Raw genomic sequence first — 56304 nt, 5'->3', positions numbered from 1 at the left:
GAAGTCAGTGATAGCGTCACCCTGCGCTACCGCAATGTGGCGGTAACGGCGCAGGTCAAGGGCGTGGGCGAGCAGTATTTCCGTGTGCGCGGTGTGTCCATGGCACAGGGCAGGGCCTTCGATGCCACGGCTGTCAGTCAGCAGGCACAGCAGGTGGTGATCGACGAAAACAGCCGTAAGGCGCTGTTTGCCGACGGTGACGACCCCATCGGCAAGGTCATCCTGCTGGGCAAGCTGCCCTGCCGCGTGGTGGGCGTCACCCAAACCCAGAAAAGTGCCTTCGGCACCGATGACAACCTCAATCTGTGGCTGCCCTACAGCACAGTGATGTACCGCATGCTGGGCCAGGACTACCTGAAGGCCGTCACGGTGCGGGTCAGCGACAATGTTGCCACCGATGCCGCCGAGCAAAGCCTGGTGGCGCTGATGAAGCGCCGCCACGGCACGCAGGACTTCTTTGTGATGAACACCGACAGCATCCGCCAGACCATCGCCACCACCACCGCCACCATGACCTTGCTGGTGTCGATGATTGCCGTGATTTCGCTGGTGGTGGGCGGTATCGGCGTGATGAACATCATGCTGGTGTCGGTGAGCGAGCGCACCCGCGAAATTGGAGTGTGCATGGCGGTGGGCGCACGCCAACGCGACATCATGCAGCAGTTTCTGATCGAGGCCGTGCTGGTCTGCCTGCTGGGTGGCGCGCTGGGCGTGGCCTTGTCGCTGGGGCTGGGCGTGCTGGTGGCCAAACTGGCCAGCTTCACCATGGTGTATTCCGCCAGCTCGATTGTGGCGGCCTTTGCCTGCTCCACGCTGGTGGGGGTGTTGTTCGGTTATCTGCCGGCGCGCAATGCGGCGCGGCTGGACCCTGTCGTGGCCTTGTCACGAGAATGAGAATGCAATGAAAGTGCTTTACCCCATCGTGCTGGCCAGCCTGCTGCTGGCCGGCTGCGCCAGTCTGACCGCAACGCCCTATCAGGTGCCGGCCGTCACGCTGCCCGCCCAGTGGCAGGGCGCCACTGCTGCGGACAATAGCCCGATCAGTGGTGATAACTGGTGGCAGCAATTTGGTGATGCCGAACTGAACCGGCTGGTTGCGCTGGTGCTGTCCCGCAATAATGATCTGGCTGCGGCTGCCATCAAGGTGCGCCAGGCCATGCTCAAGGCCGATCTGGCCGCTACCGACCTGGCCCCCACGCCGTCTTTCAGCCTGTCCAGCTCCGCCAGCCAGCGCCTGGGTGGGGCTGGGGTCAACAGCCAGACGCATTCGGCCAGCCTCTCCGTCAGCTACGAGGCCGATCTGTGGGGCCAGCTGTCCCACCTGAGCGATGCCAAGGCCTGGGAGGCGCGCGCCACCGAGCAGGACCGCGCAGCCAGCCGGCTCAGCCTGATCGGCAGCACCATCAAGCTGTACTGGAAGCAGGCCTGGTTGCAGCAGCGACTGCAGCTGGGCGCAGCCAGCGTCGATTACCAGCAGCAAGCCTTGCGGCTGGTGCTGGCCAAGCAACAGGCCGGCGCGGCGGCACAGCTGGATGTGTTGACCGTACGGCAAAGCCTGGCCAGTCAGCAGGCCAGTCTTTACGACTACCAACAGCAACTGGCAGAAACCCGCAATGCGCTGGCCATCTTGCTGGATGGCCCGCCGCTGGGTGTGGTGACCACGCCTGGCAGCCTGCCGCAGCAGGATCTGCCGGATGTGCCGGCTGGTCTGCCGGTACAGCTGCTGGCGCGGCGGCCCGATCTGCGCGCCGCCGAACTGCGCCTGCGTGAAACGCTGGCCAATGGCGACGCCACCCGTGCATCCTACTATCCTGATTTTTCCCTGACCGGCAGTCTGGGGAGCAGCAGTAGCCGGCTGGCGCAGGTGGTCAGCAATCCGCTGGCCACGCTGGGCGCAGGGCTGACACTGCCGTTTCTGGAATGGCGGCAAATGCGGCTGAACACGCAGATCAGCGCGGCCGATTACCAGCTGGCAGTAGTGAATTTCCGCCAGACCCTATACGCGGCGCTGGCCGACGTGGAAAACGCCCTGTCTGCACGCAGCCACTATCAGCAGCAAGGGCAGCGGCTGACGCTGTCGGCACAACTGGCCGGCCAGGCCGAGCAGCTGTACCGGCTACGCTACCAGGCCGGTGCAGCACCACTGAAAGACTGGCTGGATGCGCAGGAAACCCGCCGCCAGGCCGAGGTGTCGCTACTGGAAAACCGCTACAACCGGCTGGTCAACCAGGTGACGCTGTATCAGGCGCTGGGCGGGGATGCACAGCTGCGCTAAGCGGGGGGAAGCGACAACCTGCACCCGTCACTAATTTGGGGTGTCCTGGTTTTCGTGGCTGGTGCAGCAATACCCGGACATGGGTATCGGCGGAAGGGTGCTACTGGGGTTGTTTGGCAGCTGCATTGCAAAGCCGCTCAAGTCGGGGGCAGTATCCTGCCCGGATCGATATTTCTCGCTAGCAGGCAATTCGGACATCGCATACGGCTGAATGACGGCCACCCCAGGAGTCTGGTGTTGGGGCAAGGCATTGCCCTGCTGGGTAATGTGCTGGGGGCTGCGTTGCGCAAGAGTCATTAAGAGCGGCTAACAAAACCCCCGCTGCGGCGTTGCGCTTTCTTGCCGTACTGCTTGTATTGTCGGCGTCGGCGCGCCTTGCCCCAGCGCCGCTTCGCTATTTTGTTAGCCGCTCTAAGCGGCTTGAACTCCGGTAGTGGTGGATGCCACCATCCCGGCGCTTTGCCTGCCATGACCCAAGCCTTGCTTAACACGCGGCAGCACTTTCTTGCCGCCGCGCTCATGGCTCAGCGCCGTGCGGAAACCGACAGTTTCTGCTCCAGCCGGTGCTGGAACAGCTCCAGCACGATGGACAGCAGCCAGTACAGAATGGCGGCGGTCAGCAGCATTTCCATATAGCGGTAAGCCGAGCGGCCATAGCTTTGCGCCAGGAACATCAGCTCCCACAAGCCCATCACCGATACCAGTGAGGAGTCCTTCAGCATGGAAATGAACATGGAGAAGGTGGGCGGCACGGCCACTTTCATCGCCTGCGGCAAAATGATGTGGCGCATGATGGCGTGGGGCTTCAGCCCCAGCGCCTTGCCGGCATCCCACTGGCCACGGTGAATCGACAGGATGGCCGAGCGGAACACTTCGCTCAGGTAGGCGCCATAGCACAGTGCCAGCGCGGCCACGCCGGATGGAATGGCGGTGGGTACCACGCCCAGCTGCGGCAGGCCCAGGTAGATCAGCAGAATCTGCACCAGCAGCGGCGTGCCCTTGAAAAAGGAGTTGTAAAAGGTGGCCAGGCCGTACAGCAGCGGGTTGCTGGATAGCCGCCCCAGCGCCGATAGCATGCCGATGGCTACCGCCAGCACGGTGGAGAGCAGACATAACAGCAGGGTGAGCGGAATGCCCTGGATAAAGCCTTCCGGGCTTAACTCCAGCCCGGCCAGCAAGGGCAGCTTGCTCAGGGCAAACTGGTAGTCCAGCCCAAAGGCCTGCACAAACCAGACAAAGCCACCCAACAGACACAACATGACCAGGCCGACCTGCAGCCTGAATCGGTTTTCCAGTTTCATGATACGGACAGACAAAAACAGAAAGCCCCGGGCGCGTGCATGCCGCCTCGGGGCAGATTCTTAGTTGGTGATATCGGCGCCAATCCACTTCTTGGAAATGGCGCTGAGCGTACCGTCTTTCTTCAGCTCGGTAATGACCTGTTTGACACGGGCATTCCACTGCGCATCGCCCTTGTCCACGGCGACCCAGTTGGGTTCCTGATACAGCGGGCTGCCCACGATGCGGAACTTGCCGGTCTTGCTGATGCGTTCACGGGCGGTCACCAGATTGGAAATCACCGCATCCACGCGCTTGCCCGCGCCCAGTGCCAAGTCCTGGTAGGCCAGCTCTTCGTTGTCGTAGGGCGCGATGATGACCTTGTTGAAACCGTAGGCGGGCTGCACCGCATTGGGTGCTTCAATCACCAGTTTCTTTTGCAGGTAGCTCTCGTAGGACGAGCCTTGTTGCACGGCAATTTTCTTGCCTTCCAGGTCCTTGATGCTGCTGGTTTTCTTGTCGGCGATGTTGGCAATCAGCACCGCTGGCGAGTTGTAGTAGAAGGCCGGGAAGTCCAGTACTTGCGCTCTTTCCTTGTTGGGCGTCATCGAGCAGATGCAGATATCCCAGCGCGCACCCCATTTGCCGGCGGCAATCACTTCCCAGGATGGGGTGTCCAGTCTCAGTTTGACGCCCAGCTTTTTCGCCACGGCCTTGGCTACATCCACATCAAAGCCATCCAGCTGGTTTTTGTTGTTGAGGAAGGAGTAGGGTGGGTAGCTTTCCAGCAGCACGCCGCGCAGTACGCCGCTTTTCTGTACGTGGTCCAGCGTGGCACCGGCATGGCTCTGGCTGGCAGCCAGCAGGGCCAGGGCAGCGAGGGTTTTGGTGATCTTGGTTTGTCGTTTGAACATTTTTTTGGTCTGAATGCTGTTTGGGTGTTAATCTATATATCAAACTATTATAATAAATACCAACTTGTTTCTTTATAAGAATATAACATTTTTTCATCATGCCGGGTTTTCCCGGTGTGGATGTCGAATGCATGGATAACATCATGAGCCAAACCCTTATTCTCGATGGCGGCATGGGCCGCGAACTCAAACGCATTGGTGCACCGTTCCAGCAGCCGGAATGGTCGGCGCTGGCACTGCTGGAAGGCCCGCACTTTGTCGAGCAGGCACACGATGCCTTTGTCAGTGCCGGTGCCCGGGTGATTACCACCAATAGCTATGCCGTGGTGCCTTTTCACATTGGCCAGCAGCGTTTCGAGCAGCATGGCGAGCGACTGGCCGCCCTGGCCGGTGAGCTGGCGCGCCGCAGCGCCGACAAGGCGGCCCAGCCGGTGACCGTAGCCGGCTCGCTGCCGCCAGCGCTGGGCTCTTACCGGCCCGACCTGTTCAACGAGGCGGATTCGCTGGCCATTCACCGAGTGCTGATTGCCGGCCTGGCGCCGTATGTGGATGTGTGGCTGGCCGAGACGCAAAGCTCGCTGGCCGAGGTGCGGGCGGTGCGTCAGGCGCTGGGCGAGCAGGACAAACCCTTGTGGCTGTCGTTTACCCTGCAGGATGAAGACACTGATGGCGTGGCCCGCCTGCGTTCTGGTGAAACGGTTGGCGAAGCCGTGGTCGAAGCCATCCGCCTGGGGGCGGCAGCCGTGCTGTTCAATTGCAGCCAGCCGGAAGTGATGGAAGCCGCGCTGGATGCGGCCAATGGCGTGCTGCAGCAGCAAGGCGCCCAGTTGCAACTGGGCGTGTACGCCAATGCTTTCCCGCCGACACCGAAAGATGCCAAGGCCAATGCCACGCTGGATGAAATTCGTGCCGACCTGACGCCGCAGAACTATCTGGGTTGGGCCGAACGCTGGGTAGGCAAGGGCGCTGGTATTGTCGGTGGTTGCTGCGGCATCACGCCTGAGCACATTGCCGAATTGTCCAAAAGCCTGGGCTGATACCCATCGTCGCAAATCGCCATCAAGTTGAAGTGAACGGAGGCACTTGCTTCCGTTCAGTTCTTTCGACAATGGGCGGTGGTGCCGGTAGCTGCTTGCTACGTGGGCTGGCTCACTCTGGAATGCAGCTCACCCCCCTCAATCCCTCATGAAGCAAGCATCAGCATCGCCGCTTTGTGCGTAGCTTGCTTGTAAGTTTGAGAAGTCCATTTCGCCAAAGCTGTCAGTCAGAAAATCCAGCAAACTGCGCACCGAGGGTAACAAGCCCTGCCTGGATGGAAATAGCGCATAAACAACCGCCTCCGGTGGCTTCCAGTCCGGCAGTACCGGGACCAGCAGTGCCTGGTTGAGGTCTTTGAAACACACCAGCAGCGGCAATTGAGCAATCCCAGCATGATCAAGGGCCGCGCGGCGGATGGTGATGATATCGTCAGTAATCAGCCTTGGCGTGTGCGGGATTTGCAGCGACTGCTGAGCTGGCCCTTGCAGCTCCCATGCATAATCGCGGCGTTGCAGCCCCCAGTGCAGGCTTGGCAGCTTGCTGAGTTCCTGCGCTGACCCGGGATAGCCACGCTGCTGCAGAAACTGCGGGCTAGCCACCAGCTCTTGCGGGCTACGCGAAAGCCGCTTCATCACCAAGCCACTATCTTCAAATGGTGGCGTTTTGACATGCAAGGCCAAATCCAGCCCTTCCCTCAGGACATCCACTTCGCGATTGGTGCTTTCTATTTGCACCTTCACCAGCGGGAATCGCGCCATAAAGCGGGAAATCATCCCGGCGACGACAAAATTCAATAATGCAGTGGGGCAACTGATCCGCACCGTGCCTTGCGGCACGACCTGCTTTTTCTCGACCGAAGCCCGGGCAGCTTCGCTGGCAGTCAGCACCTGCTGACAGTGCACGTAAAATTCCTGCCCCAGATCAGTCACCGCAAAATGTCGGGTGGAACGGTTGATCAGGCGCGCGGCAAGATAGCTTTCCAACTCTTGAATGCTACGGCTGAGCCTGGATTTGGAAACGCCAGTGGCGCGACTGGCTGCACCAAACCCACCATGGTCAACAATCTGGGCAAAGTAATACAGAGCATTCAGGTCATACATTGCGCTTGCACACCCTGTGGATAGAGGGGCTCAACATACAGGAAACATCCTATTGATGTCTGCCGCAAGGGGTGTGTCACCGGTGAAACACTCTGTTGCATTTATTAAGCAATAAATACAACAGTAAAAACTGTATATTTAGCGCGAAACTGCCACCGCCAGCATTAACGGCATACTTGGCATGTTAGTTTCGCGTCTAACACAGGAGAGCCTCATGACCGATCAAACCAATGAGTTGAGCAGAAAACCCACACCAGATCATGCCGAAGACAATGCTTTTTTCCCTTCGCCATACTCCCTGAGCCAATACACATCGTCCAAAACAGATTTTGATGGTACTGACTACCCGCAGCCCTATCGCGGTGGCAAGTGGAAGGTGTTGATGGTGGCTACAGACGAGCGCTATGTGCTGATGCAAAACGGCACAATGTTCTCCACCGGTAATCACCCGGTTGAAACGCTGCTCCCCATGTATCACATCGACCGTGCCGGCTTCGAGATTGATGTAGCTACCCTGTCAGGCAATCCGGTCAAATTGGAGATGTGGGCGATGCCGGGCGAAGATGACACGGTAAAAGGGGTCTACGCGAAGTATCGCGACCAATTCAAATCGCCATTGAAGCTCTCTGAAGTCATGGCGCAAAGCGTGAATGACGACTCCCCCTATATCGCCGTCTTTGTTCCGGGTGGTCATGGTGCTTTGGTAGGTATTCCACATAGCCAGGAAGTAAAAGACTTGCTGAAGTGGGCCATGGACAAGGACAAATACGTCATTACCTTGTGCCACGGGCCTGCCTGCCTGCTGGCCCCGGCCATGGATGAAGAGCCGGAAGACTACATTTACAAGGGTTACCAAATCTGTGTTTTCCCGGATGCGTTGGATCAGGGGGCCAATATCCAGATCGGTTACATGCCCGGCCTGTTGCCTTGGCCTTTGGGTGAAAGCCTGGCGAAGCTAGGCGTAGAAATATTGAATACCGGGATTACCGGCCAGTGCCATCAGGATAGAAAACTGATCACCGGTGATAGCCCGCTGGCCGCCAACAATATCGGCAAGCTGGCCGCCAATGCCTTGTTGAAAGAAGCCAAGTCAATCTAGTTGGCCCTATGCTCAAGCCATAGGGCAGGAGTGGCTGCCGGAGATGAAGCCCACGGCTCCTGCCGCATCCCCCAGATACTTTCATGGCTGCTTTCCATACGGAAGCAGCCATTTTTTATCGCCTTGAGCTATCGGCCTTGAGGTGGGTGCAAGGTGTTGAATTGCTTGGATTTACTTGCCGCGCAACACGCTCCTGGCCTGCAGTCGCGGTGGCACCAGCAGAATGCAAAACCCCCGCAGGGCGGGGGGTTGGGGGGCTACTTTACCAATGACTCTGGGCGTATCTCAGAACGGGATGTCGTCGTCCATGTCATCCAGCTTGGGCGCGGCCTTGGCTTCCATGCGGCGCGGTGCTGCCGGTGGTGCGGCAGGGCGGGACTGGGCTGCCGGTTCGCCGTAAGCGTAGTTGTCGTCCATGGACGAGCCGCCTTCGCGCTTGCCGCCTTGCAGGCTCAGTTCATTCACCCGCACGTCGGGCGACAGCTGTTTCTGGCCTTCCTTGTTCTGCCATTCGCGCAGGGTGAGCTGACCGTATACCGTCACTTGCTGGCCCTTGCTGAGGAAGTTCTTCAGCGATTCGCCGCGCTTGCCCCATACCTGGCAGCTAAACCAGTTGGTGGTCTTGCGTTCGCCAAAGCCGATGTCGCTGGCCACGCGGAAGCTCAGCACCGGTTCGCCACTGGGGGTGTAGCGCAGTTCGGCGTCTGCCGCCAGGCGTCCGTCAAAAGTGATGCTGTTCATGTGGGGTCTCCGATTCGATTCAATGATGCTGCGCCGGACACGGCCGACGCGTGATTGTAGGGCCAGACACGCTGTGGCAATAGCCGCGCTGGCATTAATAAGTAGCCTGGATCAGCTGTTTGACTGCGGCTTCGTCCCAGGTTTGCTGCGATACCTTCAGGTAGGCGACACGGTCTTCCAGTACCACCACCGCTTCGCTGACACCGGCCAGGGCCGACAGCTGCTGGGATAGCTGCTGCGGGCTGCCACGCCAGTCTTCGCCGATGTGGAACATGACCGAGCGCACGGCCTGCGGGGCCTGCATGCTGAACGATGCCAGCAGCCAGCTGGCCATCAGTACGCTGGTAAAGCTGAATACGCCGGCTGCGCCGTAGTGGCCGTACAGCCAGCCACCTGCTGCGGCACCCATGAACAGACCAAAGGACTGCGCCGTATTATACACACCGATGGCGGTGCCCTTGGCATCCGCTGGTGCGATTTTCGAAATCAGCGAGGGCAGGGTGGCTTCCAGGATGTTGAAGGCGATGAAATACAGGCCCAGCCACACCACGATCTGCCAGAAACTGTCCAGCGCCAGGGCCATGCCCAGCTGAGCGATGGTCATGATGGCGATGGCGGCGATGAATACCTGCTTCAGTCTGGACTTTTTCTCGCCGTAGATAATGGCCGGCACCATCAGCAGAAAGCCGATGACCGTGACTGGCAGGTAGACCTCCCAGTGGTGGGCCTTGTCGAGGCCTGCGGTCTTGATCAGGGCAAAGGGTATGGTGACGAACATGGCCATCTGCGCCGCATGCAGGGCGAAGATGCCGTAATTGAGGCGCAGCAGCTGTGGGTTTTTCAGAACCGCCGGCAGACGCTTGGTATTGGCTTCGGTGTCGGAGTGGAAGCGCGAAATGGCCGGGTCGGGAATGATCAGCCATACGCCTACCAGCGCGGCCAGCGACAGGATGCCGGTGAGGGCGAAGATGCCATTGACGCCGATGTACTGCGCCAGCAGCGGGCCGGCAACCAGGCTGACGGCAAAGGTGGTGCCGATGCTCATGCCGATCATGGCCATGGCACGGGTTCGGTTTTCTTCGCGGGTGAGGTCGGCCAGCAGGGCGGTAATGGCGGCAGAGATGGCGCCGGAACCCTGAATGACGCGGCCGATGGTGAGAGTGACGATGTCGTGCGCGCCGGCAGCCACAAAGCTGCCGATGGCAAACAGCACCAGCCCGCCGTAAATCACCTTTTTGCGACCGATGCGGTCGGACAGCATGCCCAGCGGCAGTTGCAGCAGGGCCTGGGTGAGACCGTAGCTGCCCAGTGCCAGGCCGATCAGTGCGTGATTGTCAGCCCCGTGCAGGGTCTGCGCATAAATGGCAAATACCGGCAGGATCAGGAACATGCCCAGCATGCGCAGGGCGTAAATACCGGCCAGCCCCAGGCTGGCGCGCAATTCAAGCGAATTCATGTGTGTTGTCGTTATCGATTCAGGAGTAAGGCTTTTAACGCTGTCCATGGCTGGCGGTTTACCGCCGCACCGGCTTCCGGCAGGGCCGGTTTTTTGCTGCAGCGCATACTTAGATGGAGCGGCAGTCGCTAAGTCGGGTATATTATCAGGTTCCCCGACCGACTGAGTAACGCTCTCTCACATGGACACCATCCGCATTCGTGGCGCTCGGACGCACAATCTGAAAAACGTCAACCTGGATCTGCCGCGCAACCAGCTGATCGTCATCACCGGCTTGTCCGGCTCCGGCAAGTCTTCGCTCGCCTTTGACACCCTGTATGCGGAAGGGCAGCGCCGCTATGTGGAGAGCTTGTCCGCCTACGCCCGCCAGTTTCTACAGTTGATGGAAAAGCCTGATGTCGATCTGATCGAAGGGTTGTCGCCGGCCATTTCCATCGAACAGAAGGCCACCAGCCACAACCCGCGCTCCACCGTGGGCACGGTCACGGAAATCCACGATTATCTGCGTCTGCTGTTTGCCCGCGTGGGCGAGCCGCATTGCCCGGAACATGGCGTGCCGCTGTCCTCGCAAACCGTCAGTCAGATGGTGGACCACCTGCTGGCGCTGCCGGAAGAAACCAGGGTGATGATCCTGGCCCCGGTGATTGTCGGCCGTAAGGGCGAAAACCTTGATCTGTTTGATGATCTGCGTGCCCAGGGCTTCATCCGGGTGCGGGTGGATGGCGAAGTGTACGAAATCGACAGCCTGCCCAAGCTGGACAAGAACAAGAAGCATACCGTCGAGGTGGTGATCGACCGCCTGAAAGTGCGCGAAGACATGAAGCAGCGGCTGGCGGAAAGCTTTGAAACCGCCTTGCGCCATGCCGAAGGCCGCGCCATCGCGGTGGAAATGGATAGCGGCCAGGAACACTGGTTCTCCGCCAAATTCGCTTGCCCGGTGTGCAGCTACAGCCTGCCGGAGCTGGAGCCGCGGCTGTTCTCCTTTAACAACCCGATGGGTGCCTGCCCCAAGTGCGATGGCCTGGGTGAAATCACCTTTTTCGACCCCCGTCGCGTGGTGGCGCACCCGGAACTGACGCTGGCTGCCGGCGCCATCAAGGGCTGGGACAAGCGCAACCAGTTTTACTTCCAGATGCTGCTGGCACTGGGCGAGCATTATGATTTCTCGCCGACCGAGCTGGCCTTTGAAGACCTGCCGGAAAAAGTGCGCCATGTGGTATTGCATGGTTCGGGGCGCGACAGCATCGAGTTTGTCTATATGTCGGAGAAGGGCACCCGTTTTACCCGTGCCCATCCCTTCGAAGGCATCATTCCCAATCTGGAACGGCGCTACCGCGAAACCGACTCCAGTGCGGTGCGCGAGGAACTGGCCAAATACCAGAACAATCAGCCCTGCCCGCACTGCCAGGGTTCACGGCTGCGGCTGGAAGCCCGTCACGTATTCATCGGCGGGCGTACCCTGCACGAACTGAACCAGCTGCCGCTCAAGGAAGCGGCTGCTTTCTTCTCCCAGCTGAATATCAGCGGCCACAAGCATGCGGTGGCGGAAAAAATCGTCAAGGAAATCAGCGAACGGGTGTCCTTCCTCAATAATGTGGGGCTGGATTACCTCAACCTGTCACGTTCCGCCGATACCCTGTCGGGTGGTGAGGCGCAACGTATCCGCCTGGCCAGTCAGATCGGCTCAGGCCTGACCGGGGTGATGTATGTGCTGGACGAGCCATCCATCGGCCTGCATCAGCGCGATAACGACCGCCTGCTGGCCACGCTGATGCGCCTGCGCGATATCGGCAACAGCGTCATCGTGGTGGAGCACGACGAAGACGCCATCCGTGCCGCCGATTATCTGGTGGACATGGGGCCGGGGGCTGGCGAACACGGTGGTGAGGTACTGGTAGCCGGTACGCCGGCCGATGTTGAAGCCAGTGAAAACTCGGTGACCGGGGCTTTCCTGTCTGGCCGCCGCCGTATCAACTGGCCGGGCGAACGCCGCGCAGTCAACCCGGAACGGGTGCTGAAGCTGGAAGGCGCCACCGGCAACAACCTGAAAAACGTCAATCTGGAATTGCCGCTGGGCATGCTGGTGTGCATTACCGGGGTGTCCGGTTCCGGCAAATCCACGTTGATCAACGACACCCTGTACAAGATTGCCGCGCGCGATCTGAACGGTGCCAGCGAAGAGCCGGCGCACTACGAGCATATCGACGGACTGGGCCTGCTCGACAAGGTGATCAATGTCGATCAAAGCCCCATCGGCCGCACCCCGCGTTCCAATCCGGCGACTTATACCGGCTTGTTCACGCCGATCCGCGAACTGTTTGCCGGCGTGCCGCTGTCGCGTGAACGCGGCTATGGGCCGGGTCGTTTCAGCTTCAACGTCAAGGGCGGCCGTTGCGAAGCCTGCCAGGGCGATGGCGTGATCAAGGTGGAAATGCACTTTTTGCCGGATATCTACGTGCCCTGCGATGTGTGCCACGGCAAGCGCTACAACCGCGAAACGCTGGAAGTGCAGTACAAGGGCAAGAATGTCTACGAAGTGCTGGACATGACGGTGGAGCAGGCGCTGGAGTTTTTCAGCGTGGTGCCGGCGGTGGCGCGCAAGCTCAAGACCCTGATGGACGTGGGCCTGGGCTATATCCGGCTGGGGCAGAGTGCCACCACCCTGTCCGGTGGCGAAGCGCAGCGGGTGAAGCTGGGGCTGGAACTGTCCAAGCGTGACACCGGCCGTACTTTGTATATTCTGGACGAACCGACCACCGGCCTGCATTTCCACGATATCGACCTGTTGCTGCAGGTGCTGCATCGCCTGCGCGAAAACGGCAATACCGTGGTGGTGATCGAGCACAATCTGGACGTGATCAAGACCGCCGACTGGCTGATCGACCTTGGTCCGGAAGGCGGTGCGGGTGGTGGCCAGATCATTGCTACCGGCACGCCGGAACAGGTGGCGGACAACCCGGCCAGTCATACCGGCCGCTATCTCAAGCCGCTGCTGACACCGCGCAGTTAAGCGCAGCCAATACTGATGCAGTCATACTCCGCAGCCAGCGGCAAGCCGCAGCATTGTTGCCGGCTGTGGCAAACACCGTAGAATGAGCACGCGCCACCTGGTGGCCGCGTCACCCACACCCGATGAGGATGCAATGCTATCGCTTGGCAAGATTGACCATATCCATGTCCGTGTCACTGATCTGGCAAAGGCGCAGAACTGGTACCAGCGCGTATTGAACCTGGCGCCCGACACCCGCTACAAGCACATGCAAAGCGGCCCGCATGGTGTCGTGATGCTGATGAACAGCAATGGCTCGGTGCGACTGGCCATTTCGCAGGAAGACAAGCCGGTATGCGAGCCCGGCTCGGTGGCCTTTCTGGTCAATGGCCAGGACTTCCTGGAGTGGATAGACCAGCTGGCGGGTGAGCGGGTGATCGACCGTGCCGGCCAGACCGTGGCGCGTGATTCGGTGGTGGATCACCAGTTTTTCTGTTCCATCAGCTTTGTCGATCCCTTTGGCAACCCGTTTGAGATTGTCAGCTACGACCACACCTGGCTCGCCGGCAAGCTCAAGCTGGGCAACAAGCCGGCGTGACAAGCAGCTTGTGCAGAATTCCAACCCGCTACGGCGGGTTTTTTCATGCTGGCTGCGGCAGATTGTTTACTTAAAATCAATAGCTTGTGTATTGCGAGGCAAGGCTGTCGCCATCTGGCGACGGAAATAATGCCGCCATTTCAATGACTTGTGCCACGGTGTGCTGCTGGTGTCGCCCATTGCCGACAAAGAGCTTGGTCTTGTGTGCTGTTTATGCTGGCAAGCTATTGTTTTTTAAGATTAATGTGCGGCTGGCATGGCGCTTGCAACAGCAGACTGGTCTTCCAACCATATTGAAAGAAGCTGATGCAAAAGAAATTGCTTGTTGTTGCCATGCTCTCCCTGCCCCTGGCCAGCCTGGGTTTGATCAATCTGGTCTTTGCCGCCACGCCTGCGCCGCAGACACAGTCAGAACAACCGCAGGCTTCCGCAGCACAAGGCAATCCGCCGGATGCCGCGCCAGAGCAGGGCAGCAGCATGCCGCAGCCGGCGGAACAACAGCAATAAACGCTGTTTTCCGGGAATAAGCCGGTAATGCAACAAGGCCCGCCAATGGCGGGCCTTGTTCGTGGCCGTTGCAGTATCAGGGTTTACAGCTCATGTAGCAGTGCCATGTCATCCAGCAACTGGCGCTGCAACTGCAGCATGGCTGCGCAGGGTTGTTGCTGGCTGATGAAGTCCAGCAGCGGATCGACCACTTCGCTGTGCAGGCCGGACAGCGCCTCGATGGTGGCCAGGCCGCAGAACGGGACATAGGCTTCGGAGTAGCCACCTTCATGCGCCAGTACCAGCTTGCCGGCGCAGTGCTGCCCGGCGAAGCCACGCAGCAGGGTGGTCATCTCGCGGAAGGTATCGCTGTGCGCCTGCATGCGTGCCAGGGGGTCTACCGCATTGGCGTCATAGCCGCAGGCGACGATGATCAGCTGCGGCTGATAGCGGGCCAGCGCCGGCAGCACGATACGCTGCATGGCGTACAGATAGGCATCGTGGCCGCTGCCCGGCAGTAGCGGGATATTGATATTGGCGCCCAGTCCAGCCCCTGCGCCCCGGTCCTCGCTGCCGTTGTAGCCTGGTGGGAAGCAGCCATCCTGATGGATGGAAATGGTCAGTACGTCAGGACGCTGGTAGTAGATGGCCTGGGTGCCGTTGCCGTGGTGTACGTCCCAGTCCAGCACGGCGACGCGTTCGATGCCGTAGCGCGCCTTGGCCGCTTCGATGGCGACGGCGATATTGGACAGGAAGCAAAAGCCCATGGCGGCATCCGGCAGGCAGTGGTGTCCTGGCGGGCGCGTCATCACATAGGCGTTGTCCACCTCGCCGCGCCATACCGCATCGACAGCGGCGATAGCCATGCCGGCGGAGCGGCAGGCGATGTCGTAGCTGCCGGGGCCGATGGCAGCTTGCGGGCCGAGTTCGCCGCCACCGGCATCGCTGACCAGCTTGAAGTGATCCAGATAGGCTGCGCCATGTACCCGCAACAGGTCGTCGCGGCTGGCCGGCTCGGCAGTGCATTGCAGCAACTGGCGGCTGATGCCGGCCACATCCAGCAGGTTTTTCAGCCGGCGCTTGGTTTCCGGCGATTCGGCATGGCCGGCGGCGGCGGGTGGTTGTACCCAGCCTCCCACCGGCAGCGTCAGTGCATGCATGCCGGCGCTATGCCACATACAGAGCTCATCGAAATAAAAGGCGGTACGGGAAGTCATGGCTGCTCCTTGTGTTCAGGCGTGGGGAGGGGTGATGCGGCGCTGCTGCAGCGACAGCAATAAGGCCAGCGCAATGGCGGCCACCAGGGTGGCCAGCAGCAACAGCTGATGCAGGCTGCCGTGATTGGCGGCGATCAGCTGGCCGGCCAGTGCCGGGCCAATCGCCAGGCCACCGCCGATCACCAGATTGGTGGCATTCATCAGCTTGCCGCTGTGATCGATGTCGGCCAGCGTGGCCAGGATGAAAGGCAGGATGAAGGTCCAGCTGAATTTGAACAGCAATGCGGCAGTGGCAAAGCGCGCCAGGGCCGGGGCATTCAGCAATAGCAGCATGGCGGCCATCATCATGCCAAAGCCGGCCAGCAGCAGTTTGGCGCGCGGCAGGCGGCGGCCAATCAGCGAGGCGCTGCCAGCACCTGCCACGCCCAGCAGGGTGGCGATGGCGAAGATATTGCCGCTGTGCTGGGGATCGATGCCGGACTGTTGGGCGATCTGGCCGATAAAGGTCCACACCCCGCTCAGGCTGATGTAAAACGCCAGCGTGGCGAGAATGCCCATGGCGGCGCGGCCCCAGTGGCGGTCGCCGGCAGACTGTGCAGCTTTTGGCGTTGTTGCTTGCTGACCCATGGGAAAACAGCGCACCAGCGGCGTACACAGTGCCATCAGCAAGGCCAGGCCGATATAGCAGGCGGCAATGCCGAAGTGGCCGAACAGCGCGGGCATGACGACTAGCCCGGCCGCCCCCAGTGCCAGTTGGCCCATCACCCACAGGCCATAGACCCGGGCAGGATTGCGCATGGTGGCGGCGGCGGACAGGCACAGAATCATCAGCGAACCACCTGCCAGCGCACTGACAAAGCGCAGGGCTAGCAGCAGCGGATAGCTGACAGTGGTGGCGGACAGCAGATTGGCCGCGATGAATACTGCCACCGCCAGCCAGGCGGCGCTGCGCCAGTTGACGCGAGGCAGCCAGAAAAATGCCGGCAGGGTGGCCAGGCTCATGGCGCCCAGTTCGGCGGAGAACAGGTTGCCGATGTCGATCGGCCCCAGTTGCAGCTGGCCGGCCAACTGGCTGGCCACCGCCGGGGCCATCATCAGCACGGCGGGGACGATGGCGGCAAAGCCGACAATGGCAGCCATGGCCGAGCGCTCATTGTGCGGGACCTCGGCAGGCTTGGTCTGGGAGAGCGTGTTCATGGTTTTTCCTCTGTAGTGAGTGATCCGTCGGGCGGATTTTCTTGTCGGGCAAGCAGCCTAGAAAACATGTACCAGACGCAACATGGCCTGGCTGCTGTCAAAGCTGTTGGTGGTATGAACATTGCGCGCCAGCATCAGCATCAGCTGGTCTTGCTTGCCCACCCAGTGGCCAAGCTCCACGCCGAGCTGGGTACTGTTCTGGCGGGTGTCGGGCAGATCCTGTCCATTCAGGCGCAAGGCCCCGCCGCGGGTGTGATACAGCCGCAGTGCGCCATAGGTAGCCGGGGTGAAGTCATAAGAAGCAAAAGCCTGCAAGCGGTACAGCGGCTGCTGTTTCAGGCTGCTGCCGAGATAGTTGTCGTTGTTGCCATACAGCTGGGCTTCCAGCGAGGCTTCCAGCACCCAGTTCTTGCCTACGCCACGGGTGTAGTTGTAGATAAAGGTGGCACCCCAGCGGTTTGCCCCGGCGGAAACGTCCGGGTGCTGCGCGTCGTAACTGCCCACTGGCAGGGTGATCAGCGTCAGCAGGCCGCTGTATTCGCGTTTGTCCGGCTGGTTGATGAAGAACAGCGTGCCGCCGACTTGTGGGTCGCCGATGCCGCTATCGTGCTGGCTGGCCTGGCTGCCGGGCAGGGTGGCCTTGATCTGGGCGGCGGGGATGATGAACTGTGGCGTGCACAGGGTGCCGCAGACATCGGAAAACCACAGCTGGCGCCAGGCCAAGGCTTCTACATTCAGCCGGGCATGGTCGTCGTTGCCGCTGGCCGAGTGAAAGCTGTCGGCCCAGGTGACGGGCAGGTAGAGCACGCTGAGCGAGGTGCCGACCGGTGCGCTGAAAAAGTCACGGGCATTGGTGTCGGCGGCATGGCCGGGATGGCTGGCGAGCAGCAGGCTGGCCGCCAGGGCGGTCAGGACAGGGCGAAACGGGGTCATGGCATGCTCCTTCGGGTGGGTGGGCGAAACACGTGGACGCAGCTGTCCCTGCCAGCCCTGCCTGCGATGGCGGACCATGGCAGCTTTGGCAGCTTCAGGGACGTACGGGTGGGATTAGCAGGCTGGGGAGATCAGCCGAATGGCGCTTGCTGGTGCAAGAGATGTGCAATGCCCGCCTTGCCGTTGATGCCCAGCTTGGCGTAGATGGCGCGGATGTGGTGGCGCACGGTATGTGGCGACAGGCCCAGCTTGCGCGCGATGTCCTTGTAGGTGAGCCCTTCGCCAAACAGGCGGGCGACATCGGTTTCGCGGCTGGACAGCTGCTCCATGGCGCAGCGGTAGCGCGCAGTCAGCAGGTAGAGGTCGCTGCTGCGCCGTGCCTCGATATTGAGCCGGGGCCCATCATGGCCTTGTGGCGACAGGCCGGCGGGCAGGGCGGGGCCGGTCCATTCCGGCCATTCGGTGAGTAGCAGGTCAACAAAACCGGGTTCGGCGCAGTGCAGGGTGCCGTGCTGGTCGCAGACTGCCATCGCCAGCCGTGGCCCGCTGAGGGTTTCGCGCAGTGCCTGCAGGGTGCGGATCTGGTTGATGGCCACAGTGGAGGCCAGATGCGGCATCAGACAGGACAGCAACAGGCAGTCGGCAGCGCTGAAGGGCGCGGCACCGGGGCGGCGGTATAGCGCCAGATGGTCGCTCAGCTGGGTGACCGGGTCGATGTGGATCACGCACAACAGCTCGCCAATTTCATGACGTTGGCCCAGCCATTGCAGCTGCGGCGGTGCATCGTCCGCCTGCATGTCCACCACCACGGTCTGGCCGGGGTGGGCATGCACCCGTGCCACGGTGACATCGTGCTGGCGGATGGATTTCCAGTCATCGATGTAGTGATCCGGCAGGCCAAACAGAAATGAACTGTGCTCGTGCGGGCCATCCGCCGCCTGGGCGGCGCGGCCCCACCAGGCCTTGTCAAAGGCTAGCTGCGGGCGCAGGCATTCCAGCACGGTGTGATGAAAGCGCTCCAGTGATTCTTCGCGGGCCAGACGATAGATTTCCAGCAGGATGGCGCTGAATACGGCCAGATCCGGCTGCCGTTCTGATGGCTGCTGCATGATGTTCTCCTCTGTATGGCGTGCGGTGGCTACGTGGCCTGCCGTCTGTCCTGTTGTTGTGGAGACAGTGTCATGCAGCAATTAACAGCTGGCTATCCTGCAAATGAGGGATGGGGCCGCCATCGGCGAAGAATCTGGCTTGTTACCATGAAAAATCGGCTATTTTTGCCAATTTTGGATAGACAAAATGCAACACGTCGCCACTCCCCAGGCCAAGAGCGGCTAGCAAAGCGGCGTAGCGTCCTGGGCAAGGTGGGCTGATACAGGCTGGTCAAGCAGTACGCCGCCGCCGCAGGGATTTGGTGGGTGGTGCTAAACCGCAGGGATTTCATCCCACAAATGGGTGATGAAGCCGCTTACCAGTGGCGAGCTGTCACCCGCGCGCGTGGCAATGCCCATGGCCAGATAGGCACCATCGTCAGTCAACGGGATATAGCGCACCCCCGGCAGCTGCACGCACTCCAGCGGCGATGGCAGGATGGCGATGCCCAGTCCGGCGGCCACCAGCCCCACCTGGGTGGTGGCTTCGCCGGCTTCCTGGGTGATGCGCGGCTCGAAGCCGCAGGCCTCACACAGCTGGCGGATCACACTGTGCAGGCCAGTGCCGGCGCTGCGCGGGTAGCTGATCATGCCCTCGTTGCGTAGCTGGGTCAGCGACAGGCTGGGCGCGCCAGCCAGCGGGTGGCTACTGTTGATCACCACCAGCAGCGGATCGCGCCGTAATTCCTGTACCAATATCCTGTCAGCCGGTGACAGCCCGTTGAAGCGGACAAAGCCGACATCGATTTCCTGTTGCTGTAGCGCAGCAAACTGGTCGGTGGTGAACATTTCGCGCAGGGTCAGCCGCACCGCCGGAAAGTGCTGGCGATAAGCATGCAAAGCAGCCGGCAGAATGGGGGTGAGCGGCAGAGAGGATGTAAAGCCAATGCGCAGCTCGCCGATTTCCCCGCGTGCGGCGCGGCGGGCCTGTTCGGCAGCGTCCTCGGTATCCGCCAGAATGCGCCGGGCACGCAGCAGAAACTGCTTGCCGGCTGCCGTTAGCTCCACCTTGCGCTTTTCCCGCAGAAACAATGCGGTGCCCAGCTCGGCTTCCAGTGCCTGTATCTGCTGGGACAAGGGCGGCTGGGCCATGTGCAGGCGTTCGGCGGCGCGGGTGAAGTGCAGTTCTTCGGCCACGGTGACGAAATAACGTAGATGGCGTAGTTCCATATTGATATTTTAAAAGTATTGATTATTGAGTAAAGATATATTGGACTGAGGTTTAGTCAAGGGCTAAGCTCAAGTCCTGTATCACTGCTAGTGGTTTGATCATGCCTTCCGACTCTGCCTCCTGTGCTGCTACGCTGAATTCAGCTGCCGCTGCCACCCAGGAGAACACCATTTCCGCGACTCCCCGTCTGCATGCTGGTTCCACTGCATTTCGCGCCACGGCGCGTGCCATGTTTGTGGGTGGCTTTTGCACTTTTTCCATGCTGTACAGCATGCAGCCGCTGATGCCGATGTTTGCCCACGACTTTGCCCTGTCGCCGGCGGCGGCCAGTAGCGTGCTGTCGGTGCCCACCACCGGCCTGGCGCTGGCGCTGATTCCGGCCAGTTTTCTGGCTGACAAGGTGGGGCGCAAGCCGGTCATGAATATCGCGCTGAGCCTGGCGGCATTGCTGATGCTGCTGGCGGCCTTTGCGCCCAGCTTTCAGCAGTTTCTCTATCTGCGTGCCATTTTTGGTGTGGTGCTGGCCGGCTTGCCTGCGGTGGCCATGGCCTATCTGAGTGAAGAGGTGGAGCCGCTGTCGCTGGGGCATTCCATCGGCCTGTATATCGCCGGTAATGCGCTGGGTGGCATGAGCGGGCGCTTTCTGGCGGCGGTGATTGCCGACCATTTTGGCTGGCGCGCTGCCGTGCTGGCACTGGGTGTGCTGGGCGTGGCCGGTGCCATCGAGTTCTGGCGCAGCCTGCCGGATTCGCGCCACTTCAAGCCGCTGCCATTGAATCTGGCCGAGTTCCGCCGCGATGTGGCCAGCCATTTTGCCGATGGCGGCCTGCCCTGGTTGTTCTTGTCGGCCTTTCTGTTCATGGGCTGTTTTGTCAGCCTGTACAACTACCTGGGTTTTCGCCTGCTGGCCGCGCCCTTCAATCTAAGCCATAGCGTGCTGGGCTTTGTGTTCTCGCTGTATATGGTGGGCATCTGGGCCTCGGCCTGGGTGGGGCGCATGGCCGACCGCTTTGGCCGCCGCAATATGCTGTGGCTGATGGTGCTGCTGATGGCTGCCGGGCTGGTGTGCACGCTGGCCGACTCGCTGTGGCTGATGGTGCCGGGCATTGCGCTGTTTACCTTCGGCTTCTTCGGTGGCCACTCAGTGGCCAGCAGCTGGATAGGCCGCCGTGCACAACGCGGCAAGGCGCTGGCCTCTGCCTGTTACCTCACCGCCTATTACCTGGGCTCCAGCGTGGTAGGCTCCTTCTCCGGCCTGCTGTGGGGCATGGGCAAATGGAATGGCGTGGCAGCAATGATCGCGTTGGGCTTGCTGGCACTGCTGCTGATCGCCCTGCGCCTGCGCAAGCTGGAGCCGCTGGCGGTGTGAAGGGCTAGCCAAGCCGGCTGAGTGCTGGTGGTGGATAGGCAGTGGTGCAGGGGAATGCCTGCGCTCAGGCCGGTATCCCGCTGCATTGATATCTGACTTTCGAAGAAGTCGGACTCTCTGATTTCTCCTGTCCATTGCTCCGCGCTGCAATGGACAGGCATTTCAACATCATTGAGCGCAGGTGACGCAGCGCCTGAGGCTTGCGATATGTCATGTAACAGGCCGTGCAGCGTAGCAGCTGATTCTGCTTGAAGCCTGCTCTAGTCCGGTGCAGACCCGGTATCCTGTCCGGCAATGCGGGCTCGGCCACTTGCCGTCTGTCCTGCGCACTGGCCACTGCGCAAATGAGCAATACCAGGCTGCTCATCAGGCAATTGTTATTTTGCATGCATATTGCTCCCATTGCTTGGCCGGCCAGTGTAGCGTTGGCATCTGCGGGCGATCAAATATCTCACTTGATTGCCGGTTGCGGGTGGCGCTTAGCCTGGTATCCGGTTAATTTTCCCAATATGATGTTTGGATGATTAAAGCCATATCCTTTTCCTTGCTGCTGGTCAGCGCTACTGCAACCGCTCAGATTTACACCTGTACCGACCCGCAAACCGGCCGGCCCATCTATAGCAACTACCCCGGCTGTACGGTGATGAATGCCGGGCAAGCCGCGCCTGGCCAAGTGGTGCAGCCGACTCCGCCGGTACAGACTACGCCGCAGCCGGAACCCACTACGCCAGCCACGCCGCCCGTGCAAGTTATTACCCCGCAGCCAGCGCAGACGGCCAGTCAACATCTACCGCCTCTGCCGGTTGTTTCCCCCGCGCCATCCTTGATGGGGCCCATCATGGGTGCGCTCAAATGGCTGTTGTTCATCATGGCTATTGTGGGTGCGCTGGTCATGATGATGCCCAGGCAGCGACGTGGCGCACGCGGCCGTGGCAAGCAGCCTGATCGCAGACAGGATCCCCGCACGGAATCCGCGCCCGAGGCGCCACCTGAATTGGTGTTTCGCCCGGTGCTCAAGAAGCCGATGGATTACGGCAATGCTCGCTTCTGCCTGAAAAAGCCGGCCTTGCTGTCAGCGCGTGAGCAGGGCTGTTACTGGCGGCTGGTAGAGCATCTGTCGCCGGACTTTATCGTGCTGGCCCAGGTGGGTTTCAGCCAGTTGCTGAGCGTGAAGGGCGGGACGGGCAGGCAGAACTATGCGCTGTTCGGCACCATGCGCCAGAAGGTGGCGGACTTTGTGGTGTGCCGCAAGGACCTGAGCGTGGTGGCGGTCATCGAGCTGGACGACAGCAGCCACCGTGGCAAAGAGGAACAGGACAAAAAACGCGACGCCGCCGTGCGCCAGGCCGGCTTGCTGGCCTTCCGTCTACCCAATACCCCCGGTAACGAGCCGGTGAAGAATCTGGCCGATGTGCTGCGGTGGATGTACCTGGGCGCAGATTCTGTATCATCCACGACGGGGCAATCTCCCACCGCGAAGGAAGCACGATGAAGCGAAGTTTGGCAGCGGGTATCACCCTGCTGGCTGTGATAAACGCCGCGCAGGCCATGGATGTTGAAGTGCGTGGCCAGGCTGTGCTGATGTCTGGGCCGGTTACCGGCATCGAGCTACGGGTGCTGGAAAGTACGCTGGAGAGTCATCCAGACATCAACACCGTGGTACTGAAAAATTCGCATGGCGGCGATGCCCGTACCGGCTATGCGGTAGGGGAGTATATCCGCGCGCACAAGCTCAATACCGCCTTGTCCGGCTTTTGCATATCCTCCTGCTCACGCATGTTTCTGGGTGGGGTGCAGCGGCAATATTCCGACGAGCAGCCGCTGGACAAAACCTATGTCGGCCTGCATGGCAATTATGCTGCTGATGGCAGCCTGCAAGCGGGGCGAATGGGCTACCTGAAGGACTGGGTCATCAAATACAGCGATGGCAAGGCCAATCCGGTCCTGGTGGAGCAGTGGGTGCATATCCCCAATCATCACGGTTATATCGCTTTTTATCACCGTGATGCCAACATCCTGCCGGGTACGCAAAAGGTGATGCTGTGCCAGGGCACCGAGGATAAAGGCAAGAGACAGGAGCAATGCGCCAAGCCCGAGATGGGCGATGCGCTGGCTAATGGGATTGTCACCTCATGGGCGATATATCCCTTGCGTGACAACACGCAACAAGCTGACTGAGGTTGGTTAAATGCACAAGCTGATTGGCTGGTTGCTTCACGTTTTAAAGCTGGGTGCATTGCTTGTGCTTTTGCTGTGCTGGGGCGGTAATACGCCGCATTACCTAATTTCCAACTGGGTGGGTGCACATTTTCCCTGGTCCAGCAGTCACCAGCGTGTGGATGTTTGGGCTGGCTTGCTGGTTGAGGGCCTATTGATTCACCTCCTCATGGCCATCATTACCGTGCCAGTACTGCTGCTTATTTATCGCCGTCATGCCGCCAAGGTGGCACTAGCCCTTTCCCTTGTTTTTATCACGCGCGCCATGGCTGAAGTGCCGCTGTCAGCTCCATCGCATATCCTTTTCCTCTGCTATCTGTCCTCAGCCAACCTGATCATGATGGTTGGTTTGGCTTGTTTGATGATTAAATTTCTCAATGTGCGCGACTGCAGAGCAAAGTAAATATCTGCCCTTCACTTTTGGGGCCATTGTTTGCCCATGCAGCCTATCTTGATCATTCTTGCCTTGCTGTTTCCCAGTGCCGTGTTTGCCGGCTTCGACGAAGGACCGCAGGCGTACCGATATCCGACCAGACGCACAGCGCCAGTCCAGCGCCATCACTGAGCATGTATAGCTTCTCCGCAGGCTTTGCGTTGCGAATGCGGGTGTCTGTCAGGGGGGTGGAGGGCTTGGGCATGGTCGTACCATCACGTAGTGATCTCGACCCATCAAAATGAAATGATGGTCGATGCATGGCGGTGCGCCAGAATGAAGAAACCGCCACGTTCTGCAAGGGTTTCAGCCATTTTGGTGACAGAAGGTGACGGTGTCTGAATATGGGGTGGCGGAGGCTGTGGGATTCGAACCCACGGACGGTTTCCCGTCGGCAGTTTTCAAGTCCTGCCAGTAAATTAAATAAATCAGCAGCTTACAGATTAATCGTTTCCGCAATCGCCCCTGTTTGTCGCCTTTCAAAGCCTTGATTTTACTAGGCGCTAAAAGGTGGATGCGGAAACGATTTTACCGGCTACTGCTTGCCCACCGGCACCGAGTTGGCCAGCAGTACGTTCTTGTCTTCGCTACCCTTCGAGCTGCCAAAGTAGAACGCAATTACCTGCTCAGCCTTGGCCGACAGGTAGCCCACCAGCGTGCCTGCGAGGACGCTGTCCACATGGCTGTAGCCTAGCAGCGTGCTGCCCACCATGGCGATGAAACTGCCCACGATGGTGTAGGCGAGCACCGGCAGGGTATACGATTTGGTACCCACTTGCATGGTGCGAGCACTGGCACGGTCAGCAACCTCTTGCTGGTAAATCTGCGCCTGGTAGTCTAGCTGCAGCTTCAGCATGGTTTCCTTGTGCGTATCCTCGAACTGCTTGGCCTTGAGCTGCGTGTCAGCATTCGCCGTCAGAGCGGTGAGGATGTCTTGCGGGTCCGCCGAGGTGCTGCCGATGGCTTGAGCCAGGGCCGTACCGATGGCGGCGCCACCGGGAATCGGCAGCGCTGCACCCAGAAGCGGCAAACCGAGCTTGGCCACCGCACTGCCCAATTGTTTCCAGTCCATGTTCATGCCCCCAGTACTTGCTTGGCTGTTTCCCAGATCGCTTGCCGGTCAGCCAGGCCATTGGTGCCGCCGTTGATGCGGCGGGTTATCGTGACGAACTCGCCAGCGTCGGCCAGTTCGTTTAGACCATGATCCTGCCAGAACTGGCAGGCGGACAAAGCCGCATTGCTTGGTTCCTCCAGCAACTCGGGCCGATCAACCAGTGGCAGGTTCAGCTTGTCGGCCATGGCTTGATAGTTGGCCCGGCCGGTGATCTGGATCAGGCCGCGCCCACGGTATCTGAAACCGTCACCCGGCACTGTGTTGCCCAGGTCGTCCCGGCCTTCATAGCCTTGCTGCGCAGCAGTCGGCCCCCACAGCTCACGCACGTAGACTAAGCGGCCCGACTCGTGGCCGACCTGGGCGAGGAAAGCCGCCTGCCGGGCGGGCGTGCCGATGTCGTAGAGCTGCATGGCAGCAGACAGCGGGTCGGCCCATTTGGAGGCGCGTTCAGCCGGGCAGCCAATGGCTGCGGCGAGATCTTCAGGTGTCATTTGTCAGCCTTCTTTCCGATTTGCCGGTACACATCCTGGAGCTGGTTGTCGAGCTTGTTACCAAGCTGATCGAACCGCTGGTCAAACTTGTCAGCGATCTGATCGAACTTACTGAACAACTGGTCGCTGAGTTTCTCGAGGCTGGACTCCAGCTTCTCGAACTCCTCCCGGCGAACAAAGTCCGTTGCCACTTTCAGCGACAGGTCAGAGAAGTCGCGCTTCTGGGCGGCCAGCTCGATTTTCAAATCCTTGACTTCGTTGTGCGCGTTCTTGAGGAAGTACCCCAGCACGCCCAGCATGCCCACGCCAGCGAGCTGCAACATCGTGTTTTGGTCCACGGGTCACCCTTCTTGTTGGAGGACCGCCAGCGCTTTCTTCGCCCTGGCGATGTCGGCAGCGATGGCATCTTCGCAATGCGTAGTGCTACCCATGATGAAATTGACGATGCGAGAACCCAGCGGCTTGCCGTTACGCGCGGCCAGGCCGGCGCGGCTCGATATCGTCACCCCGATGGGGGCGTCCCAAATCAGGTCTTGCACGAACATGTCGAAGCCAACGACCATGGCGTGGAGCCATCCGGTCGTGACCGCACCGATCACCAGCAGCAGGATAAGCAAGACGACGATTTGCAGATCCATGGCTAGGCCCCCGGCGCGTGAGCAGTCCAGCCGTAGGTTGCTGGCTGGGGCAAGGAAAGAAGCAGGGTAGCGAGCGTGGGTATGACTGGGTTGGGCTGACTGCTCAGGGCAGCAGACTGGGCGTAGCAGGCCTGCCACACTGCGTCGCGCCATAGCGTCGCGGCCTTTGCGTCTGCAGCGTACTGGGCCACACTGCTGTTGTAGTAACTGCAGCAGGAGGCGATGCCGTCATATCCATTCGCTTGGGCGGTGGTGTCGAGCCAATGCTGTACGCCTTGTTGAAGCGATGCGAGTTGCTGAGCGGTGTTCGACGTGGCGGGCTGCACCGCGCACGGTGTCAGACCTTCCGTCCATTCCGGCATGTCCTCGCCGTCCGGTACGTCGACTTGGTAGTAACCGTCATTGGCGTCTTTGAAGGCGTGGATAGTCATCATGCGATCCTTGAAATGGTGAACTGCACTTGGGATGAGTTGCCGTTACCGTTTCCATCTGTTTTGGCGTTAATCACACTACCGGCTGCCAAATAGCCGGTCCATGCCGCGCATGCCGCATAACCGCTTGAAACACACGTGCAAGACGCCAGAACATTTGCCGCAGTTGTAGAACCGATCACCGTGGTAGGCTGGTTGTCATTCAGAGTGATGGCAATTGTCTGCGCCGATGTATTGCTATCTGAATAGCTGAGTGAATAGATACCGGCATTCACGATGGTAAAGCTTGCCCCCAGCGTGGCGCTGTCGGCGTAGCTAACATCACTACTGCCGGTATTGGTCACCACATTGGTGAATCGGCGGTATTTGGTATTTGTCGATCCACTACCATTTGGCGTATTGACGCGAATCACAGAATTAAGCGCAGGGTTCTGCCCCCACACCGGCGCTGCACCAGTCTGCGCAAGCAGAACCTGGCCGGTAGTGCCTGTTCTGTCCAGCTTGGCCAGCGTGGCAGACCCGGCACCAAGCTGCGTGGCACCAATACCACCGGTGCCGATATTCGACACGGCAGCCCCGGCAGCCAACATGGCCGCCGTCACCCCGCCGTTGCCAAGGTTGCTAGCTGCCGCCCCACTGGCTAGCTTGGCTGCGGTTACGCCACCGTCAGCAAGCTGGGTGGTGCCAACAGTACCCGCGCCAATCCCCGCCGGAGTGCAGTTCACTAGGGCAGTGCCTGCCGCGTTCCATCCCAGCAGCTGGCTGGCTTGTGGGGTAGGTAGCGTGGCAGAGAACCCGCCCTGTACCGTGACCGGGTATTGCAGTGCGTTGTTCAAGCCGAGCTGAAGCTGCTGGCAAATCACAGTCAGCCGGTCGAAAGCATCCGTTACGCTTTGTGGGTAGAAGTTGCCGGTGTTGGCAATGTTGGTCGGCTGAAGCACAGGGACCGAGCTGGAGATGGTCAGCGTGTAGCCTGCCGGTGGCGCGGCGTTCATCGTCACCGTGCCCCCTGGGCTGTTGTTCTGATCGCTGTTCAACACGACGCTGTACTGACTGGTTAGCGTCTCGGTCGTGCTGTTGCCTGACGTATCGGTCAGGATCACCAGGACGTCGGTCGCGGCAAATACCTTGAACGCAAACGGGAACGCCGTTTGGGATGCGTTCCCTGTAAATTGCACAACGCGATTGGTGCTGCTGATGGTCATGACGGACACTCCGGTGTGATGCCTGAAGTGTCCGTCACGGGCCGTCGCCCTTGTACACCGCTAGTGTTTCGTGTGTGTACCCACCGTCAGACCCTGGGCGTGCTCAAGTGCATCGGCGGGCTGGGGTTTGTTGCCGGTGGCGATGTCATACTCGTACTGCGCCATTTTGCCCAACTGGCCAAGGCCCGGGATGTGCAGACCCATACCCGCAGCGTCGGCGATATGCTGGATCGCACCCGTTACGTGGTGGCCGGTGGCCGCCTTAACCCCGTCGATTAGTGGCTGAGCCACGCTCTGCATCCAGGCTTCAGGGCCGATCACCCCCGCATGGTGGTAACCCATGGCAAAGGAGTAGAGGTCCCGAGCAAACGGGATAGTGCTCACCATCTCATCGCCAGTCGCCTTGGCCAGCCAGCTCTCCCAGTCGTCCGCCTTCGGCAGTCCGTCAGTGACTGCGCCAGCTACCAAGGCGGGGACCAATACCGCCATCATGCTGCGCGCCAACACTTCGGGCTTGCTGATGCCCTGCGTCTTAAGCATGCTGGTCGCGTTCAGCAACTGGCCCAGCGTGTTGTTCTGGAAGCCGTAGAGTGTCGTGAACATCTTTACGCCCTCATGTGGGGTGGACATGGTGTTACTGCGCGCAGACTCGATATTGCTGCCGTGGGCCTCCCGTACCATCTGGTTGGCGTAGGCGACGGCCTGGGCTTCGGTCATCGGCTTGCCGGTACCCCCCATGCGGGTCGGTATGCCTTCCGTAATGGCTCGGTCGTATGCAGCCCACGCGGTAGGCACTGCCGACATCATGTCAGCCCAGGCCACGGCAGAGTGCCCGAACCGTTCTGCCCATGCGCGAGGGCTTTCCGGCTGGTACAGGCTGCTGACCGTTTCTCGATAGTCACGGTCTTGCTGCAGCAGACGGGCGCGGATCTCGCTAAATTTCTCTTGGGCCGATGCAATCTGGTTGCTGTAATCGGTCACCAGCAAACGCATGCGACCCAACAAGTACTTTTCACCCCCGCCGACAAAGTAGCCGGCGCTTTTGAACAGGGCAGAGCCGCCGTGCTTGAGCACAGTGGTGGCGCGCAGTGCGATGGCGTTCATGACCATGCCAGTGCGGGTGTAGCGGAACCATTTCCCCCAGCCCTCTGCTTGCCGGTCTACGGTCTCGCTGTTGGCGATACGGCCAAGCCAAGTGTGCAGCGCATCGTAATTTTCGCGCCCGAAGGTTTTCAGGAACTGGCCACGGAAGTCGCTGTCCGTGATGATCTTATTCACGTTCACCAAGGTTTCTCGGTAGGCCAGGTCGTGAATGGTCTCGGCGAGGGCGCGCTCGAATCGCTCGTGGCTCAGGTCCAGCGCATCAGCGTAACCGTCATTCCGGGCGTTCATACTGCCGTTGGTTGTGGTGTCGCGCCCAAAGAAGTCGTAGCCAAACCGGCCAGCCTCGACATCAATCGCCCGTTCGGCCTGCTGCTTGGCCCCCAGCCGGCTGCGCAGGGGGTCATAGCGAATCGGCATGTAACCGCCGGGCATGTCTTCCACGGTGCCATCGGCAAGGCGCAGACGGTACGGGCGCGCCTCCACCTTGGGTGGCACCACTTGACCCATCCGTTCATACATGGCCTTGGTATCTTCCCAATGGTGGTTTGCCATCTCCCACTGCGTCTTGACCGCGGTGGCGTCCTCTTTGGTCAGCTTGCCATCCAGGAAGCCCCATACCGTAGCCGGGTCCCAGTTGTACCCCTTGGCCAGCTTGTCGAAGTTGGACTCGCTACCAGCATGGGCGGCCATCTGGATGAGGTTGTCTCGGCTGATGCGCATGTATACCGGGCGGCCAGACTCTTCCGTCAACTTCGGGTCCAGCAGAGTGGAGTTGTCGACAAAGTTGTGCAGGGACTGCTGCCAGTCCTTACCCAGCTTGTCGGCAACTGAGCGAGCGATATCGGCCTGCTGGCGCGTCAGATCAATCTTGCGATAGTTGGCGTCGAAGACACTATTGAACAGCTCGTGGAAGGGGCCGAGCAGCTCATGGGCGTCGAAGTGGTTGGCCTTGTACTGCTGCGGTTTCAGCGAAGCCTCCGTCGCGCGCAGCGCCGCCCCCATTTTGGCAAAAGCCAAAGGGATTTGACCGATTCCCCGTTTGTCCGGGGCATTGTAAAGTTGGTCGGGGGTGAACTTCTGGGCATGCTCTTGCATCTTGCCGACAAACTCGCCAACCACGTCCGCCAGGGCCATGCGTTGACCGCGCCAAGTGGCGGTCACCTTGTCCCGACCGATTTTCTCGATCGAGCCGATCATGTCACGCAATCCACGTAACTCTTCCACGGTCATACTGCGATACTGGGTGCGCGGCGCAATTTGCAACGCAGCTTGATCGATGATCGGCGTGTAACCAGCCTGCTGCTGGGATTCGGCCCACTGTTGCAGATTTTTCTGCGCGCGGGACGGTTCGTCGGAAGGGTTAATCCTGAAATCGTATTTCCCCAACTCGGTCAGGATCTGCTCCCGTTCCTCTGGGGCGATCTTCTTAAGCGTACTCTCGCGCTGGAAGCGCTTGAAGTAGGTGAGGGCGCTGCGTACGTCTGCCAGCGCTTCGGTCGATGACTTGAACAGACGGTTATTCAGCAGGGCCGCCCGTTGCGCCTGCGCCGCCCCCATGGGGTCTTTGGGGGCCAGCTTGAGCAGTGCCTTGTTGGCTTTGGTCTCTGCGGCACTGTATTGAGCAGGGCGCAGGTCGCCAACCTTCTTTTGCGCGATAGCGACATCGGCGGCGGCCTTGGCCGCTTTCTCGATATCACGCACCGGCATGGGTGACTTGGTCAGTACCTTCAGGCCAGTGGCCATCATCTTGGCCCGCGCATCGTTGTGGATGGCAACTTCGGCGGCGCGCTCAATGCTAACCGGGTCAACCAGGTCGCCGTGGCGCTCCAGCATGCGTTGGTCGGTCATGCCTTCGATTTCGTCTTTGGCCCTAGGGGCGTTCAACAAATCGTGCACCAGCTCGCGCCCGCTGTTATAGCCGAACATATCGGCCACCAGGTCTGGGTGCAGACCATCTTTAGCGTGCATGCCGCGCAGCCCATCCAGGGTGGTGCCGCCGAGTTCGCCCTTGGGGAAAAGCTCGGACAGGGCGTCGGTGTTCAGCTTGTAGCCCTTTTCGGCCTTGATGGCATCGCCATTCGGGTCTACGGTTTCACCCTTGGTCAGCCAGGTGCGGGCCTTGTTGACCGGCTGTTCCATTACCTCTTTGGTGACTTCGGCTGCAATCTTGGCGCGCTCGTCCCGCGCTGTGCGCTGCAGATCCCGCATGGCCTTGGACTTGGCGTTGCTGATCCACTTCATGTCGCGGATGCTGCGGGTCTGCATCTCGCTGATGGCCTGGTCGGTGGCCTGCTGACCTAGTGACTGATACTGCTGCGTCTCAGGCGTCACTTCCCCAAGCAGGTCCGGTGTCAGGTAGCCGCGTACCCGCTCGGCTTCGCGGATGGCGTCCTCGCTCGCTACCATGCGGTCGAACACCCCGCGCACCTCTGGGCTCAACTCTTGGCCAACACCGGTCAAGCTGCGGTACACGTTCATCAGCCAACTACGGAAGCGGCTGAACAAGGTCTGCAGCTCTGGGGTAGGGGCCTTGCCCTCGAGCAGATAGCGTTCAAACCCTTCGGCAAACTGCTCATGGCCAGCGCGGCGGGCGGCCATGTCGCTGGCGCTCCAGTTGGCCAGGCGGTCGGCGGCGGTATCGCCTTGGGTGCCAAAACTACGCAGCAGGGTGTCGAAGTCGCCGCGCAGCCCTTCACTGGCCTCCGGGCGCTGAACAAACTCGTGCATGGCCTCCAGCCAGTAGTGGCCGGTCTCATGCAGGAAGGTGGACAGGTCGGCGTCTTTCAACAGACCGATGGTCTTGCTGGCAGGGTCGAAGTAGCCACGGTCCCCCTGGGCTGTTATAGTTTGTTTCAGAGGCTCATCGCCTGATTCAACACTACCGCCTTTGTGAGGCGGATTAGTGAGGGGGTCAGGTGACTGGGCCTCTTTTGCATTGGTCAGCAGCCCCATGCCTTGGCGCAGCGTGTTCTTGACGCGTTGGAGAATCCCGTCGTTTGAGGGGGCTTGATCTGCTACACGACTCTGATAGAACTTTTGGATGTCCTGATCTACAATGCTGTCTGAGGCGTCGGAGCGGCGAGCTGTGTCATCCGCTTCACCAATGCTGGCAGTGTCCGTCCTCGTGTCGGCAACGCCTCTTTCCTTTTTCTTGAATGCAGTCAGCAACCAGTTTTTGGCTTGGTCGTCCCATGTCAGGCGAACGCTGGCCTTGTGATCTGCAGATTCCATGCGCACACGGTTTGTCCCGCGCTGAACCACTTTCATTTCCGAAAGCACGTCCTGCAGCTTGTCTAGGACCTCTGGATGGTACTTGGCCAGCTTGGCTACGCCATAACCGTCGCTTTCTCCCGTACCCTCCTTGCCGTAAACCAGATCGATGTCGCCAATTTCAGGGTGGTGCAATGCGCCAACAGCTTCACCGCTCTTGTTCTTGAGCAGGTGGGCAATCGCCCCCGGCGCATCGTGGTGGAAGTCCTGACTGATGGGGCCAAACGGACCGTCCTGACTACCTTGAGCAAGGTCACCGGTACCGTCGCCCTGGACGTGCAGGGGCAGCATCTGGTGCACTTGATCAATAGGCATGCCCTCGCGGTCTGCCAGCGTGGCAACCAGTTGCTGGTGCAGGCTGGCGTACTGTTTGTTCACATCGTCGGTAAAGCGGCCTGCGCTATTCAGCTGAGCCAGGCGGTCGTCGTAGACAGCCTGCAATGCTTGGTCGCGTGCGTCCTGCGCTTGCTGTTTATCCGCCAGATCCTGCGCCTGCTTGACCAGCTCGCCTTGCACATTCGTGCGGTAGTCCTGCGCCTGCTGGTAGGTCATGCCGTCAGGGTCGGTCTTCAGGTGCGGCATCAGCGCGTCGTCAAGCTTCCCGCCCGCGATGTGGGTGGCGTAATCGGCAACAGGGATGCGCACATCCCCCATAGTCTGCAGCGCTGTCGGTAGCTGCTTGGCGACATCGGGCATCAGGGCTTGCAGCTGGTTACGGTCTACGCCGGACTGGTTCAACACGTCGTCGAATAGCTTGCCGTCGACATAGACATCGGACAGGTGGCCGTCCTCCGTCACGTTCTGGATGAACTGCTTGAACGCATCCGGGTCCCGCTGGCGCAGCTTGCTGCCGGTGGCCAGCTCGCTCAACGTGGCCAGGCCTTGCATACCCTGCTCGGCCTGGGCCGCCTTGACCTCCTGCCCATAGTTCTCGCGCACCGCGCTTTCGAGTGCACCGCCCCGGCCTCCCATGGCGCCGGAGAGAATAGCGCCGGTAATGCCGTTGACGATGACGTCGCTAATGTCGCGCGGCTGCTGCATGCTGTCGGGCATGGCGGCATTGGTGACTTGCCGGTTGGCTTCTCCCGTAGCGATACCGACCGGTACGCCGGTGACCAGCCGCTTGAGCAAACCACCCTCCATGCCGATCGGTAGCACCCCCATGGCAGTGTTGGTGCCATATGCTGCGGTTGCGGCCTTCACTGCTGCAGCGGCACTCCCAGTCTGCTGGTATACGTCATTGCCGGTGTTCACTGCCGCCGTCAGCGCAGGAAACGCCATCGACTTGGTTGCATGCTCTACTGCGGAGGAGACAGCCGTCCGTGCTCCAAGCACGCTGGCGGGGGCGGCAACTCCACCCATGCCACCGGTGGCGGCAACCTGGGTGAACATCCCTGCGCCAGCGCCAACAGCGTGTACTACCTTTTGCAGCACCCCGGCGTTGGGCGACAGGTTGAAGTAGCTGGCGTTATCATCGAGTGGTTTGACGAAGCGGTCGAAATACGCATCCTGCGCCGCCGTACTGTCCTTGCCGGTCACCAAACTAGCGGCCTTGTCGTAAAGGGTCGGGAACGCACCTCCTACGATATTCAGCCCCCTGGCCGCACTGTTGAAAGAGCCAGCAAAGCCTTGCAAGCCAGCATAAGCCGTATCACCGATTTGGCTAAGCCACCCTTGCGGCTGGGCGGCAGGCGATGGTGGGGGGAGCGACTTTACGGCCTGTTCAGTTGCTGCAAGGTTTGGCAGATCGTCGTGCGCAATCGCCGCGAAGTTGGGGCTTTCCAAGTTGGCTGCAAGGTGGGGGTACTGGGTCTGCAGTTTGCCCACGTCCATGTGCAGCATGGTTGCCGTGCGTTGTGCCGCATCTGGGTCAAACGCAACGGACTGTTGCGGTAACCCGGTCGTCTTGGCCAGTTGCTGGATCTGAGCGGCCTTGTCGGCAGACTGCCCGACGTTGGAGTAAATGTTATTGCGGATGGCGGCGCCCTGGCCGGTCATCATCTCATCCACGAGGCTGTCGTAGGGGTTGGAATCGGCCATCCGTTAAATCCCTTTTTTCCGCCAGTAGAGGCGCATGATCATGTCGTTGGAGGGGTTGTAGTTGCCGCGCTTGGCGAGCGAGTCGGTAATCTGCTGCTTGTCGCTATCGGGAATGTCGCTTGGCTTCATGCCCAGATAGGGCATGTTTCCGGCGGATGTCGGAATCCCCAGAACCGTGTTGTGAAACTGGTAGTTCTGCACAAACTCATGGTCCAGGTACTGACCCAGCTGGGCTTCTGTCATTTTCTGACCGGTCTGCTGCTGACGAGCCAGAATACCGTCATGGAGGTACTTGTTGATTGTGCCGACCTGATCGCGATCCGCTGGTTTGCCATTAGCGTCAAGAAGGCCGATGGATTGGAGCCTGTTGTTCAGCAGCCGATTGAATACCGGGTCGTTGACCGTCTGTGGACTGGTATCGATCTTCCCGCTCATGAAGTCGGAACGCTGCTTGGTTAGCTGCTTCTGCGTGGCGTCCGTAAAATTGTTCTGCACGAGGGCGTTCCACTCTGAATCGGGAATGCTGAATGCTTTTGCCGGGTTCTCCTGGATGGTGTGCCAGGCGGCCATGTTGTCCTTTTGCACCGGGTTGGAGATGTTGCCGGCGTACCGCTGCAGTTCGGGCACTTTGTCAGGCGCATCGCGAAATACGGCGGCCCGGTCGCTGGGTGTTAAAGCACTCCAGTCGCCGCCGTTTGCAACAAGCTTCTGCATCGTTTGCTGGACTGTTTGCTCAGCCTGTTGTTTTTGGCTTTCCTGCTGGACGGTGAATTGCTGCTTGAGCGCGGTTGTCGCTGCTTTGACCGTGTCGGGGTCTGGATTCGGGCCGAGCTTCGCCAGTACTTCAGACTGGAGCTGCTCAATCGTCGGCTTAGCGGGGGCGCCAAGACCGGCCTGAAACTGGCTTGTACCCTTTTGCACGTAGTTGACCGTTTGCTGATGGTTCGCGGGTGATTGGTGATTAGCCAGCGCGGCCATCCAGTCGCCGCCCGGACCCGCCTCGGCAATCGCTTTGTCTACGTTTCCGAAGCCTGCGTTGTAGGCCGCAAGCACCTTGGCCGGGTCACCGCCGTAGCGCTGGGCGAGGGCCGCCACGTAGTCGCGCCCAACACGTGCGCGCTCTTCCGGGCTGTCATCCTGGGCGGCCTTTACCCCCAGTCCGGGGTTTTTGGCGGTAGCGTCCATAACCTGCATGCTGCCTTTGGCAGTGCCTTGGCCCGGTACGTAAGGGCCGACAGCATTGGGGTTTCCGCCGCTTTCGATGCCCTGCACAATGTTCGTTAGCCTTCCCAGATCAGTAGGCTGGAACGCAGACTGATGGTTGCCGAGCACAGTCTGCACTGCACCCATCGCCGCATGCGATACCTGATCCTGGTGGATCAGCCCTTGCAGCTTGAGCGCGCTATCCGGGTCTATCTCCGGATGGTCTTTGAGAATCTGCTGGGCTACGTCACTGCGGCCGTTGTCGATCGCAGCGCCAGCTGCATGCACAAACATCAGGTTAGATGCCGATGCCACCATGCGGTTGGCGGTAACCGGGTCGGCTCCCTGCAATTGGGAGAGCATGTAGGCATGCTGTTTTGCGTTCTGCAGCGCAGTGTCAAAAACGCCGCCCTGAGTGCCGTAATCCTGCCAGTTGGTTTTGGCAGCATCCAGCGAGTTCTGCACCAAGGACTGCTGAGTTCCGATGTTCAGCTGCATGTTTTCCCTGGCGACGTGCTGCTGCACTTCGCCCTGGAACTGGGCCTGCACTCGACCAATCTGGTTCAGGAACACTTGCCGCTGCAGGTCGTTGCCCAGCCCGGCAGCCTGCTGGTCGATCACGCTCTGCAGCTTCTGGGAATAGTTCTCCGCCAGGCCCTGACCGGTGGCGTCCGGCTGAACGGCCGACATGCCTTTTTGCGCGGTGTAACCGCCGTTGGGGTCCTGTTGTGTGCCGTAGGTCAGATCGTTCTTGGCCTGCAGTACCGCATTGGTGGCAAGGTCGACCCGGCTCTGGTTTGCTAGCATCTGCTGCTTGGCGGCGAAGTCGGCATCCTGTACGCCCATTGTTTCAAGAGATTGTCCGGCGCGCTGGGTCTGTTCCCCGGATATTTCTCCCTGTAGTAGCTGGCGGGGGCCGAGACCTTGAATGGATGCGTTGGGCAGCCCTTGGGGGGCAACCTGCGGAGTATCGTAAGTCGGAGCTGTGGGCATTAGCTGAACCACCCTTTGACTGTGCCCCAAAAGTTGGGGTTACCGTTGGCCGAGGAGTAGGTTTGCCAGGCGGAATTGGCTTGTGTTGCGCTACCCAGCAGAGAAGTACCGACAGCCGCAGTAGAGCTGATGCTGCTTGCGATTTCCTTCTCGGCGGTGGCGTTGCTGGCGTAGTCGGCGGCTTGCGTTTTGTAGCCCCACGCCTGTCGCATCGCGTTGTCCATGATGGTGGCGCTGTCGCGCTGCCCCATGAACTGGGTGGTGGCCAGCGTGTTGAGCGCGCTGCCTTGTGACATGTCCACGCCGTTGGCACCGAACGCCGCTCGTTGAGCACCGAATGTCTGAGCGGTTTGCAGGTCGTGATTCATCGCGGCCACTTGGCCGTTGTTCTCGGCGACTGTCGCCTGATCCTGCGCGATGATGGCGTTGTTGGCCATCACCTGGGATTGGTAGTTGGCGGACGCTTGCTGCGCAGCTGCCTGTTGGCTGGCACCATAGGCTTTTGTCGCTGCGCCAGCCACCATCATGGCCCCTGATGAACCCATGGGAAAACCCTCCGTACGTTACCGGAAGGCTATGTCCGATTCACTTGGCCTTGTACACCATCAGCTGACGGAGATATCCAAGGCCACGGAGGTCAGCGTCATGGGGAGCGGATCCGTCTGCTGAATGCAGATTGCCCCGTCGAATTGCCATGCGGGGGTGATTACCACCGGCAATACCCCACTGAACAATGCCGGCTGGTTGCCGGGCAAGTCCTGGAAGCTCCGCTGTGTGGCGAGCGTCAGGGTGTTGAAGTCCGGACCGACGTACACGCCGCTGGTGCGATACAAGCGTAACCACGCCTGGGTGACGTTCTTCTCAAGCGTCTGCCCCATGGCGGTGTCAACCTGCAAGGAGATCGGCAGCGTCTGCACCTGGGTGGTAATCGGCAGGCCGACAACAACCTTGGTGCCAGGGTAATCCAGCGTAACCACACCGCCGCTGCTTACCTGACGTGCGGGGATCGGTGCGCCATCCACCAGCACGTTGACCGTCAGGCCCGCCAGCCAGGTCAGGCCGGAAACCTGGGAAACGTACTGCGCCGGTGTTTGCGAAACGGTGCCACTACCCTGGCCAACGGTGGTTGAAGTCAGGACCAGATTGTTGGTATCCGTCACGCTGGTAACGGTGTAGGTACCCGAGAGCGCAGTGTTGCTGAAAGTGAAGTATGCGCTGTTGCCTGTGCTGAGACCGTGGGATGGGATATTGCAGCTAATCGCCGTCCCGGACCAACTGAAGGTGCCGGGCAGGAAGTTGGTGGCGCCGCTATCCACGAAGAAGGCATCGGAAGGCGTGTTGAAATATCGCGTGTGCATGCGCTCAATAAAGCGGCGCGTCACACCGTTGATTACCCGGTTCACGATCAGGTAGAGCATGTCCTCGCTGGCCAGTGTGCCTGCGGGCTGCTCAGTGATGCAGCAAACTGCCTCGACGTTGCCGCCGAAGTCATGGCGGTGCCAGGCCGCAACCTGTTGCTCGGGCACGTAGGTCATGCCCAATAGGTTCCCGTTGGTCGATACCGCCCACAGGATAGGGTAGGGTGCCCGGCTGAAGCACATGTCCAGCACTTGGTTGTAATCAAAAAGATGAGGGGCCAGCACGCTGATGTCGTTGGTCAAGTACGCCTGGGCCTGCCAGTTGTAGGCCATTTCCCGAATACGGCCGCCGCGCGCCTGGCTGAACAAGACGGTGTTACCCACGACGATGGGGGTGACGTTGTTGGCACCGATGTAACTTTGCGGCTGGACCGACAAGTTTGACGCCCAAAGCGCGCTGCCATCTGTTGAGGAGACCCGCCATTCGCAGCTTGCCGTCAGCATGATGAGGTTGGCCACCGGCACCAGATGGCGAATGGCTGAGGCTTCGCGGGCTGCGATGCGGAAAGCCACCCGGTTGCTGGCCGTTACCGGCAGCGTGTAGGTCAGGTTGCTCTCGGTGCCGGACATGGTCATCCAGACGTTCTGGGGTGCGTTGTTCGTGCCACCAAAGCACCGCCGTTGCTGGTAGTAGGATACCGCCGCCGGATAGTTGCCCACCGCGTCGTTGAAACCGCTGTCCATGATAGGCGGTGTCTGGCTGGCGTTGGGCGTGATGTTATTGTCGATGAAGCTAGTGGCTGTGGCCGCTGCTTGCCCGATATAGCCCCACAGGCCGTTCACCAGCTTGTAGACATTGAACCGAATCGGCGTCACCCCGGTTGGTAGCGTCCAGGTGATGGTGTTGTAGTTGCCCAGCAGCGTCAGGTCGTTACTGATCGCCGTGGTGACGTTCGACGCAATCGATTCCTGCAGGTCGCCCGTCTGCACAGTGGTGACACAGTACTGGTAGTTCACCGGGTTCCAGCTGGAGGTATGCGGAGATGTTACCGTTGCGGTTGCCCCTGTTGGGCAATAGGTTGGGATGGCGAAGCTTGGGTTGGTCAGCGTCCAGTTGGTTGCCCCTAGCCGGCGCAGTTCTGCGATAGGGTAGTTGGGGTGGACCAGGGTCAGCACGTCAGCGGACTGCACGTAGTGGATGTTGGCGATGTCGGCCTGAGCGTAGCTGTTTGCCACCTCGTACGGTACGCCGCCGTTCATCAGCGTGCCGGCCTGGGAGTGGAACCGGAAGTATCCGGCCCCAACCTCGATGGCCATGGTCTGGGTGATCGAGTAGGTGAAGGGAATCAGCCGGGCCGGATTGGCGCTGCTCTTGATCTCGCTGACGAACTCGGTGCCCGGCCGGTTGGCGACCGGCCCGTGTGGAAGCACGATAGCGTTGCGGCACGTGGCCAAGCCGGTCTGTTCTTTGGTCAGATCCAGCCGACCGTACATCTCCGGGGTGATCTCGCCGGCGGCAAAGCTGCGGTCGAATGCCTTGGTGCCCATAATGCTTACCTGTTGACGATCCAGCCGGTCGTGATCGGCGGTTTGATGTTGCGCTGGTTGCTGTCCGACTCAATCGCCGCACCGAAAGCACGCTGGAACTGCTGGAGGCAGGATTGCGTTGCGTTGCGGCCTTCGCTGCCCTTGATGAGCGGCCCGGCCATCTTGGAAGCCAACAGCCAGGTCAGTGCCTCGATAAACAGGGGGCTGAAGGTGGTGGTGTCGGTGACCTCCGCTGTGTATCGCAACTCCGCGTACTGCATATTGGTCAGAATGATCTGGTTGCCGTTTGCGTCGATCTCGTTCGAAAAAGGCACGGTGTTCGGAATCCCTACCTCACCACTGTAGCGGGACGGGTAGCTGCCGTAGAGCACCAAAGCCCCGGCATAATCGTCAGTCGCGTTGGGGTCGAGGATGGCCAGTAGGTTAAGGGCATCGGGCGGGCACTGGTACGTGTACGACCACTGGTTTGGTTGGTTCGACTCCGACAGTAGCGGCAGGCTGACGCGCTTGGTGGCGAACGACCAGGTGTGCATTTCAAGCAAGGCGTTGCGCGCCATAGGGTAGAAACGTGCGCACATTGCAGCCTGCGCGCTGCCGCTGGGTGGCACCAGGGCGGTTACCGTCGCCGGGTCTCCAAGGTAGGCCAGGGACGTGTTGCAGATATCGACCTCAGATGGCACGGCGTGGCCCTTTCAAAAAATCGGGGGCCTAAGCCCCCGTGCAATCCACTTCTAGGAGACAGCGATGAAACCAGTTACACCAGGTCGCTTTCCGATTCGCCGCTCTGCTTGTCAAAGTCAGCAACCTTCTGTTCGGCTTCGCGAGCGGCTGCTTCTGCGTCAAGCACCTGGGGAATCAGATCGGCGCGAGTAGGATCGCTTTCCAGTTGCGCTTTCAGCTCTTCGTAAGCAAGGCGCAACTTGCGCGCTTCGGCGTCGATGGTGTCGCGGATAGCCTGCTGGGCTTTCTTGAAGGCCGCAGTGGTCTTTTTGTTGACCAGCTCAATACCTTCTTCAGCTACGCCTTTCAGCTGTTTTGCCAGTTCATCCGGGTAATCGAAGATTTCGCCGATGCTGTACAGCTTGCCGTTGTGGTGGACGGTGGTGAGGGCACGGACGTCTGCCATGTTTCGTTCTCCTTGCACGACCGGGCCGGGGCCCGGTCAGCGCGATTAGGCTACGGTGAAGCCGGAGTTGAACAGGGTGTTGTTGCCCTTGTCCTGGAAGTTCTTCACAGTGGCGGCGAAGAACTGGCCGGTGGCGTTGGTCAGCGCGGCCGTGCCGATGACATAGCGCAGCGCGATATAGCGACGCGCTTGGTACGGGGCGGCCCGATCCCAGTGCAGCGGGACCAGGGTGCCGGCTGTCAGCGCGGTGTATGCGTAAGCGTCAGTCTGCACAATCACGTTCACGTTAGTGGAGATTGCGCTGTCATCCGCCTCGACCAGCTGGAACTGAACAGTGGCTGCGCCGCTGGAGGTCAGGGTCTGCATGATCTCGATGGCGATTTCCAGCGCTTCGCCCTGGCCGATGTCGCGCGCGGTGTTACCGGTGCCGACGCCTGCGAGGTCAATCACGTTGGTGGAAAGGGTGTTGCCGGTGGCAGTGACGAGCTGACCCGAGACCGTATTGCCGGTGATCGAGCCGCTCAGCTGCAACAGAGAGTCGACGTACATTTTCGTATCCTTTACTGGATGTTCTGGCCACCGGCCGGAATCTGGGTCAGGTAGTAGGCCCAAGGCTTGGCGCTATTGACGCCGCTCCAAGGCTCGGACTGCACCACGAAGTTCTTTACGTAGTACATGATGCGATCCTCCGTCCTATTAGCTGATCTGGGTTTCGGTGGTCAGAAGCTGGTCCACGCGGCGCAGCGGTACGCCCTCGAAGGACAGCCACTGGTACGGGGTGCCGAACTGGTTCAGGCCTTTCTCGATAGCCAAAGCGTAGTTCGACTTGTTCAAGGCCTGAACGCGCAGGAAGCTGTACACGGTGCGGTTCATGTAGAAGCAGGCGCGGCCCTTGGCCAAGTTCGGGATACGGTCCAGCGCGCGGGACAGCAGGCTGATCAGGTCGGCCGGCGAGCTGTTGGCAGTCAGTGCAGACACCGAGATGTTTGCAATGCGCACCACATAGCGCCAGTCTTTCACCACCAGGCCGTTCTTCCACTGGTAGTGGGTCTGGTAGGCTTGGTAGCGGTTGCCGTTCGCATCCAGCACCGGGGCGTCGGTAGTGACATCCTCGTGCAGCAGGCCGGCTTGAGAGCCTTTCGGGAACGGGCAGAAAACCGTGTTTTCACCCCATACCACCAGCCACACCGAGGTGTTGGTCGCGCCAGCGGTACCGACAGCGTTCAGAATGTTCTGGCCGTTGTTGGCACCGGAAATCGCGCCGTAGCGTGCTGCCAGACCGAGGTACTGGCGCGGGTCATTGGCCGGGTTGCCGTAGAACATGGCGTTGGCCTGTGCCTGGCTCATGGCTTCCAGGAACGGCTGGTCTTCCGACAGGCGGAAGTCCGAGGTATTGCCGTTCAGGCTGGCCAGATCCTTATCGACCACGCTGTAGGCTTCCAGCATGCCGCAGCTTTCATCCACCTGCGCGGTGGTCGATTTGCTGGACGGCACGCCTTGGTTCAGGGATCGCCAGTAAACAGCAGGCAAGCCGGTGCGGATGGTGACGCGATGACCAGTCGGCAAGTTGCCTTCCATGAATACTGCGTCTTCCAGGATCTCGTTCGACTGGGTCAGCAGTTCGGCAACAACCGGCACTTTGCCATCGGGGTCAACGCGCTTGGCCCAGTCGGCCAGGGTGAGCGCGCCAGTAGAGAGTACAGCCATGTCTTGCTCCTTTCAGCGCCTCGCGGCGTTAGAACGGTTTGTTCGGGAGGCACAGCGCTTCGCAGCGTTAATGCCGAAAAACTGATTACTTGCTGGGGTAAAGCTTGTTGCTTGCGCTTTGCTCAGTACCAGCAGGCTTGCCGGCCGGAACGAAGGGCGCAGAGCTGATTTTTTGCCCGGCACGGTAAAAGGCCCGGATTACTTCCGGGTGGTTACCAAGGCCGGTTTTGTTCAGTACTTCGGTAAGCTCCGGAGTGCCAAAGGCCTCCAGTGCTTTCTTGGCGATGGCAAGGTTTTCCTGCAGCTTGTCGCCGCCGAACTCCTTGTCGGTTTTAGCTTTGTCCGCCCAGTCGTTAACCATTTGCTGGTGTGCGGCTTGCTGAGCGGCCTCGATCTGCGGGGCTACGCTGTCCAGCATTTTCTGCGCACCCTCTTGGCTCAGATCCAGCTCGCGGGCGATCTTTTCAAATTCGGCAAGGACAACAGGGGAGAGCTCTTTGCCCTCCTGGGCTTTGAATTCGTACTTTTCCGGGGCCTTGAGCGCAGGCTTGTCATCCGCCTTGGTGGTTGCCTCGCTGGTGCTCTCTGCCGGAGTTTCTGCGGTTTGGCTGGTCTGGGCGTCCGTGCCGGTTAGCACGGTGCCTTCAGCCGGTGCGGTGGTTGCTTCAGTCGTGGTCGACGCGCCGGTGTCTTGTGTGGTCCCGGTATCGGTCGCTGCGGTTTCAGTGGTCACTGGTTCGCTTCCTTGAGCATTTCCGCGTAACGCTCGGGGCAGTGTTCGGTGAGCATCGCCAAGAAGCGCAATCCGCTGTTGCGGTTGCCTTCGTTGAATGACATCTGCAGGGCGTTAGTGCTAAACGACAAGCGGAAAACACCGGCTTGCTGCAGAAGGCGGTTTGCAATGCGCCGACCCCGTTTGTTCGCCATCAACCACTTGACGTCGTCGATCTCGGTACGTGCTGCAAGGGCGGCCGCGTCTGCGCGTCGCGCTGCTTCATTTTCGATCTCAACAGTATCAAGTGGGTCCATGGGAAGATTGTGGACGGACGCAAAAACGGCTTGTACACCGTCAGTCGCCATACAGCATGGATGCGCTGTTGCTGGAGGACTGTCCGCCCTCTGGCGTGATCTCCAGAGACGTGATCTGCAAGGCTAGGGTGACGTCAATTCCGTCGCTATCGCCGTCCACGTCGGCGTCCTGCGTGACAGTTACCACGGTTGCTAAAGCGCGAAGCCCGACGGTGGCGCCGGCGCTGGGGGGATTGTGTTGCAGTCCCAGCGCCTCTACCTGGTCCTCGCTGAGGCAGATACGCAAGCCATAGCCGTAGGGGTTGGTCGGCATGGCGTGATCGCCGTCACCTTGTTTCATGTCTACGAGTGCCATGCCGTTTTTCCTTATGCAGTCAGATGGAAATCAATATTGGCGTTGGCTGTCAACGCTGCGCCAAGGTTGATGGTGATGGTACCGGCACCCGGCACCACGTTCTTGATCCAGCCGGTGGAATCATTGCTGGACAGGTTAGCGAAAGCCTTGGTCAAAGCGGTCACCTGGCTGTTGCTGATCACCAACTGGGTTGCGCCGGCGAGTGCAGTGAAGCGGCCGGAGGAGTAGTTGATGGTGGGGGCGTTGGTAGCGGTGCCACCATTGGCGACGCTGATATCCTGTACAGAAGCATCCGTACCGGGGAAGGGTACGGTGACGCCACTCTTGGTCATCCGCAAGCCCACAACGTTACCCACGCCACCCGGCACGTCCATAACGTGGACCGGGACGTAATCTTCGGCACCGTATGCATCAACGACGCCTTTCAAGCGCCCTTGACCGGCAGCGGTATTGGTATCGAACAGATGGTTGGATGGTTCGGTGGTGTAGCCGGACATGGGTGTCTCCTCAGTAGCAAGCAACGATGTTGCCGGCAGCAATCGTGGTGCCGGTTGCCCAGATGCGCTGGGCGCGGATATAGGTCACCCCGAACCAGCTGGATGAGATGGTCAGCGTGACGGTGGTGCCCAACGGAGTGGTGAGCTTCACGGTCCCACTGCCGGTGAAAATGAGTGCGCGGCAGGGACCGTTCGGCAGGTCAGCCCCATCGTTGGGCGTAACAACCTGCATGTCGTTGATCGGGGTGAGGTCGTTCGAGGTATCCAAGAACGGATATTTGCTACTGAACATGGCTTAGCCTCCAGGGGTCGAGCTGAGGCCCTGGCTGTATAAGCCGAGGACATCGCTGGCAGCATTGCCGCCGGTTGTCGGGGTCTGGCCAAGGTTTTTGGCCACTTGGGATTGCACCAGTTGCTGTTGAGCCTTGGCAGCTTGGGCTTGCTGCTGGGCGCGTTGCTGGCGGATCTGCTGTACTTGGTCTTCCGACACGATCAGATCCGGATTGACGCCGAGGGCGTCGCTGTACTCATCGGCCCACTTGTCGGCGTCGAACTTGTCGAGCACTTCGGGCTTGAACTGTGCAACCTGGCCGAGTGCAGCGCTGAAGCGGTCGATGCCGTTGGTTACGACAGCGCGCTGGGCCTGCGCCAGCATGGAGACCAGTTCGACGGATAGCTGCACGCCCTGCATCTCAGGCGGGGGCGGGGGCAAGATGCGACGGTCCACCATCTCGTGGAAGGTCGACTTGATCAGCGGAGTCAGCAGCTCGTCCTGCAAGCGCTCGAGCACTGGGCCGAGCATCAACATTTTCTCTTCGTGGCGTTCGGCCACCTCTGTCGCGGTCATGCGCGTGGTGGCCGCGTTGTCCTGGCTGATCATCATGAACAGGTCCAGGAAGAAGGACTGGTTGATGCGCTGGCGCACGTCTTGAATGTCGGTCAGCAGGTACTGCAGATTGAGATTCACCTCAAAGGCTGACTGCACGGCCTTGCCGCCACCCGCTGCGTCGACGAAGGTGATGCCGCCCGGCAGGCGCTCAATGTCGCGGTTCTTCATGGACGTTGGGACTTGCAGCGGCGGGTTGACCTGATAGTCGATCGCTTGGGCTTTGCGCAGTTGCTGGTGCTGGAGCTGCTTCACGTCACCCAAAGCTTCCATGCCGGGGCTGTTCCCATAAATGTCACCGCCGGCGACATCCCAGCGGGGGCACACCGCCGGGAAACGCTCGAAGCCGGACTCCCGCAGGAACTTGCCTTCTGCATTGCCTTGCTCAAGGTAGATGTCGCGCCAGGCCATGTTCATTGCGTCCAGTTTGGACGGGTCGCGGTCAGAGCGCGGCTCGATGGCGTGCAGGACGGTCACCCATGAATCAAGCGTGCCGCGCTCATACATGTTGCGCGTACCAGGGGACACGTTATCGATGCCGAATTCCTTCACCAGCTGGCCGACAGTCAGCTGGAATTCGCGGTAAAGCGTATCGACGCGCCCTTGGAAGTTGGTCGCGATGGCGTATTCGCCGATAGTGATCGGGTGGCAATGGATGACGTTGGTAGCATCCGGGGCGATGATGAACGCGCCGGTGCCGAACGCGCCCAGCTCGCGGTAAACCGAGTGCAGGGCACGGTAGGTGTTGGACTTCTGGAAGACGGTCAGCATCAGCTGCGTGCAGTCGTTCAGCCACTGCTTGACCGCGGGCTGCTTGTTCATGTCGCGGTCGGTCGTGGCCAAGGCGAACCAGGGGCGGGCAGGGCTGGTCAGGCCTCCCATCAGGCCGGCTGCCAGTACGCTCAATGCACGCAGGCCGGTGTTGTCGTAGATATTGCCGTGGCGCTTGCCGCCGCGGTCGCGGTCGGTGATGAAATAGCGCCCTTGGCGCGGGGACAGGTACGCAGTGATCTCGGCCCAATGCGCCCACCATGTGGCCCTCTCGCTCTTAAGCACACCCCACCGACTGGTTATTTGCTGGCGTGGTGTCAGCTCAGCCATTGGCGCTCACCTTGTCCTTCCTGAACGCACGCAAGCCGTTTTCCAGTCTCGGCAGCCAGCGGCAGTTAAGCGGCTCATAGTTTCCGGACGGGTCGATGCGGTCGATTTCGCAGCCTTCCGGGCGAGGGCCCATGTCGCGATAGAACGCCTCGAAGCTATCCTGCCACGGTTGGCATACACGGATGCCCTTGCCCCCGTACCACTGCCACGCTTTGGTGTTGCTGTTGCTACAACGCTCTCGCATCTTTTCCCATGATTTGTACTCGCGGGAATGAGCCATGCCGTGAGTACGATTGCGGCGCGATAGCTTCTGCACCTCGCCTGACTGCATACGCTCTCTGCGGATGCAGCCGCACGACACGGTAGATCCCGTGACCAGATGCGCGCGTTGGACGATCTTCTCGCTGCCGCAGGTGCACCGGCATTGCCAATACGTCCGCCCATTGGTCGTGTGGTCGTGAGCCAATACAGTCAAGCGACCAAATGTTTTCCCGGTAATGGAATCAGCCATGGTTTAGCCCCCGAGAGTGGATGAGGATGTGTTCGTTGAAATGCCCCCGGCCTGCGCCAGCAGCGAGTTGGCTACGCTCAGGCTGCCACCGCCTCCCGTACCTGCCGCTTGCGCACTGATACCGTTGTTGGCGCTGCTGGACGACTGAGACAGCGAGGTGCTGCCCAATGCCAGCGAGTTGCTGGCGGGTTGCGCGGAAGCTAGGCCAATAATCTCGGATCCGTTGCCGCCCTGAGCCTGTACTGAGTGCACGTCAGAAAAATCAGTACTCTGCTGGTAGCTGGTTTCTCCCAACTCGTTCGCCACCCAACCGCTGTTTGTTGTTGGGTCCTGACTGGCGCTGTAGCCGGCTGTTGCAGCCAGGCCGCCGAACAGTGAACCAATCGGGCCGCCAAGTAGGCCGCCAAAGAACGAGCCGATCTTGCCCGAAGCCATTGAACCTGGGTCGACGCTGGCCGCAATCGAACTGAAAACGTTCTTGATCCTGTCAGCCAAGGACTGCGGAGTGTTGTCCGCATTGAGACCCATGGCGTAGTTGGCTGCCGCAGTGGCTGCGTTGCTACCGGTATTCGCGCCGCCCCAGCCGCCACCAATGCCTTCACCATCGGCATCGCCCATGCCTGATGCGGCCGCTTTCCCAAGGCCACGGCCGCTGTCGTTGCCCGAGTCGTTGCCGTTGTCACCACCTTCACCGTCTGCCATGTCAGCTCCCCAGCAGAGTGTTCTTTTGCAAGTTCAGTGAATTGGGATCGACGCCACCGGCACCGGTCAGCATCGTGCTGGCTGCGCTGGGCGCACTGCCTGCACCACCATTCGCGCTGGTGTTGATGCCGGACTGCACTGACTCTGCGGTCGGTGTGCTAGCCGCCTGAGAGGCCGGTACGGCTTCCGCCGCTGACGGCGCGGTGATCGTCGGCGCCTTGGATTGCGACGCGCTGTACACGGTGGCAGCAACCATGGCTGCGGCGGACCAACCCATTTACAGCTCCTCGCTGAACAGGATGTCTTGCACCCTGCAGCCAAGGCGCGGCAGCAATGCCGCCAGCGCAGTGTTCTCTTTGGCGTGCCAGGTCATGAACTGGACGCCGCGCTCTTTGCACGCGGCCCGGGTGGCATCGATCAACTGCAGACCGACCTTGCCGTTTCGGTAAGGCTTGGCCAGGAAGATCATGTCGTTATGGCCGCACAGCAGATCGCGGTAGTGCAGGTGATTGGTCACGATATTCACGCTGTAACCAATCAGCGCATCACCGTCGTAAGCACCCAGGCAAACCAACAGGCCTTGCTCTTCCAGCGCTTGGTAACGTTCCAGGTCAGGGGCGAACACCATCACGCTCTTGTTGAGCGCGATCTCGTCGTAATGCTGCTGGCCCAGCGCCATGTTGGCGGCGATGTGGCCGGCGAGATTGGTCAGTGGGCGGATGGTGATGGCCATGGTGTGGTCCTTACATGTTTGCGTAGGGATCGTAGGTCGACAGGCTTCCGCCTTGTACACCGCCGTACCCAATGGCGCGTGCAACCTGCATCTTGGGCGTGTCGATCAGGGCGAGGATGAACGCGCTGGCCCAGTCAGGGGATCGGCCAATCCGCTTGACGATGGCGTCGCGGGACTCGACCTGGATGGTGCTGCCGCGCAGCTCCCACTTGGGCGCGGTCAGGTCAGCCAGCAGCTGCGGATCTGGCGGCAAGGCGATGCCCGTGTTGTTGGCCGGGTCCAGGGCTTCGCGGAATTGCCACCAGTACTGACTGCGCTGATTGGCAAATTGCAGCCGGCCGCTGCGGTCTGTGCTGGTTGCCTTCTCCGCAACGTTGACGCCGATGACGTGTTGCCGCGCCGTGTTCAGGTAATCGTATGGGCTGGCGCCCACGCCGATGATGTCGATGTGGATGGGCGCACCGTTACGGGCTGCAGCGATGGCCAGGCCGGCCACTGTCGGGCCGTCTGGGGTCTGCGCGCCGGGGTATGCCAAGGCCCGGTCAAACCACATGCCATGGCGACGGGCAATGACAGTGTTGTCCTTGCCGCCACGGGCAACGTCCACGCCAGTGCTGTCCATCTCCGGTTTCGGGTACAGGTCTTGCCAGCGTGCCTGCGCGGCCTCGACCCACGCGGTCGGGATCACCTGCCAAGGGTCATCCTCAATACCTGCGGAGAAGTCACCATTGAGCATTTGCGAGCGCAGGGGCTCGGGCAGCGATTGCAGGGTGGCGATGTAGCCAGTGCCGGCCAGGTAGGGGTTGTCGGTGACACGCGAGGGGATGAACGTCCGCGACTTCGGTACCACGATGTCGGTTGAGTTGAAAGCCGCGGGGTTGAAGTCATAGACGCGTTCGCCGTCAACAAACACGAACTGTCTGCCGTCCGGCACCTCGATATCGTCACCGGTTGCCGGGTCAACAGCAAACCAACGCAACTCGCCGGGCTTGGCCGGGTTGGGGTGCTTCTTGTCGAGCCAAGGGCCAAAGTACTTGGTGATCCAACGCCCTTCGGCAGTGGTCGGCGGGTTGAAGCACATCAGGACGCGGCAGCGCTGGTTCGGGTTCTGCGCATTCCGGTTCCAGCCCATCAGGAAGCGCACGGCGCTTTCCCGCATGTTGGCGGCCTCGTCGTAGATGATCAGGTCGTGAGGTCGCCCCTGGTACTTGGTTTCGTCGTTCGGGTTGGGGAATGAGCCTAGCTCTACCTGACGCCGCTTGCCGTCTGGCGTGGTGAAGCGGGCAACGTTCAGACGGTCGAAGGTAATGCCCGGCACCAGCGTGCGCAGACGGTCAGTCACGCCGGTCAGCTCGGTGCCGTTCTCACGGAAGATGGCCGTGACCTCGTGCTCTGTAAGCGCAAGGCCGCAAGCCAGGTCAGTCTTGCCGCCACCAGCAGCACCACCAAAGCCAGTGATATCTGCCTGGGTGAAGTAGGCAAGGGTTTGTGGGCCGGGCAGGGGCGACCATATCGTTGTGTCAGTAGCGAGCAGGCCCTCGACCTCCGCCCGTTCTTCTGGCGTCAGGAAGCGCAGCAGCTCCTCGATTTCAGATGAGGTCGGAGACGTCATCGTCATCACCGTTGGCTTGGGCTTGCTTGCGGGCGGCTGCCCGTGCGATCAATGCAGCAAGGCGGGCAGCCGCCGCGCCGTCATCAAGCTGCACAGGGCCACCGCCCTTGCCAGTCAGCTCGATGCTGGTGTTATCGCGGTACTTCTCAGGGGCGTGGGCCTTGAGGGTGAAAATCAGCAGCGTGTCGCTGTATTTCTTCACCGTGGCCACCATCGGATTGCCATTGGCGTCGAGGCGCTGCTGGTAGCGCGGCGAGCCTTTCTCGTCCAGGGCGTGGCTGCCGTCAGGATCCAGCACGGGGTCGAAGAGGGGGGTGAACTGGCCTTGGTGCACCAGCGGATCGTCTACGCCTTCCACGGCGCGGCGAATCGCTTCGTCTTCCAGGACGCTCACGCCGACCTTCAGCGCATGGTCCCAGGCGTCGCGAAACTCAGGCAGCTCTTTGCGCCAGGCGTAGGCGGTAACTCGTGAAATGCCCACAGCTGCGCAGGCTTTGGATACCTGAGCAGTCTCGGCAAGGGCTGCGCAAAATGCGGTCAGCTTTTCAGGGGTTAGTTTCATGCTGAACAGTCTGGAACGACTGATTCAGCGCTTGTACACCCTCAGCGGGTGCGGTACTTGCAAATCCTCACCACGTAGTCGCGGCTGACGTCGAACATGGTAGCCAATCGCCGATAGCCAATGCCGTCACGCTCGTGCAGCAAGCGCATCAGCTCGACCTCGTGGTCGGTCAACTTCGCCTTCCAGTGGTCTTGCCCAAAATTCCTGAAGCTCATGGTGCACTCCTCGAACACGTAAAATTTTGCTAATATGGTTTATGAAAGGTGGGTAATCGGCATGCGTAAAATAGCTAACTTCTTAAGTTCTGCAATGATTATTCTGTCCATCGGGGTACTGATCAATTCCGTCGATGGTGAGGTCCATTATTTCGAGGCTGCCAGGTTTGCGGGAGAGTTGCTCGGATCTGCTTTAATCGCATTGCCTGCTTTTCTTTATTTTTTCGCTCAAGAAAAAGAGAATATACAGATCGGCCATTGGGCCAGTGCGGTGAATATGCTTGCATGGGTTGTATGCGCCGTGTCCGCAATATTTATAGTCACCAATCAAGCAATGCCAGCAGTACCGTTGGTTATCCTTGCTGGGTTTAGCTGCTGGCTCAATCAGCGTGCCTTGAAAAGTAAATACGGAGACGTCCACCTTGTGAGGCTGATAAAAGATTTTTGTTTGCCGAACTCTCCAGAGCGAAAAATACTATTGATAATTACTGTCCCGCTTTTTGCTATAGGTGCTATTAAACACCACGTCGAATACGATTTGGGTTTGGCGTCATTGGTTTTTATGGTCGCGGCAGCAACAACTTTGTTTTTTGCGCTAACTCCCGTAATTGATTGGGTTAAGAAGCCTAACAAGTAAAAATTTCACGTTGGGCGGGTTGGGCGGGTTGGGCGGGTTGCGCCCTTTTTTCCTAAACTCTCTACACATGTATATAGGGTTTTATTAAAAACTCACTCAACCCGCCCAACCCGCCCAAACAACTACACCAAGTCATCAAAATCAGCCCGAATACGCAAACCTGCGCGCATTCGCTTACCCCCAGGAAGCTTGAGCGCAGGAAAACGCGCATCCAACCTGCGGCCAAGTGATACGCTGTTTTTCACATACATCAGCAATCCGCGACTTTTTGCGTATTGCTCCCACGAGCGCCACAGTGCCGACGACTCTTCGCGAAAAAGGGGGTCAACCTCGCAACACTCTTCCAGCCATTCGGACAGGATATCCATCTGACTACGGTAGGATTCACCGGCCTCGCGAACAGCCCCCACTGTGGCCAAACCATCGCGCTGGAATGCCAACGCACCCTGCACGACCCACGCCAGAATGCCTTCACGCTCCGCTGTAAGTTTCGCTTCGCGCTCTGGGTCCTTCTTGATGGTGGGGTCTGACTCGAAATTACGGGTGAACGGAAGCAGCATCAGGCGACGCCATATGCCGTTGTCGGAGCCCTTCACAATGGGCTTGTGGTTGGTCGGCATGAACACTACCCAGCTGGGCATGATCTCCACCGTATCCCGACTGTAGAGGCCGCGCGCCGTGATGGCATCGCCGCCGGTCATGGCCTTGACCGACCCCTCGCGCAGCTCGCTGTTCTCGTCCGGCTCATTCACGTAGACGAACCGCGCACCCTTCAGGCGCAGCAGATCCTCACGGGCACCACCGGCATTGCCGCCGCGACCATCGCTGACGAAAGTGTTGGCGTCCGCTGACCGGGCGTAGTCGCCAAAAGCCATACGGATGGCCCCCAGCACGGTGGACTTGCCGTTACTGCCATTACCGTGAGGGATGACCATCACGTCCTGGGTTGGCTGGCCCATGGCGGCGTAGCCAACCAACCGCTGGAAAAACGACACCATGTCCAAGTCATCGTTAAACACCTCCGCCACCGTACGCTGGAACAGCGGGCAAGTAGCAGCGGGGTCGAAGTTGCACCCGGCTACCTTGGTGATGCGCAGATCAGGATCAGGCTCAAGCAATTCTCCGGTGCGCAGGTCTACTACGCCATTGGCCACGCCCAGCAGGTGAGCATGCTTGTCCAGCTCGCGGGCCGGCACGTTTACGCGCGGGTCGGACTGGGCCAGTGTCACCATATTGCGCACCATCTTGGCCTGCTGGCTGACGGCACAAAACTTGAAGAACTCGGCAGGCTCCGGATGGTCTTCAATTTCCTGCACCAGCGCTTTCACCGTCTCTTTGGCCATGTGCTCGACCTCGACGTCCAGCGCCCGGCGCCAATACACGCCGGTCCAGCAGTGCCAGGCAGCCAGCTCAGGCACGTACATCAGCCCTTGGCCATACTTGTCGAGCATGCGCTCAGCGTTGCCGAACTCGGTCAGCGGCCGGCGCGCCTTCACAGTCGGTGGGGTAGGTTCGCGCAGGGCGCGGGTCAGATCGGCCGCAGGGAGCGCCACGCCAGTGACCTGGCGGTACCGGCTGCGCATGGCGGCCACAACCTCTGGCCGCAGCTCCGGTGTTTCGCTTATTACCTGGCGTGCGATGGCCGCAACTTCGTCCAGCAGCACCATGCCGTCGTCGCAACGATCGATCAGCAGCTTGAGCTCGTCCATACCCTGGCGCTTTTCCGTCCGCAGCACCACGCGCAGGGCCTGCTTGCCGGCCTTGAGGATCCAGCGCACCGTCGCCGGCGAACGACCAGACTGGCCAAAGGAGGCCCAGCGCTTCTCAAGGTCCTCACGCCCCTGGTAATTCGGTGCGGTTGCGCTCCATTCGTCCCAAGCATCCAGTGCTGCGATGTCGGCACCGTACTCGTGGTGCAGGGCCATGCCGGCGCGCAACCAGGTGTCGTAATCGTGGCAGTTGATATAGCTCAGCGCCTTCTTCACCTCGGACAGGGCGATGCCCACGGCCGGTTCAAACGACATCAGCGGGTCATCGTCAGCCGTTGTCGACTGGAACGTAGACGCGCCGCCCTTCACCTGGTGCATGCCGGCTTCTGCCGCCATCTGCTCGAACACGGCCAATGCCTGGGTGATCTGCGCTTGCGTCACGATGGGCAGGGAGTCTGCCCGCATGTACTCGAGGCCACCGAACAGATCGACCCACTCGTAGGGCTGCTGGGTGTCGGGGTGAATGTGATAGACCACGAACTGTTGGCCCCGGCCCAGGATCTCGACCCGGTGGCGATCCTCGAACTCATCTTCGAACCAAGCACTGGCTGCCTTGCTCCAACCGTCATCCGCTGCCCGGTAGGCCAGCAGAATCTTGGGCGCGTTGCCGATGCGCTCGCAGGTAGGGCCAATGTTGTCCTGGCACCAGGTAGTGAAGCGCTGGGCCAGCTCAGGGTCGGTCGTGTCGATGTCGATGGCGCAGATAGGGTTGGCGCCCTGGCCGCAAAGGATACCGACGCCATGGTCGGGGTAGTTGCTGAGGTCAGTAGCCCCCAGGCGGGAATGCTGCCAGTTGGGAAGCGCAGGGCGCTTATGGCCCGGCGTGATGGGGACGATAAGGTAGCCGTTGGCCAGCAGTGCACGGCCTTGCTGTTGAAAGAATCGCGTCATAGGTCGGCCCCTTTGAGGTCGACCAGGTCAAGGATGCGGGGGTTGATGAGTCGGCGACGAGGGATGCCGTAGAGGGCTTCAATCTCGATCGCGCGTTTAAGGGGGACGTAGCCCAGTTGAAGCCAGCGGGAAACTCTTTGCTGGGATACGCCGAGGGCCGTACCTAAAGCGCTTTGGGAGCCCGCTGCGTCGATTGCAAGGCGGACCCCCGTGCTCGTTGGCGTCATGTTGCGCCTCCTTTGTGGTCAGGAATCACAACATGCTACAACATAACAACAAAATACAACAACAATTTGGTGGTTATGTCGGTGTAGTGTGCAATGCGCATTTACGCAAGTAAGACTAAGCTGTACAACAATAATGTTGTATAGTTTGTTCAGAATTAACGTTAGCAATTGAGAATCGCATGACCGCAACCGTACGTAGCATGCTGGATGATGACCTGCGCGCTCTCGGGATGACCCAAAAAGATTTTGGTGAAAAGCTGGGCATTAGCCAGCAGGCAATTAGTCAGTGGTGTAGTAGGAACACAATCCCGAAACGAAGTCGAGAGCTAGTTATTCAAGTCTTAGGACCAGATGCTCGACTTAGCGCTGCACTTCGAGATGGTGCTCTTGATGGGACAGCCTTTCAAAGGGATTTGGACGTCCTACCATCGCGTCCCTCCGTGTACCCACCAACGGGGCAGACTCATGCGTTCGACAGCACGTTAGTTCAAACCGGTAGCCGCAGCACAAATAGCTATGCCCTTCGAGCACTAGAGACGCAAGCCATCTTCAGGAAACTCAGAGATAGTTCGTCAATAGACCCGGATTCGTTGCAAAAGACTATGAAAATAGGACCTATCACCTTCCGGGCGGGATTGGTCTCTAACAACCTCGTGGTGGATTATTTCAGCTATACGAGTGTCGATATGTTGGCTCTCATAGGGACTAAGAGGTTGCTCAATATCCTTACGATAAAGAGGGCGGACGAGATCCGAGAGCACCGCCGAGCGTACATGCTGATCGCGCTAGCCTCATCTGTAGTAGCCCCCACCCACGTTGATGCGACGAAGTTCGATAGAGTTTTTGGCGAGCTAGAGTTGCAGTGCCAACTCTTTGGGGTCTCTTTACTTAAGGCTGGTTCCGTCGACGAGCTCGTCTCCTGCATCCTTGCCGCCCAGGATGATTTCTACCCCGAGATGAGCGAGGCCGATAAGGCGCTTTTCTCCGAGTACTTAGATGATCTGGACGGCATGCCGTAATAACAGCCACTGCCGATTACAAAACGCGCCCTCAGGCGCGTTTTTTGTTGTGCCACGAAACAACAAATACAACTTTGTTGTTGACTACAATGTTGTTGTGGCTTAGTCTTACCACATCAACAACAAAGTTGTGGTGACAAGCATGACAGCTACCCCCCTTCGCCCCGGTCGCCTGTACCGGGTAACAGGCAACGGCCTGGACATCATCGTACGTGCAGCCCACGGCTGCGACGCCATCCTCCTTGTCGCTGACAGGGTCTGGACCCTCCACAACCGCAAGTAAGGCGACCTCGCCCAGGGCTTCGATTTTCAACGTGAACATCGTGGCTGTTGGAAGCAAGAGAGCGGAGCCCTGGGCCAGATCGCTTTACAAGGAGATCTTCAGATGTACCTCAAGAACCTGAACAACACCGAGCTTTTGCGCACTGCCGACCAGCTGCGCGACCCGCTTACCAGCACCGACATGGAGCTGGAGCTGATCGAACGCTTTGCCCCGCTGCTGGATAAGGCCGAGCAGCTCAGCGCCATCGAGGAAAAGCTGCTGGACCTCGGTATCGAGGACACCAACTGGCTGACCGAACTGCTGTCTGTCCTCGCCAGCAACGACATCACCGATTGCGAAAAACTGATCTACAAGCTCCGCACACACAGCGCTCTTTACGACCTGGTGCGCGAGGACGAGGAGCTGCCCGCACAGCTGGAAGAGCTTGCCAAGGCACCGGAGATTCAGCTCACCACCGTTTACAACCTGCAAGACCACGCCGCCAGTCTCACGAAGCTGGCAGAACTCACGACCACGCTTTTGTAAGGAGCGAACCATGTCACTTGAAGCTGTTATCGAGGCCAACACCTCTGCCATCCGTGAACTGATCGAAGCGATTAAGACCGGCGTCCCGACCACCGCCGCCCAGGTAGCCGCTGTTGCTACCGAAGCCACACCGGCCAAGAGCGAGAGCAAGTCGGCCAAGGCGGAAAAGGTTGATGCTGCCAATGTCGCCGAGCCGAAGACCGAAGCGGTAAAGGTCGAGGAAAAGGCCGCTGCCGCCACCGAGCAGCCTGCGCCGCCGTCGTACAAGGATGCCAGCGAAGCGATCGTTGCGCTGTCCAAGGGCAAGGGCCGCGATGCAGCTGTGGCAATCCTGAATAAATTCGGCGTAAGCAAGTTGCCGGATCTGGACCCGTCGCGCTTCGCCGACATCATCGACGCAGCTAAAGCCGCCCTGGAGGCCTAAGCGATGGCGACCACCAAGAAACGCACCAGCAAGGCTGCCGCCCCGGCGCCTACCGAAGTGCTGACCGCATTCAAAGGTTTTAACAAAGACCTGCGCTGCCGGGATTTTCAGTATGCGGTTGGCGAAACCTACACGCACGAAGGCAAGGTCAAGGCCTGCGAATCGGGATTTCACGCCTGCGAGGCGCCCCTTGATGTTTTCAGCTATTACCCGCCTGCAGATAGCCGTTTCGCCCTGGTGAAGGCCACCGGTGCGATCAGTCGTGAATCGAATAGCAGCGACACCAAAATCGCTAGCGCAGTGCTGACTGTCGAGGCTGAAATCGGCTTGCCGGGCCTGCTGTCTCGCGCAGTTGAGTGGGTGATGGCCAAGATTGACCACTCTATTGAACAGACTTTGGTCACCGGCAACCGGTCGGCGGCAACCAACACCGGCAACC

Annotated in this window: 56 protein-coding genes and 1 pseudogene (1 of these 57 only partly in view); 17 read left to right on the top strand and 40 right to left on the bottom strand. The window is 60.0% G+C overall.

Annotated elements, in window-relative coordinates; translation table 11 throughout:
• Together EAY64_RS05715 and EAY64_RS05710 are read left to right on the top strand one after the other, a co-directional pair.
• Positions 1-894 carry the final stretch of a MacB family efflux pump subunit gene (locus EAY64_RS05715; protein ID WP_103523823.1) on the top strand. It extends 1056 nt beyond the left edge of the window, so only the last 894 of its 1950 coding nucleotides appear in the window; the start codon falls outside the window, past its left edge; it ends in the stop codon at positions 892-894.
• A 7-nt stretch (positions 895-901) separates the two neighbouring features.
• The gene (locus EAY64_RS05710) at positions 902-2275 is read left to right on the top strand and encodes an efflux transporter outer membrane subunit (protein ID WP_103523822.1); all 1374 of its coding nucleotides are present in this window, start codon (positions 902-904) and stop codon (positions 2273-2275) included.
• 524 nt (positions 2276-2799) lie between these two features.
• Here EAY64_RS05710 and EAY64_RS05705 read toward each other — a convergent pair.
• Together EAY64_RS05705 and EAY64_RS05700 are read right to left on the bottom strand one after the other, a co-directional pair.
• A complete protein-coding gene (locus EAY64_RS05705; RefSeq protein WP_199734393.1) occupies positions 2800-3534 on the bottom strand; it encodes an amino acid ABC transporter permease in 735 nt (244 codons plus the stop codon).
• 102 nt (positions 3535-3636) lie between these two features.
• A complete protein-coding gene (locus EAY64_RS05700) occupies positions 3637-4467 on the bottom strand; it encodes a transporter substrate-binding domain-containing protein (protein ID WP_103523821.1) in 831 nt (276 codons plus the stop codon).
• A 143-nt stretch (positions 4468-4610) separates the two neighbouring features.
• On the opposite strand from EAY64_RS05700, the gene EAY64_RS05695 reads away from it, so the two are divergent.
• Entirely contained in the window at positions 4611-5504 is an 894-nt protein-coding gene (locus tag EAY64_RS05695; protein ID WP_103523842.1) for a homocysteine S-methyltransferase family protein, read from the top strand.
• A 138-nt stretch (positions 5505-5642) separates the two neighbouring features.
• Here the strand turns inward: EAY64_RS05695 and EAY64_RS05690 are convergent, their stop codons facing one another.
• Positions 5643-6605, bottom strand: coding sequence for a LysR substrate-binding domain-containing protein (locus tag EAY64_RS05690; RefSeq protein ID WP_103523820.1), 963 nt, complete (start codon positions 6603-6605; stop codon positions 5643-5645).
• A 214-nt stretch (positions 6606-6819) separates the two neighbouring features.
• Between EAY64_RS05690 and hchA the strand changes: the two genes are divergently transcribed.
• The gene (hchA, locus tag EAY64_RS05685) at positions 6820-7704 is read left to right on the top strand and encodes a glyoxalase III HchA (protein ID WP_103523819.1); all 885 of its coding nucleotides are present in this window, start codon (positions 6820-6822) and stop codon (positions 7702-7704) included.
• 285 nt (positions 7705-7989) lie between these two features.
• Here the strand turns inward: hchA and EAY64_RS05680 are convergent, their stop codons facing one another.
• Both EAY64_RS05680 and EAY64_RS05675 read right to left on the bottom strand, forming a co-directional pair.
• A complete protein-coding gene (locus tag EAY64_RS05680; RefSeq protein ID WP_103523818.1) occupies positions 7990-8445 on the bottom strand; it encodes a single-stranded DNA-binding protein in 456 nt (151 codons plus the stop codon).
• A gap of 94 nt (positions 8446-8539) precedes the next feature.
• Positions 8540-9901 (bottom strand): MFS transporter, encoded by a 1362-nt coding sequence (locus EAY64_RS05675; protein ID WP_103523817.1) that lies wholly within the window; start codon positions 9899-9901, stop codon positions 8540-8542.
• A 181-nt stretch (positions 9902-10082) separates the two neighbouring features.
• Between EAY64_RS05675 and uvrA the strand changes: the two genes are divergently transcribed.
• The 3 genes from uvrA to EAY64_RS05660 all read left to right on the top strand — a co-directional run bounded on the left by uvrA (position 10083) and on the right by EAY64_RS05660 (position 13995).
• The gene (uvrA, locus tag EAY64_RS05670) at positions 10083-12911 is read left to right on the top strand and encodes an excinuclease ABC subunit UvrA (RefSeq protein WP_103523816.1); all 2829 of its coding nucleotides are present in this window, start codon (positions 10083-10085) and stop codon (positions 12909-12911) included.
• Between the two features lie 82 nt (positions 12912-12993).
• Complete coding sequence (locus tag EAY64_RS05665; RefSeq protein ID WP_226034150.1) at positions 12994-13488, top strand: VOC family protein; 495 nt, start codon at positions 12994-12996, stop codon at positions 13486-13488.
• A 306-nt stretch (positions 13489-13794) separates the two neighbouring features.
• On the top strand, positions 13795-13995 hold the full coding sequence (locus tag EAY64_RS05660; RefSeq protein ID WP_103523815.1) for a hypothetical protein: 201 nt from the start codon (positions 13795-13797) through the stop codon (positions 13993-13995).
• 83 nt (positions 13996-14078) lie between these two features.
• Here the strand turns inward: EAY64_RS05660 and EAY64_RS05655 are convergent, their stop codons facing one another.
• The 5 genes from EAY64_RS05655 to EAY64_RS05635 form a co-directional block, all read right to left on the bottom strand.
• A complete protein-coding gene (locus EAY64_RS05655) occupies positions 14079-15191 on the bottom strand; it encodes a class II histone deacetylase (protein WP_103523814.1) in 1113 nt (370 codons plus the stop codon).
• A 15-nt stretch (positions 15192-15206) separates the two neighbouring features.
• Positions 15207-16388, bottom strand: a complete 1182-nt coding sequence (locus EAY64_RS05650; protein ID WP_103523813.1) for an MFS transporter — start codon at positions 16386-16388, stop codon at positions 15207-15209.
• A 57-nt stretch (positions 16389-16445) separates the two neighbouring features.
• A complete protein-coding gene (locus EAY64_RS05645) occupies positions 16446-17321 on the bottom strand; it encodes a transporter (protein ID WP_103523812.1) in 876 nt (291 codons plus the stop codon).
• A 131-nt stretch (positions 17322-17452) separates the two neighbouring features.
• The gene (locus tag EAY64_RS05640) at positions 17453-18430 is read right to left on the bottom strand and encodes a helix-turn-helix transcriptional regulator (RefSeq protein ID WP_103523811.1); all 978 of its coding nucleotides are present in this window, start codon (positions 18428-18430) and stop codon (positions 17453-17455) included.
• A gap of 312 nt (positions 18431-18742) precedes the next feature.
• Positions 18743-19639 (bottom strand): LysR family transcriptional regulator, encoded by an 897-nt coding sequence (locus EAY64_RS05635; RefSeq protein WP_103523810.1) that lies wholly within the window; start codon positions 19637-19639, stop codon positions 18743-18745.
• 101 nt (positions 19640-19740) lie between these two features.
• Here EAY64_RS05635 and EAY64_RS05630 point away from each other — a divergent pair, with 101 nt between their 5' ends.
• The 4 genes from EAY64_RS05630 to EAY64_RS05615 all read left to right on the top strand — a co-directional run bounded on the left by EAY64_RS05630 (position 19741) and on the right by EAY64_RS05615 (position 23629).
• Positions 19741-21009, top strand: a complete 1269-nt coding sequence (locus EAY64_RS05630) for an MFS transporter (RefSeq protein ID WP_103523809.1) — start codon at positions 19741-19743, stop codon at positions 21007-21009.
• A 520-nt stretch (positions 21010-21529) separates the two neighbouring features.
• The gene (locus tag EAY64_RS05625) at positions 21530-22501 is read left to right on the top strand and encodes a DUF2726 domain-containing protein (protein WP_103523808.1); all 972 of its coding nucleotides are present in this window, start codon (positions 21530-21532) and stop codon (positions 22499-22501) included.
• Positions 22498-23187, top strand: a complete 690-nt coding sequence (locus EAY64_RS05620; protein WP_103523807.1) for a hypothetical protein — start codon at positions 22498-22500, stop codon at positions 23185-23187. Before EAY64_RS05625 ends, EAY64_RS05620 begins: the two co-directional genes overlap by 4 nt.
• A 10-nt stretch (positions 23188-23197) precedes the next feature.
• Positions 23198-23629 carry a hypothetical protein gene (locus EAY64_RS05615; RefSeq protein ID WP_103523806.1) on the top strand — a complete coding sequence of 144 codons (432 nt, stop codon included), beginning with the start codon at positions 23198-23200 and terminating at the stop codon, positions 23627-23629.
• Between the two features lie 565 nt (positions 23630-24194).
• On the opposite strand, the gene EAY64_RS05610 is transcribed toward EAY64_RS05615, so the two are convergent.
• The 27 genes from EAY64_RS05610 to EAY64_RS20500 form a co-directional block, all read right to left on the bottom strand.
• Complete coding sequence (locus EAY64_RS05610) at positions 24195-24731, bottom strand: hypothetical protein (protein ID WP_147456185.1); 537 nt, start codon at positions 24729-24731, stop codon at positions 24195-24197.
• Positions 24732-24733: 2 nt separating this feature from the next.
• A complete protein-coding gene (locus tag EAY64_RS05605) occupies positions 24734-25264 on the bottom strand; it encodes a glycoside hydrolase family 19 protein (protein ID WP_103523804.1) in 531 nt (176 codons plus the stop codon).
• Entirely contained in the window at positions 25261-25602 is a 342-nt protein-coding gene (locus EAY64_RS05600; RefSeq protein WP_103523803.1) for a hypothetical protein, read from the bottom strand. Before EAY64_RS05600 ends, EAY64_RS05605 begins: the two co-directional genes overlap by 4 nt.
• 3 nt (positions 25603-25605) lie before the next feature.
• A complete protein-coding gene (locus EAY64_RS05595; RefSeq protein WP_103523802.1) occupies positions 25606-25902 on the bottom strand; it encodes a hypothetical protein in 297 nt (98 codons plus the stop codon).
• Between the two features lie 2 nt (positions 25903-25904).
• The gene (locus EAY64_RS05590; RefSeq protein ID WP_103523801.1) at positions 25905-26333 is read right to left on the bottom strand and encodes a hypothetical protein; all 429 of its coding nucleotides are present in this window, start codon (positions 26331-26333) and stop codon (positions 25905-25907) included.
• A complete protein-coding gene (locus EAY64_RS05585) occupies positions 26333-27538 on the bottom strand; it encodes a hypothetical protein (protein WP_103523800.1) in 1206 nt (401 codons plus the stop codon). The genes EAY64_RS05590 and EAY64_RS05585 overlap by 1 nt, the downstream gene beginning before the upstream one ends.
• Before the next feature lie 60 nt (positions 27539-27598).
• Positions 27599-33952 (bottom strand): LPD22 domain-containing protein, encoded by a 6354-nt coding sequence (locus EAY64_RS05580; RefSeq protein WP_103523799.1) that lies wholly within the window; start codon positions 33950-33952, stop codon positions 27599-27601.
• A 3-nt stretch (positions 33953-33955) separates the two neighbouring features.
• A complete protein-coding gene (locus EAY64_RS05575) occupies positions 33956-36148 on the bottom strand; it encodes a transglycosylase SLT domain-containing protein (protein WP_103523798.1) in 2193 nt (730 codons plus the stop codon).
• Complete coding sequence (locus tag EAY64_RS05570; RefSeq protein ID WP_103523797.1) at positions 36148-36675, bottom strand: virion core protein, T7 gp14 family; 528 nt, start codon at positions 36673-36675, stop codon at positions 36148-36150. Before EAY64_RS05570 ends, EAY64_RS05575 begins: the two co-directional genes overlap by 1 nt.
• 78 nt (positions 36676-36753) lie before the next feature.
• The gene (locus EAY64_RS05565) at positions 36754-39054 is read right to left on the bottom strand and encodes a phage tail protein (RefSeq protein WP_103523796.1); all 2301 of its coding nucleotides are present in this window, start codon (positions 39052-39054) and stop codon (positions 36754-36756) included.
• Positions 39055-39059: 5 nt separating this feature from the next.
• Positions 39060-39734: a phage connector family protein gene (locus EAY64_RS05560; protein WP_103523795.1), complete on the bottom strand. Its 675-nt coding sequence runs from the start codon at positions 39732-39734 to the stop codon at positions 39060-39062.
• A 74-nt stretch (positions 39735-39808) separates the two neighbouring features.
• Positions 39809-40180 (bottom strand): hypothetical protein, encoded by a 372-nt coding sequence (locus tag EAY64_RS05555; RefSeq protein ID WP_103523794.1) that lies wholly within the window; start codon positions 40178-40180, stop codon positions 39809-39811.
• A 45-nt stretch (positions 40181-40225) separates the two neighbouring features.
• Positions 40226-40729, bottom strand: a complete 504-nt coding sequence (locus tag EAY64_RS05550) for a Bbp16 family capsid cement protein (protein WP_103523793.1) — start codon at positions 40727-40729, stop codon at positions 40226-40228.
• 147 nt (positions 40730-40876) lie between these two features.
• Positions 40877-41887: a major capsid protein gene (locus EAY64_RS05545; RefSeq protein WP_103523792.1), complete on the bottom strand. Its 1011-nt coding sequence runs from the start codon at positions 41885-41887 to the stop codon at positions 40877-40879.
• 85 nt (positions 41888-41972) lie between these two features.
• Positions 41973-42620, bottom strand: a complete 648-nt coding sequence (locus EAY64_RS05540) for a protease (RefSeq protein WP_103523791.1) — start codon at positions 42618-42620, stop codon at positions 41973-41975.
• Entirely contained in the window at positions 42617-42916 is a 300-nt protein-coding gene (locus EAY64_RS05535) for a Bbp19 family protein (protein WP_147456184.1), read from the bottom strand. Before EAY64_RS05535 ends, EAY64_RS05540 begins: the two co-directional genes overlap by 4 nt.
• A gap of 40 nt (positions 42917-42956) precedes the next feature.
• Positions 42957-43271, bottom strand: a complete 315-nt coding sequence (gene gp10 / locus EAY64_RS05530; RefSeq protein WP_103523789.1) for a capsid staple protein — start codon at positions 43269-43271, stop codon at positions 42957-42959.
• An 11-nt stretch (positions 43272-43282) separates the two neighbouring features.
• Positions 43283-43768: a hypothetical protein gene (locus EAY64_RS05525; protein WP_103523788.1), complete on the bottom strand. Its 486-nt coding sequence runs from the start codon at positions 43766-43768 to the stop codon at positions 43283-43285.
• Between the two features lie 10 nt (positions 43769-43778).
• Positions 43779-44060 (bottom strand): spike base protein, RCAP_Rcc01079 family, encoded by a 282-nt coding sequence (locus tag EAY64_RS05520; RefSeq protein ID WP_103523787.1) that lies wholly within the window; start codon positions 44058-44060, stop codon positions 43779-43781.
• 3 nt (positions 44061-44063) lie between these two features.
• Positions 44064-45755, bottom strand: coding sequence for a portal protein (locus tag EAY64_RS05515; protein ID WP_103523786.1), 1692 nt, complete (start codon positions 45753-45755; stop codon positions 44064-44066).
• Positions 45748-46266 (bottom strand): hypothetical protein, encoded by a 519-nt coding sequence (locus EAY64_RS05510; RefSeq protein WP_147456183.1) that lies wholly within the window; start codon positions 46264-46266, stop codon positions 45748-45750. Before EAY64_RS05510 ends, EAY64_RS05515 begins: the two co-directional genes overlap by 8 nt.
• Positions 46267-46269: 3 nt before the next feature.
• Positions 46270-46968, bottom strand: coding sequence for a hypothetical protein (locus tag EAY64_RS05505; protein WP_103523784.1), 699 nt, complete (start codon positions 46966-46968; stop codon positions 46270-46272).
• Position 46969: 1 nt separating this feature from the next.
• On the bottom strand, positions 46970-47245 hold the full coding sequence (locus tag EAY64_RS05500) for a hypothetical protein (RefSeq protein WP_103523783.1): 276 nt from the start codon (positions 47243-47245) through the stop codon (positions 46970-46972).
• Entirely contained in the window at positions 47246-47701 is a 456-nt protein-coding gene (locus EAY64_RS05495; protein ID WP_103523782.1) for a GNAT family N-acetyltransferase, read from the bottom strand.
• 10 nt (positions 47702-47711) lie between these two features.
• Positions 47712-49313 (bottom strand): terminase, encoded by a 1602-nt coding sequence (locus EAY64_RS05490; RefSeq protein ID WP_103523781.1) that lies wholly within the window; start codon positions 49311-49313, stop codon positions 47712-47714.
• The gene (locus EAY64_RS05485; RefSeq protein ID WP_199734392.1) at positions 49291-49875 is read right to left on the bottom strand and encodes a terminase small subunit-like protein; all 585 of its coding nucleotides are present in this window, start codon (positions 49873-49875) and stop codon (positions 49291-49293) included. The genes EAY64_RS05490 and EAY64_RS05485 overlap by 23 nt, the downstream gene beginning before the upstream one ends.
• A 41-nt stretch (positions 49876-49916) precedes the next feature.
• Entirely contained in the window at positions 49917-50090 is a 174-nt protein-coding gene (locus EAY64_RS20500) for a hypothetical protein (protein WP_199105721.1), read from the bottom strand.
• A gap of 61 nt (positions 50091-50151) precedes the next feature.
• Here EAY64_RS20500 and EAY64_RS05480 point away from each other — a divergent pair, with 61 nt between their 5' ends.
• Entirely contained in the window at positions 50152-50727 is a 576-nt protein-coding gene (locus EAY64_RS05480) for a hypothetical protein (RefSeq protein WP_113023951.1), read from the top strand.
• A 122-nt stretch (positions 50728-50849) separates the two neighbouring features.
• Here the strand turns inward: EAY64_RS05480 and EAY64_RS05475 are convergent, their stop codons facing one another.
• Together EAY64_RS05475 and EAY64_RS05470 are read right to left on the bottom strand one after the other, a co-directional pair.
• On the bottom strand, positions 50850-53387 hold the full coding sequence (locus EAY64_RS05475) for a phage/plasmid primase, P4 family (protein ID WP_103523778.1): 2538 nt from the start codon (positions 53385-53387) through the stop codon (positions 50850-50852).
• A complete protein-coding gene (locus EAY64_RS05470; RefSeq protein WP_103523777.1) occupies positions 53384-53614 on the bottom strand; it encodes a YdaS family helix-turn-helix protein in 231 nt (76 codons plus the stop codon). Before EAY64_RS05470 ends, EAY64_RS05475 begins: the two co-directional genes overlap by 4 nt.
• A 179-nt stretch (positions 53615-53793) precedes the next feature.
• On the opposite strand from EAY64_RS05470, the pseudogene EAY64_RS20865 reads away from it, so the two are divergent.
• Both EAY64_RS20865 and EAY64_RS20565 read left to right on the top strand, forming a co-directional pair.
• Positions 53794-53913, top strand: a pseudogene (locus tag EAY64_RS20865) (helix-turn-helix domain-containing protein); the annotation flags it as partial.
• A 303-nt stretch (positions 53914-54216) separates the two neighbouring features.
• On the top strand, positions 54217-54633 hold the full coding sequence (locus tag EAY64_RS20565) for a hypothetical protein (protein ID WP_226034156.1): 417 nt from the start codon (positions 54217-54219) through the stop codon (positions 54631-54633).
• A 31-nt stretch (positions 54634-54664) separates the two neighbouring features.
• On the opposite strand, the gene EAY64_RS05460 is transcribed toward EAY64_RS20565, so the two are convergent.
• Positions 54665-54955, bottom strand: a complete 291-nt coding sequence (locus tag EAY64_RS05460) for a hypothetical protein (protein WP_103523775.1) — start codon at positions 54953-54955, stop codon at positions 54665-54667.
• A gap of 63 nt (positions 54956-55018) precedes the next feature.
• Here EAY64_RS05460 and EAY64_RS05455 point away from each other — a divergent pair, with 63 nt between their 5' ends.
• The 3 genes from EAY64_RS05455 to EAY64_RS05445 form a co-directional block, all read left to right on the top strand.
• A complete protein-coding gene (locus EAY64_RS05455; RefSeq protein WP_103523774.1) occupies positions 55019-55441 on the top strand; it encodes a hypothetical protein in 423 nt (140 codons plus the stop codon).
• Between the two features lie 10 nt (positions 55442-55451).
• Positions 55452-55865 (top strand): hypothetical protein, encoded by a 414-nt coding sequence (locus EAY64_RS05450; protein ID WP_103523773.1) that lies wholly within the window; start codon positions 55452-55454, stop codon positions 55863-55865.
• Between the two features lie 3 nt (positions 55866-55868).
• The coding region (locus EAY64_RS05445; RefSeq protein WP_199734391.1) for a DUF7666 domain-containing protein at positions 55869-56304 on the top strand (436 nt) is incomplete at its 3' end.

The sequence above is a fragment of the Aquitalea palustris genome, assembly GCF_003693445.1.
Classification (GTDB): Bacteria; Pseudomonadota; Gammaproteobacteria; order Burkholderiales; family Chromobacteriaceae; genus Aquitalea; species Aquitalea palustris.
Note: the sequence above shows the minus strand (reverse complement) of the source record. Positions and strands in the feature narration are given on the sequence as shown.

Bases quoted from the DNA above. Each gene is read 5' to 3' on its own strand.
- EAY64_RS05710 (WP_103523822.1), top strand. From the start codon at position 902: ATGAAAGTGCTTTACCCCATCGTGCTGGCCAGCCTGCTGCTGGCCGGC.
- EAY64_RS05705 (WP_199734393.1), bottom strand. From the start codon at position 3,534: ATGTTGTGTCTGTTGGGTGGCTTTGTCTGGTTTGTGCAGGCCTTTGGG.
- EAY64_RS05700 (WP_103523821.1), bottom strand. From the start codon at position 4,467: ATGTTCAAACGACAAACCAAGATCACCAAAACCCTCGCTGCCCTGGCC.
- EAY64_RS05695 (WP_103523842.1), top strand. From the start codon at position 4,611: ATGAGCCAAACCCTTATTCTCGATGGCGGCATGGGCCGCGAACTCAAA.
- EAY64_RS05690 (WP_103523820.1), bottom strand. From the start codon at position 6,605: ATGTATGACCTGAATGCTCTGTATTACTTTGCCCAGATTGTTGACCAT.
- hchA (WP_103523819.1), top strand. From the start codon at position 6,820: ATGACCGATCAAACCAATGAGTTGAGCAGAAAACCCACACCAGATCAT.
- EAY64_RS05680 (WP_103523818.1), bottom strand. From the start codon at position 8,445: ATGAACAGCATCACTTTTGACGGACGCCTGGCGGCAGACGCCGAACTG.
- EAY64_RS05675 (WP_103523817.1), bottom strand. From the start codon at position 9,901: ATGAATTCGCTTGAATTGCGCGCCAGCCTGGGGCTGGCCGGTATTTAC.
- uvrA (WP_103523816.1), top strand. From the start codon at position 10,083: ATGGACACCATCCGCATTCGTGGCGCTCGGACGCACAATCTGAAAAAC.
- EAY64_RS05665 (WP_226034150.1), top strand. From the start codon at position 12,994: ATGAGCACGCGCCACCTGGTGGCCGCGTCACCCACACCCGATGAGGAT.
- EAY64_RS05660 (WP_103523815.1), top strand. From the start codon at position 13,795: ATGCAAAAGAAATTGCTTGTTGTTGCCATGCTCTCCCTGCCCCTGGCC.
- EAY64_RS05655 (WP_103523814.1), bottom strand. From the start codon at position 15,191: ATGACTTCCCGTACCGCCTTTTATTTCGATGAGCTCTGTATGTGGCAT.
- EAY64_RS05650 (WP_103523813.1), bottom strand. From the start codon at position 16,388: ATGAACACGCTCTCCCAGACCAAGCCTGCCGAGGTCCCGCACAATGAG.
- EAY64_RS05645 (WP_103523812.1), bottom strand. From the start codon at position 17,321: ATGACCCCGTTTCGCCCTGTCCTGACCGCCCTGGCGGCCAGCCTGCTG.
- EAY64_RS05640 (WP_103523811.1), bottom strand. From the start codon at position 18,430: ATGCAGCAGCCATCAGAACGGCAGCCGGATCTGGCCGTATTCAGCGCC.
- EAY64_RS05635 (WP_103523810.1), bottom strand. From the start codon at position 19,639: ATGGAACTACGCCATCTACGTTATTTCGTCACCGTGGCCGAAGAACTG.
- EAY64_RS05630 (WP_103523809.1), top strand. From the start codon at position 19,741: ATGCCTTCCGACTCTGCCTCCTGTGCTGCTACGCTGAATTCAGCTGCC.
- EAY64_RS05625 (WP_103523808.1), top strand. From the start codon at position 21,530: ATGATTAAAGCCATATCCTTTTCCTTGCTGCTGGTCAGCGCTACTGCA.
- EAY64_RS05620 (WP_103523807.1), top strand. From the start codon at position 22,498: ATGAAGCGAAGTTTGGCAGCGGGTATCACCCTGCTGGCTGTGATAAAC.
- EAY64_RS05615 (WP_103523806.1), top strand. From the start codon at position 23,198: ATGCACAAGCTGATTGGCTGGTTGCTTCACGTTTTAAAGCTGGGTGCA.
- EAY64_RS05610 (WP_147456185.1), bottom strand. From the start codon at position 24,731: ATGGACTGGAAACAATTGGGCAGTGCGGTGGCCAAGCTCGGTTTGCCG.
- EAY64_RS05605 (WP_103523804.1), bottom strand. From the start codon at position 25,264: ATGACACCTGAAGATCTCGCCGCAGCCATTGGCTGCCCGGCTGAACGC.
- EAY64_RS05595 (WP_103523802.1), bottom strand. From the start codon at position 25,902: ATGGATCTGCAAATCGTCGTCTTGCTTATCCTGCTGCTGGTGATCGGT.
- EAY64_RS05590 (WP_103523801.1), bottom strand. From the start codon at position 26,333: ATGACTATCCACGCCTTCAAAGACGCCAATGACGGTTACTACCAAGTC.
- EAY64_RS05585 (WP_103523800.1), bottom strand. From the start codon at position 27,538: ATGACCATCAGCAGCACCAATCGCGTTGTGCAATTTACAGGGAACGCA.
- EAY64_RS05580 (WP_103523799.1), bottom strand. From the start codon at position 33,952: ATGGCCGATTCCAACCCCTACGACAGCCTCGTGGATGAGATGATGACC.
- EAY64_RS05575 (WP_103523798.1), bottom strand. From the start codon at position 36,148: ATGCCCACAGCTCCGACTTACGATACTCCGCAGGTTGCCCCCCAAGGG.
- EAY64_RS05570 (WP_103523797.1), bottom strand. From the start codon at position 36,675: ATGATGGTGGCTGGCGCAGCGACAAAAGCCTATGGTGCCAGCCAACAG.
- EAY64_RS05565 (WP_103523796.1), bottom strand. From the start codon at position 39,054: ATGGGCACCAAGGCATTCGACCGCAGCTTTGCCGCCGGCGAGATCACC.
- EAY64_RS05555 (WP_103523794.1), bottom strand. From the start codon at position 40,180: ATGGCAGACGTCCGTGCCCTCACCACCGTCCACCACAACGGCAAGCTG.
- EAY64_RS05550 (WP_103523793.1), bottom strand. From the start codon at position 40,729: ATGTACGTCGACTCTCTGTTGCAGCTGAGCGGCTCGATCACCGGCAAT.
- EAY64_RS05545 (WP_103523792.1), bottom strand. From the start codon at position 41,887: ATGGCTGTACTCTCTACTGGCGCGCTCACCCTGGCCGACTGGGCCAAG.
- EAY64_RS05535 (WP_147456184.1), bottom strand. From the start codon at position 42,916: ATGGACCCACTTGATACTGTTGAGATCGAAAATGAAGCAGCGCGACGC.
- gp10 (WP_103523789.1), bottom strand. From the start codon at position 43,271: ATGGCACTCGTAGACATGAAACAAGGTGACGGCGATCACGCCATGCCG.
- EAY64_RS05525 (WP_103523788.1), bottom strand. From the start codon at position 43,768: ATGTCCGGCTACACCACCGAACCATCCAACCATCTGTTCGATACCAAT.
- EAY64_RS05520 (WP_103523787.1), bottom strand. From the start codon at position 44,060: ATGTTCAGTAGCAAATATCCGTTCTTGGATACCTCGAACGACCTCACC.
- EAY64_RS05515 (WP_103523786.1), bottom strand. From the start codon at position 45,755: ATGGCTGAGCTGACACCACGCCAGCAAATAACCAGTCGGTGGGGTGTG.
- EAY64_RS05510 (WP_147456183.1), bottom strand. From the start codon at position 46,266: ATGGCTGATTCCATTACCGGGAAAACATTTGGTCGCTTGACTGTATTG.
- EAY64_RS05505 (WP_103523784.1), bottom strand. From the start codon at position 46,968: ATGGCAGACGGTGAAGGTGGTGACAACGGCAACGACTCGGGCAACGAC.
- EAY64_RS05500 (WP_103523783.1), bottom strand. From the start codon at position 47,245: ATGGGTTGGTCCGCCGCAGCCATGGTTGCTGCCACCGTGTACAGCGCG.
- EAY64_RS05495 (WP_103523782.1), bottom strand. From the start codon at position 47,701: ATGGCCATCACCATCCGCCCACTGACCAATCTCGCCGGCCACATCGCC.
- EAY64_RS05490 (WP_103523781.1), bottom strand. From the start codon at position 49,313: ATGACGTCTCCGACCTCATCTGAAATCGAGGAGCTGCTGCGCTTCCTG.
- EAY64_RS05485 (WP_199734392.1), bottom strand. From the start codon at position 49,875: ATGAAACTAACCCCTGAAAAGCTGACCGCATTTTGCGCAGCCCTTGCC.
- EAY64_RS20500 (WP_199105721.1), bottom strand. From the start codon at position 50,090: ATGAGCTTCAGGAATTTTGGGCAAGACCACTGGAAGGCGAAGTTGACC.
- EAY64_RS05480 (WP_113023951.1), top strand. From the start codon at position 50,152: ATGCGTAAAATAGCTAACTTCTTAAGTTCTGCAATGATTATTCTGTCC.
- EAY64_RS05475 (WP_103523778.1), bottom strand. From the start codon at position 53,387: ATGACGCGATTCTTTCAACAGCAAGGCCGTGCACTGCTGGCCAACGGC.
- EAY64_RS05470 (WP_103523777.1), bottom strand. From the start codon at position 53,614: ATGACGCCAACGAGCACGGGGGTCCGCCTTGCAATCGACGCAGCGGGC.
- EAY64_RS20565 (WP_226034156.1), top strand. From the start codon at position 54,217: ATGAAAATAGGACCTATCACCTTCCGGGCGGGATTGGTCTCTAACAAC.
- EAY64_RS05460 (WP_103523775.1), bottom strand. From the start codon at position 54,955: ATGTTCACGTTGAAAATCGAAGCCCTGGGCGAGGTCGCCTTACTTGCG.
- EAY64_RS05455 (WP_103523774.1), top strand. From the start codon at position 55,019: ATGTACCTCAAGAACCTGAACAACACCGAGCTTTTGCGCACTGCCGAC.
- EAY64_RS05450 (WP_103523773.1), top strand. From the start codon at position 55,452: ATGTCACTTGAAGCTGTTATCGAGGCCAACACCTCTGCCATCCGTGAA.